45 protein-coding genes and 1 pseudogene are annotated in these 45,731 nt (G+C 69.5%); 20 read left to right on the top strand and 26 right to left on the bottom strand.

Annotated features, from left to right (window positions below; genetic code table 11):
• Positions 1-582: 582 nt before the first annotated feature.
• From VG296_RS15865 to VG296_RS15855, 3 genes and pseudogenes are all read left to right on the top strand, one after another.
• Positions 583-1,275 carry a hypothetical protein gene (locus VG296_RS15865; RefSeq protein WP_325566493.1) on the top strand — a complete coding sequence of 231 codons (693 nt, stop codon included), beginning with the start codon at positions 583-585 and terminating at the stop codon, positions 1,273-1,275.
• Positions 1,276-1,408: 133 nt separating this feature from the next.
• A complete protein-coding gene (locus VG296_RS15860) occupies positions 1,409-2,773 on the top strand; it encodes an ABC transporter substrate-binding protein (RefSeq protein ID WP_325566492.1) in 1,365 nt (454 codons plus the stop codon).
• Positions 2,774-3,087: 314 nt separating this feature from the next.
• Positions 3,088-3,507, top strand: a pseudogene (locus VG296_RS15855) (LuxR C-terminal-related transcriptional regulator); the annotation flags it as partial.
• 22 nt (positions 3,508-3,529) lie between these two features.
• Here VG296_RS15855 and VG296_RS15850 read toward each other — a convergent pair.
• Together VG296_RS15850 and VG296_RS15845 are read right to left on the bottom strand one after the other, a co-directional pair.
• A complete protein-coding gene (locus VG296_RS15850; protein WP_325566490.1) occupies positions 3,530-4,474 on the bottom strand; it encodes a PDR/VanB family oxidoreductase in 945 nt (314 codons plus the stop codon).
• Between the two features lie 186 nt (positions 4,475-4,660).
• Positions 4,661-5,509, bottom strand: a complete 849-nt coding sequence (locus VG296_RS15845) for a hypothetical protein (RefSeq protein WP_325566489.1) — start codon at positions 5,507-5,509, stop codon at positions 4,661-4,663.
• Between the two features lie 334 nt (positions 5,510-5,843).
• On the opposite strand from VG296_RS15845, the gene VG296_RS15840 reads away from it, so the two are divergent.
• From VG296_RS15840 to VG296_RS15820, 5 genes are all read left to right on the top strand, one after another.
• The gene (locus VG296_RS15840) at positions 5,844-6,821 is read left to right on the top strand and encodes a fumarylacetoacetate hydrolase family protein (RefSeq protein WP_325566488.1); all 978 of its coding nucleotides are present in this window, start codon (positions 5,844-5,846) and stop codon (positions 6,819-6,821) included.
• A 61-nt stretch (positions 6,822-6,882) separates the two neighbouring features.
• Positions 6,883-7,470 (top strand): NAD(P)H-dependent oxidoreductase, encoded by a 588-nt coding sequence (locus VG296_RS15835; RefSeq protein ID WP_325566487.1) that lies wholly within the window; start codon positions 6,883-6,885, stop codon positions 7,468-7,470.
• Positions 7,471-7,476: 6 nt separating this feature from the next.
• A complete protein-coding gene (locus VG296_RS15830) occupies positions 7,477-7,908 on the top strand; it encodes a GlcG/HbpS family heme-binding protein (RefSeq protein ID WP_325566486.1) in 432 nt (143 codons plus the stop codon).
• 147 nt (positions 7,909-8,055) lie between these two features.
• Complete coding sequence (locus VG296_RS15825) at positions 8,056-9,705, top strand: MFS transporter (protein WP_325566485.1); 1,650 nt, start codon at positions 8,056-8,058, stop codon at positions 9,703-9,705.
• 167 nt (positions 9,706-9,872) lie between these two features.
• The gene (locus tag VG296_RS15820) at positions 9,873-11,339 is read left to right on the top strand and encodes an aldehyde dehydrogenase family protein (protein ID WP_325566484.1); all 1,467 of its coding nucleotides are present in this window, start codon (positions 9,873-9,875) and stop codon (positions 11,337-11,339) included.
• 53 nt (positions 11,340-11,392) lie between these two features.
• On the opposite strand, the gene VG296_RS15815 is transcribed toward VG296_RS15820, so the two are convergent.
• Positions 11,393-12,154 carry an IclR family transcriptional regulator gene (locus tag VG296_RS15815; RefSeq protein ID WP_325566483.1) on the bottom strand — a complete coding sequence of 254 codons (762 nt, stop codon included), beginning with the start codon at positions 12,152-12,154 and terminating at the stop codon, positions 11,393-11,395.
• Between the two features lie 320 nt (positions 12,155-12,474).
• On the opposite strand from VG296_RS15815, the gene VG296_RS15810 reads away from it, so the two are divergent.
• Positions 12,475-14,115, top strand: coding sequence for an FAD-dependent monooxygenase (locus VG296_RS15810; RefSeq protein ID WP_325566482.1), 1,641 nt, complete (start codon positions 12,475-12,477; stop codon positions 14,113-14,115).
• Positions 14,116-14,134: 19 nt separating this feature from the next.
• On the opposite strand, the gene VG296_RS15805 is transcribed toward VG296_RS15810, so the two are convergent.
• From VG296_RS15805 to VG296_RS15780, 6 genes are all read right to left on the bottom strand, one after another.
• A complete protein-coding gene (locus VG296_RS15805; RefSeq protein WP_325566481.1) occupies positions 14,135-14,788 on the bottom strand; it encodes an RraA family protein in 654 nt (217 codons plus the stop codon).
• Positions 14,789-14,826: 38 nt separating this feature from the next.
• Positions 14,827-15,312 carry a GlcG/HbpS family heme-binding protein gene (locus VG296_RS15800; protein WP_325566480.1) on the bottom strand — a complete coding sequence of 162 codons (486 nt, stop codon included), beginning with the start codon at positions 15,310-15,312 and terminating at the stop codon, positions 14,827-14,829.
• A 4-nt stretch (positions 15,313-15,316) separates the two neighbouring features.
• Positions 15,317-16,075 carry a RidA family protein gene (locus tag VG296_RS15795; RefSeq protein ID WP_325566479.1) on the bottom strand — a complete coding sequence of 253 codons (759 nt, stop codon included), beginning with the start codon at positions 16,073-16,075 and terminating at the stop codon, positions 15,317-15,319.
• Positions 16,072-16,833 (bottom strand): RidA family protein, encoded by a 762-nt coding sequence (locus tag VG296_RS15790; protein ID WP_325566478.1) that lies wholly within the window; start codon positions 16,831-16,833, stop codon positions 16,072-16,074. Before VG296_RS15790 ends, VG296_RS15795 begins: the two co-directional genes overlap by 4 nt.
• 41 nt (positions 16,834-16,874) lie before the next feature.
• Complete coding sequence (locus VG296_RS15785) at positions 16,875-17,570, bottom strand: RidA family protein (RefSeq protein ID WP_325566494.1); 696 nt, start codon at positions 17,568-17,570, stop codon at positions 16,875-16,877.
• Positions 17,571-17,764: 194 nt separating this feature from the next.
• The gene (locus VG296_RS15780; protein ID WP_325566477.1) at positions 17,765-18,625 is read right to left on the bottom strand and encodes a GntR family transcriptional regulator; all 861 of its coding nucleotides are present in this window, start codon (positions 18,623-18,625) and stop codon (positions 17,765-17,767) included.
• Positions 18,626-18,804: 179 nt separating this feature from the next.
• Here VG296_RS15780 and VG296_RS15775 point away from each other — a divergent pair, with 179 nt between their 5' ends.
• Genes VG296_RS15775 through VG296_RS15760 form a run of 4 tightly spaced genes read left to right on the top strand, consistent with a single transcriptional unit; the run spans position 18,805 to position 21,593 of the window.
• Positions 18,805-19,806 carry a fumarylacetoacetate hydrolase family protein gene (locus VG296_RS15775; RefSeq protein WP_325566476.1) on the top strand — a complete coding sequence of 334 codons (1,002 nt, stop codon included), beginning with the start codon at positions 18,805-18,807 and terminating at the stop codon, positions 19,804-19,806.
• A complete protein-coding gene (locus VG296_RS15770; RefSeq protein ID WP_325566475.1) occupies positions 19,803-21,026 on the top strand; it encodes a VOC family protein in 1,224 nt (407 codons plus the stop codon). Before VG296_RS15775 ends, VG296_RS15770 begins: the two co-directional genes overlap by 4 nt.
• Positions 21,027-21,080: 54 nt before the next feature.
• A complete protein-coding gene (locus VG296_RS15765) occupies positions 21,081-21,275 on the top strand; it encodes a ferredoxin (protein WP_325566474.1) in 195 nt (64 codons plus the stop codon).
• A gap of 9 nt (positions 21,276-21,284) precedes the next feature.
• Complete coding sequence (locus VG296_RS15760; RefSeq protein WP_325566473.1) at positions 21,285-21,593, top strand: hypothetical protein; 309 nt, start codon at positions 21,285-21,287, stop codon at positions 21,591-21,593.
• A 56-nt stretch (positions 21,594-21,649) separates the two neighbouring features.
• Here VG296_RS15760 and VG296_RS15755 read toward each other — a convergent pair whose 3' ends face one another.
• The 10 genes from VG296_RS15755 to VG296_RS15710 form a co-directional block, all read right to left on the bottom strand.
• Positions 21,650-22,966 carry a Rieske 2Fe-2S domain-containing protein gene (locus tag VG296_RS15755; protein ID WP_325566472.1) on the bottom strand — a complete coding sequence of 439 codons (1,317 nt, stop codon included), beginning with the start codon at positions 22,964-22,966 and terminating at the stop codon, positions 21,650-21,652.
• 44 nt (positions 22,967-23,010) lie between these two features.
• A complete protein-coding gene (locus VG296_RS15750) occupies positions 23,011-24,033 on the bottom strand; it encodes an amidohydrolase family protein (RefSeq protein ID WP_325566471.1) in 1,023 nt (340 codons plus the stop codon).
• 25 nt (positions 24,034-24,058) lie between these two features.
• Positions 24,059-25,051 carry a hypothetical protein gene (locus VG296_RS15745; protein WP_325566470.1) on the bottom strand — a complete coding sequence of 331 codons (993 nt, stop codon included), beginning with the start codon at positions 25,049-25,051 and terminating at the stop codon, positions 24,059-24,061.
• Positions 25,033-26,307 carry an FAD/NAD(P)-binding oxidoreductase gene (locus VG296_RS15740; protein ID WP_325566469.1) on the bottom strand — a complete coding sequence of 425 codons (1,275 nt, stop codon included), beginning with the start codon at positions 26,305-26,307 and terminating at the stop codon, positions 25,033-25,035. The genes VG296_RS15745 and VG296_RS15740 overlap by 19 nt, the downstream gene beginning before the upstream one ends.
• A 157-nt stretch (positions 26,308-26,464) precedes the next feature.
• Positions 26,465-27,145 (bottom strand): GntR family transcriptional regulator, encoded by a 681-nt coding sequence (locus VG296_RS15735; protein ID WP_325566468.1) that lies wholly within the window; start codon positions 27,143-27,145, stop codon positions 26,465-26,467.
• Positions 27,146-27,255: 110 nt separating this feature from the next.
• Positions 27,256-27,930: an RraA family protein gene (locus VG296_RS15730; protein ID WP_325566467.1), complete on the bottom strand. Its 675-nt coding sequence runs from the start codon at positions 27,928-27,930 to the stop codon at positions 27,256-27,258.
• On the bottom strand, positions 27,927-28,643 hold the full coding sequence (locus VG296_RS15725; RefSeq protein ID WP_325566466.1) for an RraA family protein: 717 nt from the start codon (positions 28,641-28,643) through the stop codon (positions 27,927-27,929). The genes VG296_RS15730 and VG296_RS15725 overlap by 4 nt, the downstream gene beginning before the upstream one ends.
• Before the next feature lie 81 nt (positions 28,644-28,724).
• Positions 28,725-29,483 (bottom strand): SDR family oxidoreductase, encoded by a 759-nt coding sequence (locus tag VG296_RS15720; protein ID WP_325566465.1) that lies wholly within the window; start codon positions 29,481-29,483, stop codon positions 28,725-28,727.
• Positions 29,484-29,553: 70 nt separating this feature from the next.
• Positions 29,554-30,381, bottom strand: a complete 828-nt coding sequence (locus VG296_RS15715; RefSeq protein WP_325566464.1) for an HD domain-containing protein — start codon at positions 30,379-30,381, stop codon at positions 29,554-29,556.
• A gap of 128 nt (positions 30,382-30,509) precedes the next feature.
• Positions 30,510-31,277, bottom strand: coding sequence for a YoaK family protein (locus VG296_RS15710; protein ID WP_325566463.1), 768 nt, complete (start codon positions 31,275-31,277; stop codon positions 30,510-30,512).
• A 260-nt stretch (positions 31,278-31,537) separates the two neighbouring features.
• Here VG296_RS15710 and VG296_RS15705 point away from each other — a divergent pair, with 260 nt between their 5' ends.
• Both VG296_RS15705 and VG296_RS15700 read left to right on the top strand, forming a co-directional pair.
• Entirely contained in the window at positions 31,538-33,163 is a 1,626-nt protein-coding gene (locus VG296_RS15705) for a thiamine pyrophosphate-dependent enzyme (RefSeq protein ID WP_325566462.1), read from the top strand.
• 86 nt (positions 33,164-33,249) lie between these two features.
• Positions 33,250-34,509: an alpha-hydroxy acid oxidase gene (locus VG296_RS15700; RefSeq protein ID WP_325566461.1), complete on the top strand. Its 1,260-nt coding sequence runs from the start codon at positions 33,250-33,252 to the stop codon at positions 34,507-34,509.
• Positions 34,510-34,569: 60 nt separating this feature from the next.
• Here the strand turns inward: VG296_RS15700 and VG296_RS15695 are convergent, their stop codons facing one another.
• A complete protein-coding gene (locus tag VG296_RS15695) occupies positions 34,570-36,015 on the bottom strand; it encodes an aldehyde dehydrogenase family protein (protein ID WP_325566460.1) in 1,446 nt (481 codons plus the stop codon).
• A 145-nt stretch (positions 36,016-36,160) separates the two neighbouring features.
• Here VG296_RS15695 and VG296_RS15690 point away from each other — a divergent pair, with 145 nt between their 5' ends.
• Complete coding sequence (locus tag VG296_RS15690; RefSeq protein ID WP_325566459.1) at positions 36,161-36,673, top strand: Lrp/AsnC family transcriptional regulator; 513 nt, start codon at positions 36,161-36,163, stop codon at positions 36,671-36,673.
• A 129-nt stretch (positions 36,674-36,802) separates the two neighbouring features.
• Positions 36,803-37,786 carry an amidohydrolase family protein gene (locus VG296_RS15685; RefSeq protein ID WP_325566458.1) on the top strand — a complete coding sequence of 328 codons (984 nt, stop codon included), beginning with the start codon at positions 36,803-36,805 and terminating at the stop codon, positions 37,784-37,786.
• A gap of 16 nt (positions 37,787-37,802) precedes the next feature.
• Here the strand turns inward: VG296_RS15685 and VG296_RS15680 are convergent, their stop codons facing one another.
• Positions 37,803-38,474 (bottom strand): TetR/AcrR family transcriptional regulator, encoded by a 672-nt coding sequence (locus tag VG296_RS15680; protein WP_325566457.1) that lies wholly within the window; start codon positions 38,472-38,474, stop codon positions 37,803-37,805.
• A 152-nt stretch (positions 38,475-38,626) separates the two neighbouring features.
• Here VG296_RS15680 and VG296_RS15675 point away from each other — a divergent pair, with 152 nt between their 5' ends.
• The gene (locus VG296_RS15675) at positions 38,627-39,772 is read left to right on the top strand and encodes an ABC transporter permease (RefSeq protein ID WP_325566456.1); all 1,146 of its coding nucleotides are present in this window, start codon (positions 38,627-38,629) and stop codon (positions 39,770-39,772) included.
• Between the two features lie 102 nt (positions 39,773-39,874).
• Here VG296_RS15675 and VG296_RS15670 read toward each other — a convergent pair whose 3' ends face one another.
• The 3 genes from VG296_RS15670 to VG296_RS15660 all read right to left on the bottom strand — a co-directional run bounded on the left by VG296_RS15670 (position 39,875) and on the right by VG296_RS15660 (position 41,588).
• Positions 39,875-40,090 carry a hypothetical protein gene (locus VG296_RS15670; protein ID WP_325566455.1) on the bottom strand — a complete coding sequence of 72 codons (216 nt, stop codon included), beginning with the start codon at positions 40,088-40,090 and terminating at the stop codon, positions 39,875-39,877.
• Positions 40,091-40,201: 111 nt separating this feature from the next.
• On the bottom strand, positions 40,202-40,588 hold the full coding sequence (locus VG296_RS15665) for a hypothetical protein (RefSeq protein ID WP_325566454.1): 387 nt from the start codon (positions 40,586-40,588) through the stop codon (positions 40,202-40,204).
• A gap of 184 nt (positions 40,589-40,772) precedes the next feature.
• Positions 40,773-41,588 carry a trypsin-like serine peptidase gene (locus VG296_RS15660; RefSeq protein ID WP_325566453.1) on the bottom strand — a complete coding sequence of 272 codons (816 nt, stop codon included), beginning with the start codon at positions 41,586-41,588 and terminating at the stop codon, positions 40,773-40,775.
• A gap of 207 nt (positions 41,589-41,795) precedes the next feature.
• On the opposite strand from VG296_RS15660, the gene VG296_RS15655 reads away from it, so the two are divergent.
• Entirely contained in the window at positions 41,796-41,984 is a 189-nt protein-coding gene (locus VG296_RS15655) for a hypothetical protein (RefSeq protein WP_325566452.1), read from the top strand.
• Positions 41,985-42,043: 59 nt separating this feature from the next.
• Here VG296_RS15655 and VG296_RS15650 read toward each other — a convergent pair whose 3' ends face one another.
• Together VG296_RS15650 and VG296_RS15645 are read right to left on the bottom strand one after the other, a co-directional pair.
• The gene (locus tag VG296_RS15650) at positions 42,044-42,793 is read right to left on the bottom strand and encodes a pirin family protein (protein ID WP_325566451.1); all 750 of its coding nucleotides are present in this window, start codon (positions 42,791-42,793) and stop codon (positions 42,044-42,046) included.
• Between the two features lie 20 nt (positions 42,794-42,813).
• The gene (locus VG296_RS15645) at positions 42,814-44,256 is read right to left on the bottom strand and encodes an amino acid permease (RefSeq protein ID WP_349259572.1); all 1,443 of its coding nucleotides are present in this window, start codon (positions 44,254-44,256) and stop codon (positions 42,814-42,816) included.
• A 279-nt stretch (positions 44,257-44,535) separates the two neighbouring features.
• Between VG296_RS15645 and VG296_RS15640 the strand changes: the two genes are divergently transcribed.
• On the top strand, positions 44,536-45,731 hold a 1,196-nt coding region (locus tag VG296_RS15640; RefSeq protein WP_325566449.1), incomplete at its 3' end, for a D-alanyl-D-alanine carboxypeptidase family protein.

Raw genomic sequence — 45,731 nt, 5'->3', positions numbered from 1 at the left:
TCTGGTCGGCCACGCGCCGCCGCTCGATCGGGGCGGGAACCGGCGTTGCGGGCATGGTCACGGCCTTCCTGGCTCGGGCATTCACCTACGCGACATTAACCTCCCTGGTAGGTCCGCGCAAGTGCGGTGCGCAAACCTACTCAATAGGTTAGTCTCCGTGAACACGGGCAGTTGAGACGGCGAGAAAGGAGGCGGCCCCCGATGGGCAGGCCGCGCCGCCGACGGTTCGTTCCACCGGCGGCGACGGGCAGCGGTTCGGATATTCAGCGCAGTGGTGCACTGGCGATTCGGCAGAGCGCGTCCCGTCCGGCGTCAAATGGCTAAAAAAGCCATTCCGCGCAACGGATGAACGTGGATAGCGGTATGGCAGATCTCGTTTTCCTGCCCACGATTTGATCATTCGTGATGAAGGGGCTAAGTCCCTGGTGGCAGGGCACGTTAATGAGCGGTCCACTGTTGCACCCGCGCGTTCGTAGACCGCCGAGAACCGGTCTACTTTTTAAAGAATAATTCATCGATGTATCACGGTCCTCATGCGGAGCGTAGCGAAGATTCTGCTTAGTCTTTGAAAGGAGATCAATGATGATCCTCTCTCCCCAGAACCATGTCCAGCAGCCGAGCCCGAACCGGTTGTCGGCGAGGCGGAAGCGCGGATGGCTCGCGTCCGCCGGGCTGGCGTCCGCGATGGTGCTCGCCGCCTCCGGCACGGCCACCGCGGCGACGGCCCCGCCCACCGGCGGCGCTCCCGTGTCCGGGCCGGCGGCCGGGGGCGCGACGGGCATCATCGACGCCACCTCCGCCGCGGGCTTCACCATGAAGACGGCGACCGGCGTGGAAGTGACCGTCGACGAGACCTCATCCACCAAGACCGTCAACGGGCCGGCGAGCGCCGTGCGCGTGGGCACCAGCGTCCTGGTCCTCGGGGTGGTCTACATCGCGACCATCGATGCCACCACGGTCGAGGTGCAGCGCCACGGCGACGGCGGAGCCGCGGCTGCCGCGGCGGACGGGGTGGTTCCCTTCCAGCCGGGTGTGCCGTCGCCGGTGAAGTCGGTCGGCACCATCCCGGCCGCCTACACCGAGGGTGTGGGCACGCTCGTCAGCGGCACGGCGGCGGACAAGGCGGTCGAGGCCGCGCAGGTCCTGTTCCCCGGCGGTGTCGTCGACCGCGTGGTGCTGCTGAGTGACGGCAGCTACGAGGTCCACAACAGCAGCGTCAACTGGCCTCACCACGTCTTCGTCACCGCGCACTTCAAGGTGCAGGGCGCCGAGTAACCACCGCTGCCGCCTCCCGGCCCCTGGCCGGGAGGCGGCAGCGACCCGGCTCGGGTGAGCTGCCCGCCGATTCCTCTCGGCGTCCTCCGGCTCTGATTTGAGTCTTCGCGTCCTAACCGGTCAAAGGAGCCCGATGTCCTCTCCCCACCCCCGCACGCCCACGTCCGCCGCCGGACGCTCGCGCCGCAGCGTGCTGCGCCAAGCCGCCTCGCTGGCACTCCTCGGACCCGCGCTGACGGCCCTCGGCGGCACGAGTGCGGCCGCCGCCACCGCGAGTGCCGGCGCGTCGCTCGACTTCGAAGGAGTCACGCTCAAGGTTCTCTGCAACACCCCGCACCTGACCATGTACACCAACTTCCTGGCCCCGGCCTGGCAGCAGTTGACTGGTGGCACGCTGCAGACGACGGCTGTCAACTACACCCAGTTGGCGGGGACGATCATCCAGGACGTGCAGAGCGGGACCGGCGAATTCGACTGTTTCGATTACTACTACTACCTGCTGGGGGAGATCGCGCACGCCGGAGCACTGGTTGACCTGACCAGCTGGATCGCCACGCAGAGGGACCTCGACACCAGTGACTTCCTGCAGTCCCGCTACGACCCGTACACGCTCTACCGGCACCAGCGCTACGGCCTGCCGTACGACGGCGACCAGCACCTGGTCTTCTACAACCAGGAACTGCTCGGCACCTACGGGCTCAAGCCCCCGACGACGTGGGACGAGTACGACGCCGCCGCCAAGACGATCACCGAAGGCGGTGGCGGTGCGTACTACGGCGCCGTCGTGACGGGCGAGCCGGACCCCATCGTGCTGGGTCCCCCTTTCATCAACCGGCTGGTCGGCTACGGCGGCGACCTCGTCGACCGCTCGGGCCGACCGACCCTCACCACGGACGCCGCGCTGGCGGCCGCCCAGCACCTGATCGACATCGCACCGTACGCGGTGCCCACGCCCACCTCTACCGGCTTGGGCACCGCCACCACCTCCTTCATGGCGGGTCAGGCCGCCCTGGTGGAGACCTGGGCGGACGAGGCGCACAGGTTCGCCGACCCTACGCAGTCGAAGATCGTCGGAAAGTTCGGCGCGACGGCGCTGCCACTCGGCGGGGGCAACACCCGCCGCCGCACACCGCTCGACGGGGGCTACGGCCTCGGCGTGTCCGCCGCCTCCAAGAACCGGGATGCGGCGCTGGCGTTCATCAAGTGGGCGACCGGCACCGACGAGATGCTGCTGGAGACCACCCAGAAGAACAGCGCCATCGATCCCAATCGCGGGAGCGTGCTGAACTCCTCCGCGTACTCCGCGTACGTCGCGAGCGCTCCAGTCCCCTTCGACCTGATTCGGGCTGGACTCGTCGGCACGCCCATGGTCTGGCCCAACGGTCCCGCCGACCCCGCCAACCTGCAGGGTCTCGTCAACCAGCTGGCCCTGGCGATCGAGGGCAAGCAGAGTGCCGGCACGGCACTGCAGAACGCGCAGCAGGCCTGGACCTCGTAGGGCCGCGGCCCCGGCAAGGGCGCGAGGGTGCGGCAGAGGCCGGGAGATGGAGATCGCGGCCGCTCGATCTCCACAGCGCGAGAGTCCGGACACGGTGCGCCGGTCCGGACTCTCGCGCTGTGGAGCCGAGGAGGCTGTGGCACCGAGGAGGCTACGCCGCGCCTTTCGTAGGGTGTTCCGACGGCCGCTTCGATGCGTTGTCATGTGGCGGGGGTGCTTCGCTGCGGGACTTCCACCAAGCGCGGCCCGGTGGCCGTCATGCCCGATGTGACGATGCCGTTCAACTCGTCGAGATGCTCGATCCGCTCGGCCCGCCCGGCGTCCGCGTCGTCATCCTGACCAGCTTCGGCGAACTCGCCAGGGTGGGCAAAGCCATCGAAGTCGGCGTCGCCGGCTACCTGGTCAAGGACGCCGCGCCGGATGAGATCGTCGCGGCCATCCGCGCCGCCGCCAAAGGGGAGATGCACCTCGACGGCGCCGTCACCCGCCGGCTGACCCGGCAGATGCTGGTGCCGTCGGACGGCCTGATGAGGCTTTCCGCGCGTGAGCGGGACATTCTCGTGCTGGTGGCCGCGGGTAAGTCGAACCGGCAGATCGCCGACGAACTGACCATCAGCGAGCGCACCGCACGCACCCACGTTAGCAACATCCTGACCAAGCTCGATCTCAGGTCGCGGACCCAGGCGGCGCTCCTGGCCATCCAACAGGGCATCGCCCCGCTGCTCATGGCCTGAGCACGGCGGACGCGTCGCAGTCTCATATGTCCAGCACGAGCCGCGGGCCACGGGCGCGGGAGCAGCAGATCATCATAACCTTGCCATACTGCCGTTCCCGTGGCCTGAGTACGAAGTCGCGATGATCCGCGGTGCCTTCCAGCACAGGGGTTTCGCACACTCCGCAGGTACCGACCCGGCATTCGGCTTCGGCATAGATGTCGGCCCGCTCCAGGGCGTCGAGAATCGTGACGCCCGGCGGGACCTGGACGGTCACCCCGGACTGCGCGCATTCGACCTCGAATGCCGTGTCGGCCGCCGGGTCCGCCGGCGGTGGAGCGAACCGCTCCACGTGCACGGAGCCGGGCGGCCATCCGGCACAGCGTTGCTCGACCGCGCGCAGCAGCGATTCCGGGCCGCAGCAGTACACGTGGGTTCCCGGTTCGGGGGCCCGCAGCAGCGCGTCGAGGTCCAGCGGTCCGGCCTCGTCCTGCGGTCGTACCTCGATGTCGCCGCCGAGCGCGGCGAGTTGCGGTAGGTAGGCCATGCCCGTGCGGGTGCGCCCGCCGTACGCCAGCGCCCAGCGATCACCGCGGGCCGCCACGGCGCGGACCATCGGAAGCAGGGGGGTGACGCCGATGCCGCCCGCGATGAACAGGTAACGTTCAGCGGCCCGCAGCGGGAAGTCGTTCCGAGGGCCGCGGGCCTCCAGCCGCTTGCCCGCCACGAGCATGTTGTGCACGTAAAGCGAGGCGCCGCGACCACGCGGTTCCCGCTGCACCGCGACGGTGAGCGTGTCACGGTCGTCGGGGTTCCCGCACAGCGAGTACTGGGCGGTCAGGAACCGTGTGAAGATCAAGTCGATATGCGCTCCGGGCTCCCATCGCGGCGCCTCGCCGTCGACCCTCCGCAACGTCAGCTCGACGACCTGATCCGCGATGTGGCGCCTGCCGACGACTTCGATGGGGAATTCCGCGTCCCTGTTCACCGCACGGCTCCGGCTGCCACGCCGCCTGCCCGGCCCGACGGCCCCGGCATGGTCGACTCCGCGCCGCTCCACACCGACGACGTCGCGGACGCCGCTTCGAATGGGCAAGCGTCGAAGTGCACGAGCATCTCCTTAGCTCGGGATCGAAAGGGACGGCGTGGCGAATCCGCCGCCCCGATGCGGAGGTCAGCCGTTCCGGGCGTCGGCGGGGTTTTCGAATTGGATGCCGCCGTCGGTGGTGATCTCGTCGAACTGGTCTGAGGGCGTGGCGGGGAGCTGGATCGGCGGGATGCCGATGGTGTAGAGGAGGAGTTGCTCGGTTGCGGTGTAGTGGGCGTCCTCACCGGGGTCGGCCTCGACGGCGCCGAGCCGGGCGATCTTGGTGTCCTCGATGGTTCCGGTGCCGGAGAGCACGACCGTCAGGCGGCGGGCGTCCGCGCTGCTGCTGGTCCAGGAGGCGCCCGCGTCGATCTTGACCATGTCGATCCAGAACGCGCGATCGGTGAACGAGCCGAAGAACTTCCGTTCGACGCCCTCGACTCCGGGGATCGGCAGCCAGTTGTACCGGTCGGGGTGCATCTTGATGACGCCCTGGTAGCGGGGTCGGGGGAATTTGGTGGGGCGTTGTTCGCGGCGGTCGCGCTGTGCCTCGGCGTTGCCGGGACCCCGCCCGCGGCCGGCGGACATGCCGAGGCCGGAGGCGCCGGCGAACTGCAGTACGAGCTGCAGCTGCTTCGGCTCGCCGATCTTGTCGTCCTGGGGGCCGTAGGTCTGGCCTTCGGGGAAGTAGCCGATTTCGCCCTCGTGCAGGATGCCCTGCTCGCCGAGGTTCATGTCGCCGACCACGGGCAGCCGGATCTGCTCGAAGGTGTGGCGGTGCCGGGGCATGGAGAAGTCGGCCTCGTTGCGGCCGAGGATGTAGCGGTAGTTCTCCAGCGGCTTGCTGCGGTCGCCCATGAGCAGGTAGTTGAACGAGACCGTCCCACGCGGGTGGTCCATGCTGAACGCGTTCTCGTCATACACAGCGATCTTCATCTGCACTCACTCCGTCGGTGGTGGATGCCGTACCCTCACCTCACAGGAAACCAACTAGGTAGGTTAGTGTCAAATTTGAGCCTCACTCTGGGCCTGCTCCGTCAGGCGCCGCGTCGCTCGTGCCCAGTTCTTTCGACATGGTCGAAAAACCATCGCCATGGCTTCTCAGCAGGAAAGCTCACTAGTAGGTTCCATGTTGGAGGGGCATCGCCGAATGCCACCAAAGATGCCCCTCTCCTAACTTCTGCATTGTCGAACTCCGGCGTGAGGTGTCCTCCATGAACGCGGTTCCGTTCCAGTCCGTCCGCCCGGCGAATGCCGTGCGGGGATCCCGATGAAGATCGCTGTCCGACGGACCTACTACGGCGACCGGCTCTGCTTTCCCGGAGCCGTCCCCGACGCACTGGTGGACGTGCGCGGCGTCTATGCCCGGATGCTCATGCTGCGCGACGGCCTGGAGCGGGACGACGCGATCGTTCGCACCGAGCACACGATCGCCGCCGACCTGCCCGGTCTGCTGCGCGACGATGCCGGCCTCGGCGAGGTACGCCGGGTGCACGACTGGGCGCTCGAGCGTGCGCAGTCGGGTGACCTGCACGAGGGCTGTACCTGGTCGCAAGCGCCTGAACTGCTCGGGGCGCCGGTCGGCAGACCGCACACGGTGTGGGGTATGTCGGGCAACTACCCGCGCGAGGCCGCGGATCCCGCGGCGGCCGGATCTGCGCAGCCGGAGCGCCCCGCGGCCCCGCCCAACCAGCGCGGCTTCCTCAAGGCGGCGGGGGCGCTGGCCGGGCCGTACGACAACATCCGATACCCGTCGATCAGCCACCACGTCGTACCCGAGATCGAACTCGCCGCGGTGATCGGCCGACGCTGCCATCGGCTGCGGCGCGAGGAGGCGATGTCGGCGGTCGCGGGGTACGTCGTCCTGTGCGACATCGGGGCGCGGGACATCGGGGCGATGGACAACCGGGCCCTGGACCGCGCCAAGGGCTTCGACACGTTCGCCGTCATCGGGCCCTGGTTCGTCACGGCCGATGAGATCCCCGATCCGCACAAGCTGCGGATCCGTGCCTGGGTCAACGGCCAGGTGCGCCAGGACGGGAACACCGCCGGGATGCTGCACGACCTTCCCGAGCAGCTCGAGTGGCTCAGCTCGGCGCTGACGCTGCGTCCCGGCGACGTCGTTTCCACCGGCACCCCGCCGGGGCCGGCCCCGATCGAGCCGGGCGATGTGCTGCGCGGCGAGATCGACGGCCTCGGCGTGCTCGAATGCGCGGTCGTCGCGGAATCCGATGCCGGCGCGGCATGACCGAGACCGCGCGCGACGCCGCACGGCTCGATCACCCTTACCCCTGCTAAGGAGCAGCGCGATGTCCAAGCCAGTTCTGCAGATCATCGTGGGCAGCACTCGGCCCGGCAGGGTCGGTACCGCCGTGGCCGAGTGGTTCCAGAGCCTCGCGGTCAAGCACGACGCGTTCGCCCCCCTGCTGATCGAGCTCGCCGACATGGGCCTTCCGCTCTACGACGAGCCCAAGCCGCCCCGCCTCGGGAAATACGTGCATGAGCACACCCGCCGGTGGAGTCAGACCGTCCTGGCCGCCGACGCGTTCGTCTTCGTGGTCCCCGAGTACAACCACGGCTACAACGCCGCGACCAAGAACGCGCTCGACTTCCTGCACAACGAGTGGCGCGGCAAGCCGGTCGGCTTCGTCTCCTACGGCGCCGCCGCGGCGGGCGCCCGCGCGGTGCAAGGCCTGCTGCCGGTGGTCGCGGCCCTCGGCATGCTGTCGTCCGGGCGCGCGGTGACGATCCCGCAGATCGCCCGCGCGGTTCGCCCGGGAGAGCCGTACACCGGCAACGAACGCGCCGACGAGGGCGCCGCGCTGCTCCTCGACGAACTGTCCACGTTCACGGAACTGCTCGCCGGGCGAAAGCCCAAGTCAACGAATACGGAGTGATACGACATGAGCGCACTGACACTGGATCAGGCCTCGGAGATCGTCGATGCCGCGCTCGCCAAGGCGCACGAACTCGGCCTGCGCCCGCTGGCGGTGACCGTGCTGGATCCCGGCGGCAACCCGATCGTCCTCAAGCGCGAGGACCGCGCCGGCATCCTGCGCACCGGCATCGCGAACGCGAAAGCCTGGGGCTGCGTGGGCATGGGCGTCGGCGGCGCCGCCGGAGCACGTCACGCCACCCGCGACCCCGCGTTCTTCGCCGCGCTCGCCGCCATCTCCGAGGGGCGCATCGCGTCCTCCCGCGGCGGCGTGCTCATCCGCGACAAGGAGGGTGAGGTCCTCGGCGCGGTCGGCGTCAGCGGAGACCGGCCGGAGAACGACGAGGCCTGCGCCGTCGCCGGCGTCGAGAGCCAGGGCCTGACCGCCGACATCGGCTGACGGCTTCGCCCCGCAACACCGCGCAGCACCACGCAGCACCACGCAGCACCACGCAGCACCACGTACCTCGCCCGAGGTGCCCGTGCCGCACCTGCATGAACCGCACATCCACCACCAAGTCAATGACGACCGGAGGGTGACCAGATCGTGAAAACAGACCACACCGCCATCGAAGCCACACCGCGGCGCACAGCCGCCTTGGTCGTATGCGTGATCGGCGGATTCCTGACGCTGCTCGACGTGAGCATCGTCACCGTCGCCCTGCCGTCGATGGAGAAGTCTCTGCGGATGACGCCCGCCGAGGTCTCCTGGTCCCTGTCGGGCTACTCGCTCGCCTTCGGCCTCGCTCTGGTGCCGGCCGGCCGGCTCGGCGACCTCTTCGGCCGACGCAGGCTTCTGCTGATCGGCATCCTGCTGTTCGCCGTCACCGGCATCCTGTGCGGCGCGGCCACCAGCGCCACCATGCTCATCGTCGCACGCCTGGCCAGAGGCGCGGCGGCCGGAATCGTCGCTCCCCAGGCCATCGGTCTGATTCAGCAGATGTACTCGCCGAAGGAGCGCGGCAAGGCATTCGGCATCTACGGAGCCGCGGTGGGCATCTCGACCGCGATCGGCCCGCTGCTCGGCGGGCTGATCCTCAACGGCTTCACCGGCACCGACGGCTGGCGCTACGTGTTCTACCTGTTCGTCCCGATCGCCGCGCTGGCCTTCGTACTCGGACTGTTCATTCTCCCGCAGGATCGGCCGCGCTCCGAGAACCACAGCCTGGACGGGCTCGGCGCGTTGCTGCTCGGTGCCGGCATGGTGTTCCTCATGCTGCCGCTGATCGAGGCCTCGAGCAGCGGGTCGAAGCCCGGTTGGTGGAGGCTCCCCATCGGCGTGGTGCTGGTCGCCGCGTTCTTCGCCTGGGAATACCGGCTCGAGTCCCGAGGCGGCGCGCCGCTCCTGTCGCCGAAGCTCCTGGCCATCCGCGGCTACTCGGTGGGAACCGCGATCGGCTTGACCTTCTACGCCGGATTCACCGGGATCTTCCTGAGCTTCGCCCTGTTCTTCCAACAAGGACTGAAGCTCACGCCGCTGCACGGCGCCATGGACACGATCGTGTTCGTGATCACCTCAGCGGTGATGGCCATCATCTGCGGCCGCATCGTCCACCGCTTCGGCCAGCGGATGGTCGTCGTCGGATGCCTGTGCACCGCGGTCGGGCTGTTCCTGACCGCGCTGCTGATACGGCACGTCACCGCGGGCAACGCCGCCGCCGACCTGTTCGCGCCGCTGCTGCTGGCCGGTTTCGGCGCGGGCATGGTGATCACGCCGAACCAGACGCTCACGATGCACAGCGTCCCACGCACCGACGGCGGCACCGCGGCAGGCGGATTCCAAACCGGACAGCGCATCGGCACCGCCATCGGCGCGGCCGTGGGCGGGTCGCTCTTCTTCGGCCGGCTGACCAGCTCGCTCTCGGGCGGCTCCAAGCCGGCCGGCGGTTCGTCCCCGGGAGCGTCCGGTTCGACCGGCGGTTCTTTCCCGGGAGCGTCCGGTTCGGGTTCGACCGGCGGTTCGTTCCCCGGCGCGTCCGGCTCGGCCGGCGGCTCCTTCCCGGGCTCCGCGAACCTCCACCAGGCGGCGAACCTGACCGCCAGCTACCAGCACGCCGCGCAGGTGAGCCTGTTCGGCTCCGCCGGCCTGATCGCGCTGGCGTTCGTGATCGCACTGGTCGACGTCCTCGTGCGGCATCGCACATCGACCGCGGAAGAAACCGCTCTCGTCCCGTCCGCCCAAGCCGGAACCGTCTGACCGTCTGACAACTCAGGATGCTGTGTCAGCGCCGCCGCAGGGCGCGCGCTGACACAGCATGCTGAGTTGCGCGCGTTTTCGCATCAAAAGAGTTTCGCATCAAAAGAATTGTCCATTCAATGAAATGGCGAAGGCGCGGCGCACCGCGCCATTGTTATTCTCCGATCATGACTATGGCGCGGGATTTGCTGATCGGCGGGAAGAACACGCCTGCTGCCAAGGGGCGGACCACTACGGACGTCACCCCCTACACCGGCCAGGCCTTCGCCACCGTAGCGGCGGCCGAGCCCGAGGACGTCACCGCGGCCGTAGACGCGGCGCAGGCCCGGTTCGAGGGGTGGGCCGAGCTGGACCCCTTCGCCCGCCGCAAGATCTTCGTCGCGGCAGCCGACGAGTTGGAACGGCGCGGCGATGAAGCGGTGGCGCTGATCGCGGCCGAAACGGGTGGCCTGAGCGGGAGTGCGCGGTTCAACGTGGCACGGGCCGCGGACATCCTGCGCGAGCTGGCCGGCAGCATCACCGCTCCGCTGGGCGAGGTGCTGACCTCCCACGAAGCCGGGACGCTCAGTATGGCGATGCGGGCTCCCATGGGCGTGGTGGCGGCGCTCGCGCCGTGGAACGCGCCGTTGATTCTCGGCGTACGGGCGGCGGCGGCGCCGCTGGCGGCGGGAAACACCGTGGTGCTCAAGCCGAGCGAGGAGGCGCCGCTGATGTCGGGGCTGTTCATCGCCGACGTGATGCGCGACGCCGGTCTGCCCGACGGCGTGCTGAACGTGGTCACCAATGATCCGGCCGACGCCTCCACGATCGTCGAGACGCTGATCTCGGATGAGCGGGTGCGGGCAGTGAACTTCACCGGCTCGTCCGGAGTGGGCAGGATCATCGCCTCTCTCGCCGGCCGACACCTCAAGCCGGCGGTTCTGGAACTGGGCGGCAAGAATTCGATCATCGTGCTCGAGGACGGCGACGTCGACTACGCCGTGGCGGCGACCGCCTTCGCCGCGTACTCCAACGCCGGTCAGGTCTGCATGTCCTGCGACCGGATCCTGGTGCACGAATCGCGGGCGCGGGAGTTCACCGAGAAGTTCCTCGCGAAGGTGTCGACGCTCTCGACCGGGACACCGCAGGACCCCGCCGCCAAGGTCGGGCCCATGATCAATCCTGCTGCCGCGCAGCGCGTTTCACGACTGGTGACGGACGCCGTGGCGTCGGGGGCCGAGCTGCTCGCCGGCGGCGGTGAACCCGATGGCGCCATCCATCCCGTCACGGTGTTCACCGACATGCCCAAGCAGGCTCAGCTGTTCTACGCCGAGACGTTCGGCCCGGTGTGCTCGATCGACACCTTCGGGTCCGAGGAGGAGGCGATCGCCAAGGCGAACGACACCGAATACGGGCTGACCGCGGGCGTCATCACCGAGAACGCCACGCGAGGCCTGCAGGTCGCGCTGCGCCTGCAGACCGGCATCGTGCACATCAATGATCAGACGCTGGGTGACGAACCGCAGGTGCCCTTCGGCGGGTTCAAGGCATCGGGAGTCGGGCGATTCGGCGGGCGCTGGTCGAGCGAGGCGTTCTCCAACACGCGGTGGATCACGATCGCCACCCGGCATGTCAACGCCAAGTTCCGGATTTGAACGCGCCAGGTGGACCGGGAGCCGGTGATGATCGATTCGGGCCTGACTCGGCATCACGACTGCGAGGAGCGCGCCACCCCGAGCGCCTGGGAGATGCCCAGCGCCGCTGCCGCGACGGCGGGGACCACCCGCCGCGCCGAGGGATCGTTGGGCACGATGACCGACAGCGCAGCCGCCACCCGATCGTGCCGGTCGCGCACCGGGGCCGCCACCGAGACCGCCTCTTCGTTGATGAATCCGGCGCAATAGGCATGGCCGCGGTGCCGGATATCGCTGAGCAGCGCTCGCAGCGCCCGTGGCTCGGTGATCGTGTAGGGCGTGAATGCGCGCATCTGGTCGGCCAGAACGCTTTCCTGCAACGCCGCGGACGCGTGTGCCAGCAGGACCAGTCCCGACGCGGAGGCGTGCAGCGGCAGCCGGCCGCCGACACGACTCAGGTTGCGGACGGCGCCTCGCGCCGAGAGACGCTCGATCGAGAGGACTTCTCGGTGCTCGAGCACGCTCAGCTGAGCATGATGTCCGACGACACCGTGCAGGTCCTCCATGTGCGGCATGGCTGCTTCCCGCAGGTCGAGGGTCGGCGAAGCCCGGACGGCCAGCTCCCACATCCGCACCCCGATCCGGATCCGCCCTCCGTCGCGTCGCAGCCAGCCGTATCCCACCAGCTCGTTGACGATCCGCCAGGTGGTCGCGGTCGGCAGGTCCGCGCGACGGGCGAGCTCGGTGACGGTGATCGCCGGAGTATCCGGATCGATCGCCTCAAAGATCCGCACCATCCGGGACAACACGGACTCGCCGCTGTTCGATCTGGCCATGGTCGCCGCTGATTCCGCTCAGAGTTGCCACCCGGCCGGCTGGCAGGATCCGGCGACCGGGGGTCGTGCATCCCCCCGGGTCTGGCCGGTGTCCTCGAACTGGCCGACGGACGGTTCGGTACATGTAACCTACCAAGTAGGTACGGGGAAGTCCATCTCCGCTTCGTGTCGTTGCCATTACCTACTAGGTAGGTTATCGTTGGCTCCCGTGGACCGTGGAGATCCGAACGGATCGCGGAGTTCGTGTCCCACCCGCCCTTTGGAGGTCGTCATGCCCCTGCTCGATCCCGCCCACTGGTCCGGCGAGGCCGGAGCGCCGCGTGTCTCCTGAGAAGTCGGTCGACGCCCCCGTGGTGATCGTCGGTGCCGGACCCGTCGGGATGTTCCTCGCCCTGGACCTGGCGTCCCGGGGCGTTCGCTCGATTGTGATCGAGCAGAACACCTCGCACCGCGCATACCCCAAGGGCAACACGCACAACTCCCGCACGATGGAGCACTACCGACGTCTGGGCCTGTCCGACGCGGTACGAGCCGTCGGTCTGCCGCCCGAGCACTCCGCCGACGTGGCCTATCTGACCCGCCTCAACGGTCACGAGGTCATGCGCCTTCGCATGCCCACCGAGGCGGAGAAGATAGCGCAGGTGGCAGCGCACTCGGTGACCGACCAGCTCCCCGAGCCGCTGCACCGCGGCAACCAGATGTATGTCGAGCAGGTCGTGTTCCAACGGCTGCTGAGCACCGAGGCGGTGACGCCGCGGCTGGGCACGGAGTTCCTCGGGTTCGAGGAGCACGACGACACGGTCAGCGTGCGCGTGCGGCCGGCCGCGGGCGGCCCCGAGGAGGTCGTCACCTGCCAGTACCTGGTGGGTTGCGACGGAGGGGGCAGCCTGGTCCGTCGGCAGATGGGGATCGTCTACGAGGGCGAGGAGGAGTCGGAGGGGTTCCTCACCGGCCGGCGCCGCTCGAAGTACCTGCGCATCCCGAACCTGATCAAGGACGTCGTCAGGGAACCCGCCTGGCAGTACTGGATGGTCCGGCCGGGCAGGATCGCCACCCTGATCACGCTCGACGCCCGCGAAGAGTTCCGGATGACCGTGGTCGAGGGCGACGCGGACGATGACGACGCCCTGCGCACGCTCATCGACGACGTGGTCGGCGAGCACGTCGACGTCGAGATCCTCGGATCCCAGGACTGGTTGTCCGGCCTGGCGCTCGTCGCCGCGCGTTATCGTGCGGGCCGCGTGCTGATCTGCGGCGACGCGGCCCATCTGTTCACGCCGACCGGCGGGTTCGGTATGAACACCGGAATCGACGACGCGGCGAACCTGGCCTGGAAGCTGGCGGCGTCGGCCCAGGGTTGGGCCGGTCCCGGCCTGGTGAACAGCTACGAGGCCGAACGCCAGCCCGCGGGCCGGCGCAACACCCGCGCGGCGCTCGACCTCGGGAGCTCCTTGAAGGGCCTTCAGCTGGATCCGGCCCTGGACGAGGACACGCCGGAAGGGCACCAGGCCCGGGTGGAACTCGCGGGCCGCCTGGAGACGCAGAAGGACGCCTTCGCCTCGCTCGGGGTGCAGCTGGGCACGCGTTACGAGGGCTCGCCGATCATCTGGCCAGACGGCACACCCGCGCCCGAGGGCGGTTATGACAGCTACGAGCCGTCCGGCCGCCCCGGCGGAAGGGCACCGCATCTCTGGCTGTCCCAGAAGCTGTCGCTCTTCGACGTCCTCGGCCCGGGATTCACGCTGCTGCGCCTCGCCGCCGACGCTCCGTCCGGCGATGCCCTCGTCGAGGCGGCGCGCCGGCTGGGGATCCCGCTGGCGGTCGTCGAGGTCGAGCTTCCGGAGGCGCGTGGTCTCTATGGGAGCAGTCTCGCGCTGATCCGGCCGGACCAGCACGTGGCTTGGCGGGGAGACCGGCTCCCGGACGTCGACGCGTTGCTCGCCCGGGTCACCGGCGCCTGATCGCCCGGCCGGCGGAGCGCTAGCGCTCGCGCCGGGTCTGCAGGGTGTGGTAGCCGAGCCGAGTTCGCGCCTCCCGCAGGGACGCGCCGTGTTCCACCTCTCGACGGATGACCTCTTCGGCGTGCTCGATCTCGGTGACGACGTCGAGCACCTCCTGCTCGCGTTCTGCGGGCACGACGACGACACCGTCCGCGTCGCCGATGAGCACGTCCCCCGGGCGCACCCGCACGGTCCCGAGCACCACCGGCACCTGCCGGCCGACGATCTTCACCCGGTCCTTGCCCGTGCGCATCCAGGAGCCCTTGCTGAACAGCGGATACTCCAGTTCGAGCGCGCGGTCGCTGTCGCGGCAGATCCCGTTGATCACGGTGCCGCCCAGGCCGCGCCGCTGCGCCACGAGCGTGAGAATGTCGCCCCAGACCGTCGCGTCGAGGCGTCCTCCGTTGTCCAGCACGACGACGTCGCCCGGCGCGACCTCCTCGATGTAGTCGCCCACGGTGCCGCCCGCCTCGTCGATCGGCTGGTACTGCACCGTGAACGCCCGCCCGGCCAGGTGGAAGCGCCGGTCGATGGGCCGGATCTCCGCCACCTGCCCCGGGATGCCGAGCCGGTCCAGTGCGTCGGAGACAGCCGGTGTGGAGAATCCCGAGAACGCCTTCACGACCTCATCCATGCTTTTCCACTTCCTCACTCGGATTTCCCGCGCGCTTCTCAGTCGCCTACGTGCTTTCGCTCCCAGGCCGGCGTGTGCCGGAAATCCTCACCGAGGGACCCGATCGCGATATCCGCGAAATAGCCGTCGTGGAACTCGCCGCCCGATCCGCCGGACAGCCCGATGCCGCCCACGATCCTGCTCCCGTGCTTCACCACGTAGCCCCCGGGAAGCGTCGTGAGCATCGAGTCGTTCCAGTCGTGCGGGCCACGATGGCCGGCGGACTCCTGGGCCTGCCAGAACTCCATGACCCCCGCCGTGTCCCGCTCCATCACCGCGGCCGTGTACGCCTTCCGGTGCGCCGCGCGTACGAACCGCGGCGCCATTCCGTCCATGCGCGCCGCGGCGATCAGTTCGCCCTGCTTGTCCACCACGGCAACGGCGACGCCCGGCCAGGTGCGGTCGGCCACGGCCCGCGCCGCCTCGACCACGGCGTTGACGATTTTCAGGCCCTCTTCCAGGCCCAGTGTGCTGGTGCTGTACACGTCCTCATCCTCCGGCCGGGCTGGGTGCGGGATCAGGCAGCACGCCGATGACTTCGATCCGGCAGGTACCGGTGCCTCCCAGGTCCGCGACAAGGACGTGCAGGTCCGGAGGCCTCTCCGAGTCTGCCCAGTGCGCGCGGCACAGCAGTTCCATCGAGGTCGCCGCCTCGCGAGTCGGTGCGAACACGGTGACCTGCGTCAGATCCGACAGATCGCCGCCCGCTTCCGCCATGAGTGCCCGCGCCTGCTCGAGGAGGACCGAGAACTGCTTGCCCGGGCTCTGCTCCGCGGTGAAGAGCCGAGAGGAGCAGACGAGCTGCCCCTTGCGCGCCCCCATCGCCATGGGATCACGGTGCTCGACACCCGCGATCTTCAGGGTCTTCCGCTCGCCGCCCAAGACGGCGAGAGCGTCCACCATCACCGCGTAGCCACCGGGAATGTCCGCGGGGACGTACTTGTGCGGCGGGCGGTGCCCGGAATCGGGGAACCACCGGGTCCATACGTCGTTCAGCGTGCGCCGGTCCTTCACCTCGCGCATGAACAACGTCACCCGCGCGATGTCGTCCAGGCCCCCTCCCGCTTCGCGGACGATCGACCGCATGCGCTCGAGGACGGACTCCAACTGGTCGGCGAGCGGGGATCCCGCGGCCACCGAGGGCAGCAGCCGGGGGACATGGACAAGCGGCCCCGATCGCAGCGCGACGACACGCGATCCCGGCTCGTCCGATTCGAACACCTCGCGGAAGACCGGCAGTGAGCTCACTCGCTTCCCCCGATCGTCGCAGCCATCTCGACCATGACGTCGAACTTGGCCGGAATGAAGTTCGTGAGCGTCTGCAGCGGCGGGCGGTCCGCTTCCTCCGGGAAGACCTCCGCGAGCGCCTCCCGGGTCGGTCCGGCGTGATCCGGTGTCCGGCCGAAGCTGCTGAACCGCACGACGTGGCGCGGTTTCCCGCCCGCCAGGGACAACAGTCCGAGCGCGTTCGTGAACGCCTGGCGAGCCTGCTCCTTCATCCCGCCCTGCGCGATCTCACCCTCGGCGAACGGCAGCGTCGGGTGGATGCGGGATGTGAAGACCATCCCGCCGATCTCGACGGTGGGATCCCGCGCCGGCACGCCCGGCAGGTCGATCCGCCGCCGCGTCGCCCCGAGCACCGCGAATACGTCGAGCTCGACGAGGCGGCCCGTGGGCAGCGGCGAGAGCAGCACCTTGTAGGCGGGCCTGTTCATCGGATCCGGGAAGAGCTCCTCCCACCACAGGCCGTTCACCGGTTCGCGATGCGCCTCGCTCGTCACGTACGCGGTCGCCTTCGCTATGTTCTCCAGCCCGCCGCCGGACTGCTCGGCGAGTTCCTTCATGGCCTGGAGGACGGAGCGCGCCTGCGATTCGAGACCGGCCGGTTTCCCCGCGTCGTCCAAATCCGCCCCGAGCCGAAGTGCCGTCACCTGACGGCCCACGCGCAGACCCAGTGGCGTGCCGGCTTCCCGAGCCCGCGGATAGACCTCTGTCACCCTTTCCATCGACGACCTCTCGCTCTCTTCGTCCGTCTGGACGGAAATGGTCAGTGAACGGCGATGATTTCGAGCAGCACGGTCAGCGCTCCCGCTCGGTAGCGCGTGATCCGCAAGGGCGCCGCGTCGGTATCACCGCATTGCCTGCGCCACTCGGCCCGCACCAGCGCGTCGAGGGCCGGATCCGCCACGAAGGCCCGTGCCTGCGTGACGTCGCGCCACGACATCCCCGCCTGCTCCAGCAGGGTGCTGACGTTGAGCACCGCGAAGGCCGCTTGCTCCGCTCCGTCGCGGCCCGGTTCGCCCGTGGCCGGGTCGTACGGGAGCACGCGCGACGAGAACAGGTACCGCCCGGCCTTGACCGCCAGCGGAATCGGGTTCGCGTGTGCCACCTTCGGCAGGTAGAGGGATTCGCGTGCCGCACCCAGGACCGCGAAGACGTTCAGCCGGACTTCCTCGGAACCGGCGAGCCGGGCGCGCATGAACTTGTAGGCCGGACGGCTGAGTTCGTCCGGGAACCGCTTCGTCCACACGGTGTTGATCCTCCGGATGTCGGCCGGATCGCGGAGAAGGAAGCTGACGTACGCGACGTTGTCCAGGCTTCCGCCGAGGTCCTGAAGCTGGGTGTCGATGGTCGCGAGCGCGGTGCCGACTTGACGCAGCAGGTCTGGGCGGGCGCCCTCGTCGCTTGGATCCGTGCCGGTCACTCCGCACCAGTAGACCAAATCGTCTACCCGGAGCCCCACCGGCCCGGGGTTTCCCTCGTCCGTTTCGAACAGTTCGCTGATGTCACGCACGTTCAACCTGCCTCAGCTCCGGACTGTGCGGCGGTCGTGCTTCCGGGACCTGCGGCCGCATCATCTATCGACTATAGGATGTAGTGTATGCTTTTACAAGGCTACAGGTAGCGTCGCGGGATGGCCATTGCCTGGGGCCGGCGCTACGGCTTCGTGCGTTCGAGCCGGGAGTCGGAAGCCCCCAGCAGGACGAGCGCGTTGCGCACCGTGGGCAGGTCCCGTCCGGGGTCGGCGTCGGAGACCACCCGCAGCGCCGTTGCCTCGAGGTGGCGGGCCATGGCGATGACCGCGGCCGTGGCGTCCCGGCTCTTGAAGGCGTCGAGGATCGCCGTGTGGTGGCGCTCGGCCTCCTGCCAGGACACCGCACTGCTGAACTGGGCGAGCCGCAGATAGGAATGCGTCCGCTCCCTGACCGTCGACAGCAGCTTGAGCGTCTGCGCGCCCGCGCCGGCCGTGGCCAGCCGGTGGAAGTCGTCGTGCGCCCCCCGCCAGGCCGGCGAGGTCTGCCGTTCCTCGCGCAGTTCGCGCATCCGCCGCAGGGCCTCTTCCATCGCCTGCACGACGGCGGGGGTGCGGGCGGAGACCGTCATGCTCACCGCCAGCGTCTCGAGCATGATCCGGGACCCGTACACGGCGTCGAGGTCGGCGAGGTCCACCCCGACGACGACGGCGCGCCGGTCGGGCTCGGCGTGGATGAGCCCCTCTTCCTGGAGCATGCGGAACGCCTCGCGCGTCGGAGTCCGGCTGACGTCGAGGGCGCGGGCGTACTCCGCCTGGTTGAGGACGGTGCCGGCCTCCAGCGTCCCGTCCAGGATGAGTCGGCGCAGGTGCTGATGCACGGCGAGAGCGAGGCCGCGCGGTCCGCGGGCCTCGGCCTCCAGCGGCTTGAGCTGCAAGGCCTTCCCGCCGCGGGAGCGGCGAGGCGACGGCGCGCTGCGCGGGCCCGGATCGCGCGGCGGTTCCGGTGCACGGTCTGCCGCGGCGGCCCCCTCCGAACCCGTCATCGCAACTCCTTCTCCGTGATGTCCACGTGCCCGTCGGCGCCCCGTCCGTGCACGGGTGTCCTCGTCGGTGCGGCCGGGCGCCGCAAGCCTAACCGAACGGCTCCGCCGGAGCGGAGCGCCGCGTCGATCCTTGCGGAGCAAGTTCTATAATGCATACACTTCTACTGGAGGTGATGACGATGAACCGCTCTACGGCGTCCGCCGACCCGTCCGACCGGCCGGACCTCGCGGTGGCGAGCACCGCGACAGTCGCGACAGCCTGTCCCGGACTCGCCACGATCCGCTTGAACGGCATGCCGACGCCGGCCGTCTCGGCGGACGGCTTCGTACTGCCGCTCGCCGAGGCCGCTCGCCGCGGCGGCGCGGCCGGGGCGGTGCCCGCCTCCAGCCGCGAAGCCCTGGCCGAATGGGATCGCTGGACCTCGGTCATCCTGCGGGCCGCGGCCGACGGTGTGGGCGGTCCCGGCTGGCTGCCGGAGGCCGAGGTCGAGTTCCTGCCCGCGTTGGCGGATCCGCCCACGGTCTACTGCGCCGCGGCCAACTACCGCGACCACGTCAAGGAGATGCGCTCGACCGCCGACGCCGTTCCGACCGCCCCCATGTTCTTTCTGGTGCCTCCGGCGTCGCTGGCCGGCCATCGTGAGCCGGTCGTCCGGCCCGACGGCGTGCAGCAGCTGGACTGGGAGGTCGAACTCGCCGTCGTCATCGGTCGGGAGGCCTCCTCGGTGAGCGCGGCCGACGCGGACGCGGTGATCGCCGGGTACACGGTGGCCAACGATCTGTCGGTGCGCGACTTCGCCCGCCGGAGCGATTACCCGTTCTTCCCGGACTGGTTCTCGATGAAGTCGTACACCGGCTGCATGCCCCTCGGCCCGGCGATCGTGCCGGCCGATTCCGTGCCCGATCCGATGGACCTGTACCTCGGCCTCACGGTGAACGGCGAGAAGCGGCAGGCCTCGAACACCCGGAACATGATCTTCTCCATCGCCGAGCAGATCGAGTACCTGTCCCGGATCGTCACCCTCCAGCCGGGCGACGTCATTCTCACCGGGACGCCCGCGGGCACCGGCCGGTCATGGGGCCGCTACCTGTCTCCCGACGACGTCATGGTGGCCGAGGTCGAGGGCCTGGGACGGCTGGAGACCCGGGTGGCCACCGAAGCGGGAGGTGATGGCAGATGACAGCCACCGAGGACCCCAGGCGCTATGACGTCGGAGGGTACTGGCAGCCCCGGCCGTTCCGGGTCACCCGGCTCGGCCACGTCGGCCTCAACTGCACCCTGATCGACGAAAGCCTCCACTTCTACCGGGACCTGCTCGGCTTGCGCGTCTCGGACCGGATGGACTTCAAGGGCCGCATCCCGGACCCCTCCGTCATCGAAGGCCTCGGCGACACCGGCGGCTACTTCATGCGGCACGGCACCGAGCACCACAGCTTCGTCCTGTTCAACAAGAGGGTGCGAGAGGCCGTGGACACCAAGCGGGACTTCCGCCCGCAGGTGACGATCAATCAGATCTCCTGGCACGTCAACTCGCTCCAGGAAGTGGTCGACGGCGAGGGCTGGCTGCGTGAACACGGGCAGCGGATCCAGCGCGCGGGCCGGGACATGCCGGGCTCCAACTGGCATACCTACTTCTACGACGTGGACGGCCACACCAACGAGCTCTTCTACGGCATGGAGCAGGTCGGCTGGCAGTCCAGCAGCAAGCCGCTGGACTTCTACAAGCACATGCTCAGAGAAACCGCGAAGCTTCCGCAGATCTCCGAGAACGAGGAGATCAACAACGCGATCGCGGACGGGATCGATCTGAATTCGGGGCAGCGGAACGTGCCCACCGCACCCGGGCGCCATGACGTGGGCGGTGTGCTCGCCTCCCGGCCCTTCAAGATCACCCGTATCGGCCCGCTGCGCCTCTTCGTCGACGACGTCGACGACGCCCTGGCCTTCTACCGGGACGTCCTCGGTCTGCGCGTCACCGAGGAGGTCGAGTACGACGGGCTGCGCGGCGTGCTGCTGCGGGCGGGCACCGAGCACCACTCCATCGCGGTGTACTCCATCGGGCTGCGGGAGCGGCTGGGGCTCAGCCCGCACAGCACGACGTTCGCGATCGGCATGCAGGTCGGCGGCTACCGGCAACTCCGAAACGCCCGCGCCTACCTCCTGGAGCAGGGGCTGACCGAGGTGAAGCTGCCGGCGGAACTGTTCCCCGGGATCCCCCGGGCGTTCCGGCTGCGGGATCCCGACGGCCACGTGATCGAGCTTTACGACACCATGCGCCAGGTGGTCTCGCCGCCGCCCGAGGGCCCTCATACCGAGGCCTTCGGAGACGAGTGGCCGGAGACCCTGGACGACGACGGGACCCCGTTCTTGGGGGAGCCCTATCTCGGACCGGTCGAGTGACCGAGGCGTTTGCCGGCGCGGCCCGGCGCCGACCAGCACGGAGAAGGAGTCCGGATGAAGGTGAATGTGGATCGAGCCCGGTGCCAGGGCCACGCGCAGTGCGAGGACGCGGCCGGCCTGGTGTTCGAGGTCGGTGACGACGCTCTGGTCCGGCTGCGCATGGAGAACCCGCCCGAGGAACTGCGGCCGGCTGTGGAGGACGCCGTGCGCTGGTGCCCGGTGGAGGCCATCCGTATCGAGAACGACTGAGTGGCTCCCATGCGACTGAGCGATCACCTGGCCGTTCCGTACGTGGCGGTCGTCTACTCGGTGGAGCGCCCGGACGGTTCGTGGTGGCGGCGGGCGGAGTATCCGGAACTGCCCGGCTGCGCCGCGGAGGCCCCGTCGGCCGAGGACGCGATGGAGCTGCTGGAAGACGAGCGCGTTCGTCTCATCGTCGCGGCGCATGCCCGCGGCGAGGAGGTGCCCGTGCCACGTCCCCCGCTGCGCGTCGTCAGCGGCCTCAGCGGAAGGCCGTTGCGGGAGATCGTGCGGGAAGCGGAAAGGACCGCTGCGCCGCCTGAGTGACTTGGGCCCGTGACAGGCGTCCCCGATGGTCTCCATCGGGGACGCCTTCATTCGTGCTAGGACGAATACTGGTAGTGCTGCTCCGAGGCCTTCCTGCTCTCGGCGGTGGCGTCCACCCAGGACACCTCCGCCGGAAGGATCATGCTCGCCGAGCGGACCCGCTGCTGGAGCGGATCGAGGCCGGACACAGTGGCATCCTGCCCGGCCTCGGCCAGCGCCCGGGCCTCGGCGAGCAGCCGCCTGCGCGCGGCGATCACGGCGGCGTCGGAGCTGCCGAGGTGCTCCTTGGCGCGGTCGACGATCCGGCCCATGCTCTCCTGCATGGCCACGTCCTGCATGGCGATGCCGTGAATGCCGGAGAACGACACGGTCCTCTGCAGCGTCCGGTCGATCAGGTAGTCGTTACCGGCGTTGCGGGTCGGCACGTACGTTCCCGGGGTCGCCTCCGCGTGGATGCTCCCGCCGCTCCGGTAGTGGTCGGTCTGCTCCTTGGTCAGCGGCTTGTCGGGGTTGTAGCTGATGCTCCAGGCCCAGCAGTTCTCGTCGTCGATCGGCACCCAGGCGTGTGCGCTGATCGGCCCGTCGCCATCCCGGGGAACGATGTTGTACCACGGCATCAGCCACTGCGTGATGCGCCAGTAGTGCCGGCCGTCGCCGGTGTTGCGGCGGGCGCCGATGAGCATCCCGTACTCGGTCGGCTCGACGAAGAACTTCGGTGCGCCGTCGTCGGCCAGGCGGTCGCGGGTGCTGTTCTTGGCGCCCGTCCAGTCGGGGTTCCACAGTCTGGCGTCGGAGTGCAGGAACGACACGTGGCTGGAGTCGATGCCGCCGTCGATCGCCTGGACGAAGTTGCTGTACTGCAGCCGCTTGGACACGAAACGCCGGCTCTGCGGGACGACCGCCCATTCCAGGTCGGGCAGCGGGGGAATGGACCCGCCCGGCCCGAGGTAGAGCCAGACGACGTCGCCGCGCTCGGCCACCGGGTAGGACTTGATCCGTATGTGCTCCTTGAACCGGCTCTGAGCGGGCTCGTTCGGCATGTCGATGCAGCGGCCCTCGATGTCGTACTTCCAGCCGTGGTAGACGCAGCGCAGACCGCAGTTCCCGTCCCTGGACTCACGGCTCTCGTTGCGGCCGAAGTACAGCGAGGCCTGGCGGTGGGCGCAGTGCTCCTCCAGCGCGCCTAGCCGTCCGTCCGCGTCCCGCCACACAACCAGGCTCTCTCCCATGATGGTCAGGCGCACCGGGGCGCACTGCGGCTCCGCCACCTCCTCGGTCAGCAGGGCCGGCACCCAGAACCGGCGCAGGAGCTCTCCCATGGGAGTTCCCGGCCCCGTCCTCGTCAGCAGTTCGTTGTCCGCCGCGCTGAGCATGGTGTTCCTCCTTCAGGCGTCCGGGAGCCAGTCTCGGATCGCGGTTAGCGGCTGATCTTGGCCAGGGCCGGGATCACCGTGGCGGGGTTGGTGTGGAAGATCTTGATCTTGTCCTCCCTGGAGAGGAACTCGAAGCCGTCGATGACCGGCACCAGGTCGTCGCTGGGCCTTCCGGTCTCGGGGCGGATCGCGTTGCCGGAGCCGGGCGCCTCCGTGCCGAACAGCAGCTGTGCCACCCCCCGTTGCTTGATCGCCGCCTCCAGGAAGTGCACGTCGTAGGCGCAGGTGTCGTAGAACAGGTTGTTGCTGAGGTCCTTCTGCGCGATGTGCCGGGTGTCGGTGGCGATGAAGCGGTCCAGGGCGCCGCCGCAGTGGCAGAGGATCACCTTGAGGCCGGGGAACCGTTCGAAGACGTCGCCGTGCGCGAGGAACTGGCCGGCCAGGTACTGCTCGGTGACGAAGCCCAGCTGGTAGTTGTGCGGCACCACCCGGAACCTCGGGTCCAGCGAGTTGGTGCCGTGCACGATCAGCGGTATGCCCAGCTCCTGGGCCCGCTCGTACAGCGGGTACCAGTACGGCTCGTGCATGCCGGGAGTGGTCCGCCTGCCCGCGGGGTCGGGGCTGACGTAGGCGGCGACGAAGCCGTACTCGTCGACACAGCGGTTCAGCTCGTCCAGGCAGTGCGTGGTGTCCCCGGCCGCGCTGTTCTGCGGGAGCTGGGCGGCGCCGAGGAACCGCTCGGGGAAGAACCCGCACTGCTGGTGGATCATGTCATTGACGTAGGAAGCCCAGGCGGGGAGCAGGTGCTCCTCCATCCAGCCCAGGTTCATGAACGGCCGCGGGCCGATCACCTGCACGTCGATGTTCCGCTCGTCCAGGACCTCGATGTGCTTGCGCGCCGCGGCGCGGAACTCCTCCTCGGTCACCTGGGCGGGGCCCGCCGCCGACTGCCCGATCGGGCTGCCGATCGCGGTGTTGGTCGCCATCATCCGCAGGACGAGGACATTCGCCGAAGGCGGCACGGACACATGGCCGTGGACGTCCAGCACGGGAAAGTTGTCATACATGGGGTTCGATCTCCTTCTGGTGACGTCATGCCCAGTGGACAAACGCCATTCCGGTACCTGTCCCGGCCGGCGAACGGTAGCCCGGCACATAGTCGACGACGGAGGCGCGCAGTCCCTCCAAGGCGCCGGCCGCGGCGACCCAGTTGAGGATCTCCGAGGTTCCGGATCGCATGAGCCTGCGCGGCAGCGTGGTGAGCGGCTCCGGCTCGCCGGAGACCAGGGCGTCCAGCACCCGCCGGTCCAGAACCTCGTCGACGACGAAGTGGCTGAGCCCGCCGGACGCGACGACTCCCACCCTGAGGTCCTCGGGCCACGACCGCACCGCCCGCGCGATGACCTGGCCCAGCCGGTAGCAGCGTTCTGCGGACGGGACGTTCGGCGGGATATACGTGTTGAGGAAGACGGGGATGATGGGGGTGGTGGGCGGCACCGCGAGCCGGTAGCGCGGGAAGGTGAACGCGTGCCCGAGCGTGGTGTCGCGACCCTGTTTCGTGAAGGTGAGGACGTCGAAGTCGGCGTCCGTCAACACTTCGACGATGTGCCGGGTCAGTGCCGCGCTCGTCGCGTGCGCCGTCGGCCGCTCGCCGTGCCGCGCCCAGTACGCCGCCTGGATGCCCTTGGCGATCTTCTTGCGATGCTCGGCGTCCGGCGCCACGTCGATGAGTTCGTCCCCGAGGAAGAAGCCGAAGACGGGGATCCCCTCGTCGCGGAAGATCTCCCGCTGGTCGTCCCCGACGACGAGCAGCACGTCCACCCGTGCCTTCGTCAGCCGCCGGGCCAGTTCCTCCACCGCCGCCTGGACACGGTCGTGTTTGGCCTGCCATACCTCGGGGGTCAGTTCGTCCAGCACTGACGGGTCGGCACCGGCGAGTAACTGCTGGTACGTGTGGAACTCGCCGTCCTTTCCGAGCAGCGCCGGATTCCCCCGATCACGCTCGGCGTGGTCCTCCCACCATTCGACCCCGGAGCTGAGCTGCGGTGAATGCGAGGAGGCCAGACCTATGACGATGTCTGCCATGTCCCATGCCTCGCCTTCTCAATAGGATGAGACGCTGTGCGCGCCGCGCTGCCGGCGGCCTCCCAATCGGCCACGATGCGCCTTCTGTACCTGGGCACTTGAGCGGGCCAGTTCACGCACAACGCGCCGACCAGCCGGCCGTCGCGGTGGTACGTCGTGACGAACCTGCCGTCCTCGACGGCGCCCAGTTCGACCGCGACCCGCGTCCCGTCGGCGCCGCTACCGCCGAAGCCGATGTACTGCAGCTTCCGGTCATGCTGATCGGACCAGAAGTAGGGCACGGTGGCATACGACTCGACGGGCTCGGCACCCGCCAGCCGGGCGGCCAGGTTCCGGGCCGCCACCTGCGCCTGCCCGACCGCGTTCGTCCAGTGCTCCACGCGCAGGCCGGTGCCGGTCATCGGGTGCGTCCACCGCGCGACGTCGCCGGCCGCGACGACCGTGTCGGTGCCGAGGGCGAAGCCCCTCGCGTCGCACATCACGCCGTCGGCGAGTTCGAGCCCGGAGGCCTCCAGCCACCGCGTTTCCGGTGCCGCGCCGGTCGCGACCACGACCACGTCGGCCTCGACCAGTTCGTCCCCGTCCAGCTGGACGCCTTCGACGAAGCCGGGTCCGACGAGCGCGGCGACCGAGCGTCCGAGGGCGAGCCGCACGCCGCGTTCGCGGTGGAACGCGGCGAGGACCTCGCCCATCTCCGGCCCCACCGCGCGCAGCATCGGCCAGTTGAGGGTGTCGATGAGGGTGACGTCCAGGCCCAGGTCACGGCACGTGCCGGCCACCTCGCACCCGATGAATCCGGCGCCGACGATCGCGACCCGGGCGGCGCCGCGCAGCGCGTCCCTGAGGCGCAGGCAGTCGTCGAGGCTGCGCAGCGTGTGCACGCCCCGCTCGGGTGTCCAGCGCGTCCACGGGTTGCGGGCGGTGGCGCCGGTGGCCACGAACAGGCCGTCGAACGGCAACTCGTCCCCGTCCAGCAGAACCGCCTTTCGTGCCAGGTCCAGACCGACGGCGGACCGGCCGAGGACGAGTTCGGCGTCCAGGCCGTCATCGACCCTCAGCAGGCCGGCCTCGGGCTGCCAGCACTCGGCGAGGATCTGCTTGGAAAGGGGCGGGCGGTCGTAAGGAGGGAAGTGGGCCTCGGCCCCGACCAGCGTGATACGGCCGGTGAAGCCGGAACGGCGCAGAGTCTCCGCGCCGCGGACTCCCGCCAGCGAGGCGCCGACGACGACGACGCGCTGGTACTGCTCTCTCGTCATCGAGGCTCCCGTCTCTTGGCTTCCTATAGCCTATAGTGCATCCCGAAAGGGGACAAGAGGGGTTCCGAAGGAGCGGGCGCAGTCGGCCGTGACAGCGGTCAGCCCCCGGAGACCGCACATTCTCCGGGGGCTGCGACGGACTTCCGGGCCGATGCCCTCAGCCGGGGACGGTAGAGCGGATCAGGTCGAGCGACGCGGCGAGATGGTCGCGCATGAGGTCGGCAGCCCGCTCCGGATCGCCGTCCACGACCGCCGCGGCGATGGCGTGGTGCTCGTCCTGCGCCATCTCGACGGCCGCGACGTCCTTGGAGATGACCATCCGGTAGCGGTCGCTCAGATCCCACAGCGAATCCAGGATCTCGATCAGCACGGTGTTCCCGCTCGCCGCGTAGATGGCGCGGTGCAGGCGGCGGTTGAACGACACGTGGCTCAAGGCGTCGGTGCCGGCCGGACGGTCCTGCGACAGAGCGAGGATCCCCGCCCGCTCGCCGTCGTCGGCGTGCGCGGCCGCCATGGACGCGGCGAGCGGATCAAGGGCGAGCCGTACGGCGTACACCTGCTCGACCGAGTCCACGGACAGGGGAGCGACCACCGTGTCCCGATGGGCGCGGCTCACGACCAGCCGCTCGGACTGGAGCCTGCGCAGTGCCTCGCGGACGGGCGTCGTGGACAGCCCCAGCCACTCCGCGAGCGCCTCCTGGTCGAGCGACGTCTCCGGCGCGAGCTCACCCTCCAGGATCTTCTGCCGAATCTGCTGGTAGGCCAGGTCGCTCTTGGTCTCCGGGCGAATGGGCGTCGCGGAGGCTGCGGAGAAACGGCTGCGAGAGATCTCGCTCATCGGCCGGGACCGACGGTGGCGACTGGGTGTTCGGTGCGGACGTTCACTGTGGGCGCTCCACCTAACGGACGAGAAGGCACCGGGACGACGGGGCCGCACCCGGCACGCGGTCAGCGAGCAGAATATGCTCCAGACGGGAGATCATAGAGCGCCAGCGTCGTCGCCCCCGCCTCGAGCGCCGAGATGATCTCGACCTCGTGCCGCTGGCGCGCGACCGAGCGGTCGACGACGTCGTCGAGGCGTTCGAACGGCAGGACCACCACACCGTCGCCGTCCCCCACGACGAGGTCGCCCGGCCGAACGACGACATCACCCAGCGGCAGCGGCTCGTTGATGCTTCCTTCGCCGTCGGCGAGCTTGCTGGTGCCGCGGATGCAGAACCCCCGTCCGAAAACGGGTACTCCGATCCGGGTCAGCTGCTCGCTGTCCCGTACGCACCCGTCGATCACCAGGCCGGACAGCCCGCGGACCCGGGCGGCGTTGGACAGCACCTCGCCCCAGTACCCGGCCTCGTAGTCGTTTCCCGTCGAGGCCACCAGCACGTCACCGGGGCCCGCGGCGTACACCGCGCGGTGCAGCCACAGGTTGTCGGAAGGCGGGCCGGCCACGGTGACGGCCCGCCCGGCCAGTGCCAGCCCCGGTGTCAGGCGGCGAATGCCGGACGGCAGAGCGCCCACTCCTCCGGCGGCCTCGTGAAGCGTCGCCGTTCCCAGGGAGGCGGCCTGACGAATGCGCTCCGCCACCCGCTCGTCGGGTCCGCCCGATCCCGTCGTGCGGTTCGTCATCGCGTGCCCCTCACCACAGAAGACGCCTCATCGGCAGGACTGTTGCCGATCATCGATTCGTAGCCATGGCCGAGAACCGCGCCCACCGGCGCACCGGCCTTCAGGCGCGCGGACATCTCCTGTTCCCGAGCCGCGAGCAGTTCGGCTTCGGCGAGCACGTCGAGGACACGCGACTGCGGTAGAACCACCACGCCGCTGCCGTCCGCCACCACGAGATCGCCCTCACCGACCGGGATCCCCGCGATATGCACCGGTTCGCCGGTCGACTCCTCGTACACCCGGCGGCGGGCCGTGCGGGCGACCGCGCACCGCGCGAACACGGGAAAGCCCAGTGCGCGCGCCTCGTCCACGTCGCGGCAGGCTCCGTCCAGCACGACGCCCGCGACGCCGTTGCGGCTCGCGGCGAGCGACAAAAGGCCGCCCCAACCGCCCATCTCGGTCCGGCCGCCGTTGTCCACCACGATGACACTGCCGGGCCGCGCCCGGTCGATGGCCCGTGCTCCGAGGTGCGTGCGGCGAAGGCCGTCATCCGGGGCGCCCGGCGCGAGCTTGACCGTCACCGCCGGCCCGGCCAGGCGGGCGCCCTCCCACAGGGGCACCGGGCCGACGGCGACCCCCGTCAGCCCGAGAGCGTCGAGTGCGTCGGAGAGTGTGCAGGTGTCCAGCTGTGACAGGCGGGCAGTGACATCGGCACCAATGATCCGCTGTTCCATAGTGTGTACTTTATAGAACCCGATCCGTATAGTCTATAGGATCGGGTTCCGGATCGGCGGTTCCAGGCCGGCCGGCACCGGTCAGCGTTCCAAGCGGGCGGGGCGGATCAGGAGATCGCTCAGCGCGACATGAGCGGGGCGGCTCACGGCGTAGCCGATGGCGTCGGCGACATCCTCGGGTCGCAGGGGCGGGGTGGCGTCCTGGTCCGTCGTCCGGTGGCTGTTCCAGACCTCGGGCGGGAACAGTTCGGTTTCCACCCTCGCCGGTTCCACCACCGACACCCGCACGTTGCTGCTCGCGACCTCCTTGCGCAGGCACTCGCTGTACGCGTTGACCGCGTGCTTGGTCGCGGTGTAGACCGACGATCCCTTGCGGTAGTTGCGCCCCGACAGCGAACTGATGTTGACCAGGTCCGCCACTTTGCGCTCCGCGGTCTCCGCAGCCCGCAGAAGGTGCGGCAGCGCGGCGTGCGCGCAGTACAGCGAGCCGAGCAGGTTGACGCGCACGACGAACTCCAGATCCTCGACCGTGGCGTCCGCGATCGACTTCGGCCGGGCGACGCCGGCGTTGTTGATCAGGATGTCGAGGCGTCCCCAGGTCTGCACGGTCCGCTCGACGGCGGCGTGCACCTGCTCGGGATCCGTGACGTCGGCCTCGATCACCACGGCCGTGCCCCCCGCCTGCTCGATCCGCTCGGCCAAGGCCTTGAGCCGATCGGTGCGCCGTGCCAGGACCGCGACCGCGGCGCCTCGCATGGCGAGTTCGCGCGCCGTCGCCTCTCCGATCCCGCTGGATGCGCCGGTGACCAGCGCGACGGTTCCTTGCAGGCTTGTGCCCACGGGTGTTCACCTCGGTTTCGAATGGAATGGCCGGTCGCCGGGAACGGTGCGCCCGCTGGTCGATCGCCCGTCACAGGAAGTTGTTGGGCCAGATCATGGTCCGCCACATGTGGGCCACCGGGGAGCCGTCGAATCCGAGGCCTTCCGCCGGCTGCCGGAAATTCCGGCCGACGATGTCCTCGAATTCCTCGAACTCGACTTCCGTGTTGGGGTCGAAAGAGTAGAAATCGTTGATCGTGAGCAGCCTGGACGTCATGTACCAGCGGTGCTTGCGGGCGTTCTCGTACTCCTGCTGGATGTATTCGGGCACGCGGTAGTCCGGTCCGAAGACCCTGACGTAATTCTCGGGATAGGTGTAGCCGACCGACTCGTCGGCGAAGAAGCGCAGCGCCTCGTGCTTCTCGATCGCCCAGGCCACTTCCTCGTCGACGTACGGCCGGACCAGCTGTGCGCCCCAGTAGCCGTGGTCGGCACGAATGAGGCCCCCGACCGCGATGTCGTGCACCAGGGCCGCCATGATCACTTTCTCGTCCATGCCGTTCAACCGGGCGAGGCGCGCGCTCTGCAGCATGTGCCGCACGTCCTTCCGGTGGATGCGCAGCCGGAAGAAGTCCGCGAGCGTCGGCCGCTCGGGCATCTTCGGGAGGTCGGGGTTGTCGCCCATCATGGCGACCGTGCCGGGGCGGCGGAGTTCGTCGGACAAGGTGTCGCGGTGCGCGGCGGCCGGTGTGCCCATGAGGCCGATGGTCGGCGGCATCATCAGCCGCCGCCGCTGGTCGACGGCGTCGGTGAGGGGTTCCCTGAGCCAGTTGATCAGGCCGGACTCCCGCAACGACGCTGGCAGCTCGTTCAGGGGGACCCGCTGAGACGGATACTGCGTCGGGTCGGATTCGGTCATGTCGTGCCATCCCGTCGACGTCCGGATTGCCGCGCCACCGGCTAGCGGCGGCTCCTCCTCGCGGGCGCGACGGCCTGAAAGCATCGTCGCGGCCCGTGGCTGGACTGTAACCTACCTGGTAGCTTTCGTCAATCAGGTGTCCGCGCGTGACGGGCCCTGACGGCGACCGCGAGTGCGAGAGCGACCAGGGGCGGTAGGAGCGCTGCGGAACGCGCATACGTGACGATCGCCGCACTGCAGGCCGCGCCCGCCACGAGCGCCACGAGGCCTATCGCGGCGGATGGGTCGGCCTGCCGCCACCTGCCTGTCGCGAGCGCCATGACCAGGTTGGTGAGCGCTCCGGTCATGTACGTCGTCGAAGGAGCGCCCTCAAGACCACGGGCGGCCGCGCTCTGCATGCCGAGCGCTCCGGCCATCGCCGTCAGCAGCGAGTCGCGCACGGCGGTCGGCGGATCGGCGTGGTAGCCGAGCCAAACCGCGTTGACGGCGACGAGGACGCAGCATTCGGCGACGAAGATCGTGGTCGCCCGCCGGGATCCCGCCGCGGTGGGCGGTGCGGAGCGCCCCGGAAAGCGTGTCAGCATGCTTCCGATCGCCACGCCGGCCATGTAGCCGATCACCGCGATGGCGGCGTGCAGGGCGGGGCTGAGCGACCTGGTGCCGACGGCGCGCCCGACGAAGATCAGATTTCCGGTGATGACGCTGGTGAACGCGCCACCCAGCGCCATGAGCGCCACGACGTCGCCACACCCGCTGGCGAACGTGAGCAAACCGACGACGAGGCGCAGGTGGCCAGGCCGCGTTCCGCTCCCCGCCGCCGCGCGCGGAGGGAGCGTCGTATCCCTTGGCTCCGCGGGATTGTCGGGTCCAGGCAGTGCGGCCTTGGTCGTTGTCATCGATTCTCTCCAGGCGTTCCTCGCCGGTGGATGGTTGACTTGGCCGCCAGGCTACTAGGTAGGTTTGCTTGACGTCTTCCGCGTTCCGGAAGATCTGCTCGATTGATCTGATGCCTCGACCAGAGCATCCAGCTGAGGGGCCTAATGGCCCAGATTTGTCCAGACTCTCGCCGAGCAGGCTGGATGATCGGCCTTTACCTCGTACGCTGCAGTTCTGCTGCGCAGCGGCTCGGTGACAGACCAGAAGGTGGCAAGCGACCATGACGATGACCGGTGGCCAGGCCCTGGCCGCGCAGTTGGCGCGCGAGGGTGTGCGGACGGCGTTCGGTGTTCCCGGAATCCAGCTCGATCACGCGATGGACGGACTTGCCCAGCGGCGCGACGAGATTCGTCTCATCGCGCCTCGGCACGAACAGGGCGCGGGATATTTCGCGGACGGTTTCGCGCGGGCCACCGGTGAGCCCGGCGTGTGCATGGTGGTGCCGGGGCCTGGGCTGCTCAATGCCGGGGCGGCGTTGTCCACCGCCTACGCGTGCTCGAGCCGGATGGTGCTGATCGCCGGGCAGATCCCGTCGCACGCGATCGGCCGGGGGTTCGGCATGCTGCACGAGATCCCGGGACAGAGCGAACTGGTGGCCTCACTCACCAAGTGGTCGGCGATGGCCCGCACGCCGCAGGAGATCCCGGCCCTGCTGCGCCGGGCGTTCCACGAGGCGCGATCGGGGCGCCCGCGTCCGGTCGGCCTGGAGATTCCGCCGGATGTGCTGGCCGCTCGCGCGGACGTCACGCTGGTCGAGCCCGAGCCGGCCGCCTTCGCGCTGCCGGACCCGGACGATGTCGAGCAGGTCGCACAGGTGCTGGCGGCCGCCCGGAATCCGGTGATCATCGCCGGTGGCGGTGTGGTGGCCGGTGCGGGGGGCCCGGCGCTGGCCCGGCTGGCCGAGACCCTGGACGCGCCGGTGGTGACCACCCGCAACGGCCGGGGTGCGATCAGCGACCGGCATCCCCTGGCGCTGACGGCGCTGGGCGGGCGCCAGGTGCTGCCGGCGGCCGACGTGGTGCTGGCGGTGGGGACCCGGTTCATGACCTTGACCGGCAAGCCCCTGATGACCGACTCGGGCGCCACGGTCATCCTGGTCAACGCCGACCCGGCCGACCTCGGCGGCCCGCGCAAACCGGACATCGCCGTTCTGGCCGACGCGCGCCTGGCACTCGAGGCGCTGGCCGATGCGCTGCCCGCCCGGACCCGGCCCTCGCGGCGGGCGAGTACGGTCGCGCGGGTGCGGGCGGGGTGCGCCGAACAGCTCGCGGCGATCGTCCCGCAGCGGACGTGGCTGAACGCGATTCGCGAGGCGCTGCCCGATGACGGAGTGTTCGTGGAGGAGCTCACCCAGATCGGGTATGCCGCGCGGCTCGCGTATCCGGTGTACGAGCCGCGGACCTGGATCACGCCCGGCTATCAGGGCACCCTGGGCTACGGGTTCCCCACCGCGCTGGGGGTGAAGGTCGGCAGGCCGGAGGTTCCGGTGGTGTCGATCACCGGCGACGGCGGGTTCGGCTGGAGCCTGCAGGAGCTGTCCACCGCCCGCAAGTACGGGATCGGGTTGATCACGATCGTGTTCAACGACGGGTACTTCGGCAATGTGCGGCGGATTCAGCAGGACGAGTTCGGGCGCACCATCGGCACCCGCCTGGTCAATCCCGACTTTCTCGCTCTGGCGGCGAGTTTCGGGATCCGCGGCATCAGGGTCACCACGCCGGAACAGCTGTCCGGGGTGATCCGGGAGGCCGGCGCCGACGCCGAACCGCTCCTGATCGAGGTTCCGGTGGGCGAATTCCCGTCACCGTGGGATCTGCTTGCCGAACCCAGCTACGGCGCGCAATAGGCCGCCATACCGACACATTCGACCGCGGGGCGCCCCGGGATTCGGCGACCCGCCCCGACGGCTCACCACGAGAGTAGGGAGTTTCGATGACGGCTCTCGAGCGCCGCTTTCCACGGCCCAAGGACTTCGCACCCTTGATGAAACCGGGGCCGTGGGAGCGTGATTCGACGAAACGGCGGCTGGCCAAGGCCCGCGATGTGTGGGATCTGCGGCGGATCGCCAGGCGCCGCACTCCGGCCGGGCCGTTCCACTACGCCGACGGTGGCTCGGACGGCGAGGTGAGTCTGCGCCGGGCGCGGGAGGCGTTCGCGGATCTGGACTTCCGGCCCGGGGTGCTGCGGGACGTGGCACGCAGCGATATGACGACCACGGTGCTCGGGCAGCCTTCGGCGCTGCCGTTCGGGTTCGCACCGACCGGGTTCACCCGCATGATGCATTCGGCGGGCGAGCGGGCGGTGGTCGCGGTGGCCGAGCGGGCCGGGATCCCGTTCTGCCTGTCGACCGTGGGCACGGCCTCGATCGGGCAGATCGCCTCGATCGCGCCGAAGGCGCGCAAGTGGTTTCAGCTGTACCTGTGGAAGGACCGCGAGCTGTCGCTCGAGTTGGTGCGCGACGCCAAGGCCGCCGGGTATGAAGCCCTGCTGGTCACCGTCGATGTGCCGGTGAGCGGCAACCGGCTGCGCGATCAGCGCAACGGCATGACGATCCCGCCCCGGCTGACCGCGAAGACGTTCCTCGACGCGTCGTACCGCTGGCGCTGGTGGTTCGATTTCCTGTCGACCGAGCCGTACAGCTTCGCCTTCGACACCACCGGCCGGGGGTCGCTGGGTGATCTCATGCGCCGATTGGCCGATCCGAGTGTGACGTTCGCGGACCTGGCCTGGCTGCGCGAGGCGTGGGACGGCCCGGTGCTGGTCAAGGGGATCACCAGCGTCGAGGATGCGCTCGCCGCGCTGGAGCACGGCGCGGACGGGGTGGTGGTGTCCTCGCACGGCGGGCGGCAGTTGGACCGGGGACCGGTGGCGTTGCACGTGCTGCCGGATATCGTCGCGGCCGTGGGTGATCGGGGGACCGTGGTGCTGGACACCGGCATCATGAACGGCGGGGACATCGTCGCGGCGATCGCGCTTGGCGCGGATTTCACCCTCGTCGGCCGCGCGTTCTTGTACGGCCTCATGGCCGGGGGCGAGGCCGGGGTGGCGCGCTGCGTGGAGATCCTCTCAGCCGAGATCGAGCGCACGATGAAATTCCTGGGTGTGGCCGCCCTGGACGAACTCCATCCTGGCCATGTGCGGTTGATGAGCAGGCGGGCGCCGATCGGCGTTGCCGGGCAACCGATTCCGTGATTTCGGTGTCGATGCGGGTGCCGGCCACGGCCCGGTGTCGAAGGGCCGTGGCGCGGCGAGTTACCGCAGCCCGATCCAGACGCTCTTGACCTCGGTGTACTCGTCGATGGCCTCCGCGCCCATCTCCCGGCCCCAGCCGCTGGCCTTCATCCCGCCCCACGGGACCGCGGGATCCATGCTGCCGACGATGTTGACTCGCACGCAGCCGGCGTCGATGCGGTCGGCGAGCCGGTGCGCGAGGGCCAGGTCGCGGGTCCACACGGAGGCCGCCAGGCCGTAGTCGGAGTCGTTGACCCGCGCGGCGACCTCGTCCAGGTCGTCGAAGGGCATGACGGTGAGCACCGGGCCGAAGATCTCCTCGCGGGCGATGCGCATGTCGTCGCGGGCGTCGGCGACGATGGTCGGCGGGTAGAAACTGCCGGTGGCCAGTTCGCCGTCGGCGCGCCGGCCGCCGGCGAGAACCGTTGCGCCCTCGGAGATTCCGCCGCGCACGTATCCGTCGACGCGGGCGAGGTGCTCCTCGCCGACCAGCGGGCCCATCTGGGTGCGCTCGTCGAGTCCGGGCCCCAGGCGCACGGCCGCGGCCGCGGCGGCCAGCCGCTGGGTGAATTCGTCGTAGCGCGGGCGCGCGACGTAGAAGCGGGAGGAGGCGGCGCAGACCTGTCCGGCGTTCTGGATGCCGCTGCGCAGGTTGGCGGGCACCGCGATGTCCAGGTCGGCGTCGGCGGCGACGACGCTGGCGGCCTTGCCGCCGAGTTCGAGGGAAAGGCGCGCGAGGTTCCCGCCGGCGGCGCGCACGATGTCGCGCCCTACCTCGGTCGAGCCGGTGAACGACAGCTTGTCCACGCCGTTGTGGCGCACCAGGGCGCGGCCGGTGTCCGGGCCGCCGGTCACCACGTTGACCACGCCCGGGGGGAATCCGGCCTCGGCGAACAGGCGGGCCAGCCGCAGCGCGGTCAGCGGTGTCTGCTCGGCGGGCTTGAGCACGACGGTGTTGCCGCAGGCCAGGGCCGGAGCGAGTTTCCAGACCGCGATGAGCAGCGGGAAGTTCCAGGGGGTGATCAGTCCGCAGACGCCGACCGGGACGCGGCGGGTGTAGTTCAGCGCGTCGGGCACCGAGTGCGCCGGCACCCGTCCGTCGATCTTGGTCGACCAGCCCGCGTAGTAGCGGAAGTGCTCGGCCGCTCCGGCGACCGAGACCGCGCGGGCGATCGGCAGGGGCTGGCCCTGGTCCCGGGTCTCCAGTTCGGCGAAGGCGCTCGCGTCGCGCTCGAGCAGATCGGCGATGCGCCACAGCAGGCGGGCGCGGGCGGCGGGGGTGATGCCCGCCCAGCGCGGGTCGTGCAGCGCGTCGCGGGCCGCGGCGACGGCGGCGTCGACGTCGTCGGGGCCCGCGTCGGCGACGGTCGCGAGCGGCTGGCCGGTGGCCGGATCCACCGTGGTCAGCGTCGCGCCCGAGGCGGCGTCGCGCCATTTGTCGCCGATGAGCAACTGTCCCTTGTCCATGCGTGCCTCCGTGGCTGCGTCTGTGGCCATTCGCCATCCCGCGCCCTCTCGGCATGCGTGTGGCCGGGATCCACCGTCACCCGAGTCCCGCCGGTTTGTCTACGCTGGCAGCTGTACACGACACAAGCGGCAGTGGAGAGCGGTCATGACGAGACAATCCGACAGCGAGACCCCGGATTCGGACCCCAGGCATCCAGCGGCGCTCGACGAGCTCGACCTGCGGATTCTGGCGGTGCTGCGGGACCATGGGCGGATTTCGGTGCCGCAGCTGGCCGACGCGGTGCACGTCTCGCGTGCCACGGCATACGTGCGTTTGCGCCGGTTGCACGAGCTGGATGTGGTGCGGGGATTCGCGGCGGTGGTGAATCCGATGCGGGCGGGCACGCCGGTGGGCGCGCTGGTGCTGGTGAAGTCGGCGCAGCCGGGGCATCGGCGGTGGACGCGGTGGAAGGAACAGCTCGAGGCGATCGACGCGGTCGAGTACGCGGCGATGGTGGCGGGGGACACCGATGTGCTCGTGCTGCTTCGCGTCAAGGATCACGAGGAGTTGCGGCGGGTGCTGCTCGAGCAGATTCAGGACATCGACTTCGTCGGCAGCACGCAGACACTGATGATCCTGGACGAGTTGGTCAACCGCCCGTACGTCGTGCCCTCGTGAGCGCCGCGAGCCGGCCCGCGGCAGCATTCCATTCAATTAATCAAACCTTGTATCATTAGCCGCCGGAGGCTTATCGTACGTTGGCGTGCTCGCGGCGCGCGTTCCCCGATTGCCGCACGAGAGGCAGCGATGACGATCATTGATATCCACACTCATATGCTCAGCCGGGGCTTTCTGGACGCGTTGGTGACCGGCAGCGCCGGGCAGTACCGGGTCGGGCGGGTTCCCGCGGGCGATGAGGCGATCTTCACCGGGGACACCGCGTTCGTGACCCTGACGCCCGGCATGTTCGATTACGGCCTGCGCGTCTCGGCCATGGACGCTGCCGGGGTCGATCTGGCCGTCGTGTCGCTCACCTGTCCGAACGTGTTCTGGGGCGACGCGCAGGCGAGTGCGGCGGCCGCGCGGTTGATCAACGACGACATGGCCGCCGCGCAGTCGGAGTACCCGGACCGGATCCGGTTCCTGGCGACGATTCCCTGGCAGTATCCCGACCTCGCGATGGCCGAGCTGGCGCGGGCGTGCGAGCGGGGCGCGGTGGGCGTGATGGTGCTGGCCAATATCGACGGGGTCTCGCTGACCGATCCGGCGTTCGCGCCGGTATGGGCGGAGATCGATCGCCGGGCGCTGCCGGTGCTGGTGCATCCCACCTCGCCCGCCGGGGTGGAGCAGATGGATATCAGCCGGTACCACCTGGTGTGGAGTGTGGGATTCACTTTCGACACCACCCTCGCGCTGTCCCGGATGATCATGGACGGATTCTTCGACCGCTACCGGAATCTGACGATCGTCGGCGGGCACGCGGGCGGATATCTGCCGTTCGTGCTGAGCCGGCTGGACGCGGGGTATCGGTCGTTCGAGTCGTGCCGGGCCGCGATCGACCGGCTGCCCAGCAGCTACGCCGAGCAGATCTACGTCGATTCGATCGTCTATTCGCCCGAGGCGCTGCGCACGACCCTCGACGTCATGGGTTCGGACCATGTGCTGTACGGATCGGACTACCCGCACAAGAACGGGCGGATGGAGGAGATCATCGAGATCGTCGGCACCGCACCGGAATCGGCGCGCTCCGCGATCCTCGGCGGCACCGCGGAGAAGATCTTCCGCCTCTGATCATCGGGCGGGCTGATCAGTCGGGCGGGGTCTGCGCGGGGCGGAGGCTGGCGAAGAGTTCGTCGGCGGTGGGAGACGCGGCGGGGAGCGGGCGGCCCGGGGCGGGGCGCAGGCCGTCTACGAAGAAGCGCACGTGGCGGGCGGCGATCGCGGCGGCCTGGTCGGCGGGGATGTGGGGCATCGGGCGGCAGGCCATCGCGCCGCCGGCGATGACGTCGACGGCGGTGGCGTCGTCGCGGATCGTGCCCTGGGCACGGCCGATGCTCAGAATCTGCTCGATGCGCGCCGCGTTCCGATACTGCAGTTCGACGGCCTCGGCGTCGTCGGTGGTGGGGCCGCCGATCAGCGGGAGGACGAGCGTGTCGCGCTCGGCGATCACGTCCATCAGAAGCTGCTCGATGGCGGCCAGGCCGTCGGTCGGCGCCGTCTCGAGTGCGCGTCGGGCGGCTTCGAGGACCACGTGGTGGCCGTCCACGATCACCTGTCTGACCAGGGCATCGCGGTCGGGGAAGCGCCGGTAGAGCGTCGCGATGTTCACACCGGCGCGGCGGGCGATCTCGTCCAGCGGCGCGGCGGTGCCCAACTCCCGGAAGGCCGCGCGGGCGGCGGCCAGGATCTGCGCGCGGTTGCGCGCGGCGTCGGCCCGCAGCCGTGGTGCCTCTGCCTGGTGCGGCGTGGCGGTGCTCACAGGCCTTCCTTCCCTGGCTGCGTCGGCCGGCGGACAAGGCTGAGCCTACGGCAGGCCCGGGCCGCCGAGAAGCTAAGTGAAGGATTTTCTGCGCTTAGTGTTAGGGTGGGCGGCGACCGGCTCCACACGCCAGCGTCCGGAGGGCCTTAGCCATGCAGCAGGAGACAGCGCTCGATTCCTCGACGCCGCCAGACCTGGAGAGCGGCCAGCCGGCCGCGGGGCTGAGTTGGGCACCGGGCCATCAGCATCCGGCGCATCCGTCGCACGCCCGAACCCCCGGCCTGGACGACACCGAGCGGCACATCACAGCCCCCGTACTCGCGGCGTCCGCCGGGATCCGGAAGGCGATGCTCATTCCGGTGATCAGCGCGCTGGCGATCGGCACGATATTCGTCGCCGTCTACCTGGCCGCGTTCCACGCGCCCAGCGCGCGCCACGAGCCGCTGGGGATCGCGGCGCCGGATACGGTGGCGGCGAAGACGGAGCTGTCCCTGAACAACATGGCCCCCTCGGCCTTCACCTTCTACCGCTACGCCGACGAAGCCGCTGCCCGTCAGGCCATCGCGCACGACGAGGTCCCGGCCGTCCTGCTGGACGACAGTTCCGGCATGCGCCTGCTGGTCGCCGGCGCGCAGGGGCCGTCCACGGTCTCCGCGCTGACCGGAGCGGTCACCGGCGCGGTGGGCCATCAGGTCCCTGTCGAGGACGTGCTGCCGCTGGCCTCGGGTGACGCGCGCGGCCTGTCGGTGTTCTATGCCGCGTTCGGCGTCGTGCTCGCCGGTTTCCTGTTCGCGATGGCGTCCTATCAGATGGCCCCGCGCCTGCCGCTGACCGCGCGGATGATCTCGATGGCAGTCTTCGCGATCATGTCAGGAGTGCTGATCGCACTGATCGCGCACACGGGATTCGGCGCGATTCCGGCTTCGTTCGGCATGGTCGCCCTCCTGGTCGGACTACTCGCGTGGGCGGCGGCCGCGGGAACCGGCGTGCTGCTCCGGATCTTCGGACCGCTCGGCGTATCCGTCGCCTCGATCGTGATGCTCATCCTCGGCAACGCGACCTCCGGCGGCATCCTCCCCGCGACCTTCCTGCCCGGCTGGCTCTCCCCGCTGGCGCAGATCCTGCCCCCGGCCGCCGCGGTGCGCGGCCTGCGCGGCGCCGCGTACTTCCATGACGCGGACCTGGCCAACGCGTTGCTCACGCTGGCGACCTGGGTGGTCGGCTGCCTTGCGCTGCAGTACGTCCTCGACCGCGTCTCGGGCCGTCGCCAGGCCAGGGTGCCCGCGCCGGTTCTGTAGGCCGTGGTCAGGCCGTGGTCTCTGCGGCCTGCTCAGCGCCGACCCGACCTGACCCCGACCGCGGCGCTCGTGGGCCGCGGCCGGGATCGGGCCGCATGCGGGTCAATCGAGCCATAGGTCGCTGATCGCCTCGAGGTCGAGGGGTTCGCGGCCGGGGAGGGTGACGGTGCGGCACTGCGCATACGCGGCCAGCGCCTCGTCCTTGTCGGCGGTCTCGATGTCGGCGGGATCCGGCGACGACGGCGCCGGCGCGGGTTCGCCGTCGTCGGCCAGGACGACGCCGAGGGGGACGCGTCCGTCCGTGCTGAAGGTCTTCATGGTGTTCTGAGGGCTCCGCTCTCGGCTTATGCGCTGGCTGCGATGGCTGATTCCGGGCGTGCGAGACCGCGGCGGAGGGTTTCGTGATGAGGACCGCGGCCTGACGGCCGGTCAGGTGCGGCTAACGCAGGTACTCAGCCATAAGGGCGGGCCCGTGCTGTCCGCGGCGAGGGCGGAGTGGCGGGAGTAGTACGCGATCGCGGCGGAGAGGGCCGCGTCGTCGTCGATCGTGGCCTCGGCGCTACGGCTCGCGGCGGAAGTGCCGCCTCCGCTGCCAGAAGCCGTCTCGATGTACGGGTTCTGGGTGGGCCCGGCCTGGTCGACGCAGCCGCGGGTCGAAGGAGCCGACGGCGTGGAGAGGAGCTGCACGACGGCGGCGCGGCCGGCCTCGGCGTGCGCGTCTCTGTCGGGCGCGTGGAAGCAGCACTCGAGGACCGCGGGGACGGCCGCGACGAGGAGAATCAGGGCGAGGAGAAGGCCGGTGGTGCGCCGACGCATGTTCCCCCACCCCCAGCCTCGTCCGCTCACGCGATGATGCGAACCCTGTCCCACTATACGCCGAGTACCCGGTTCGCCCGATCCTCACGGCCGACGACGGGCGCGCCGTCGTCGGCCGTGAGGAGCAGTCGCTGCGGGCGATCACCGCCTAGGACGACGCTCGCCTAGAACGACCCTCGCCTAGTCACGACCACGCGACGGACCGGTAGAAATCGATCGTCGCCTGGTTGAAGATCGTGGAGTACGACCAGTTCGGGGAGTCGCCGCCCTGCTCGTAGCCGCCGATGACGCCGACCACGTCGCCGCCGCGGGTGATCCACGGGCCGCCGCTGGTGCCGTCCTGGTAGTTGTCGCAGTTGAAGCGGGACCAGGGCTCGCCGGCGTCGGTCTCCTCGAAGGCGGTGGCGCGGCAGATGATCGGCTCGTTGCCGCTGACGTCGTAGACGAGGTCGTTGTAGCCGACGACGGCGACCTGCTCGGGCAGCCGGGTCGTGGCCAGTCGCAGGCCGCCGGTCACCCGCTCGATGCTCAGGCCGTGCTGCGGGACGATCTCGAGCAACGCGTAGTCGTCCACGGGATCGCCGTCGGCCTTGTAGCCGGCCGGGACGTCGATCTGCGCGACGGTCCAAGCGCCGCCGAGGTGGCTGTTCAGGCCGTTGTCGTAGCCCGGCGCGAAGGTGATCGAACTGTGCGTGTACGTGCCCGTCGACGCGTCCCAGACGCAGTGCGCGGCGGTGAGCACGAGGTCGCCGGCGGGGCTGTCGATCACGGTGGCCGTGCAGAAGTGGCTGGCCGAGGAGCCGGTGTAGTCGGCCGAACCGAACAGGGCGCCGACCTGGGGGAGGCCGGGGAAGTGGACCGTCGGGCCGGAGTTCGCCGAGGACGCGGCGGCCTGGGCGACGGCGACCGGTCCGGCGACGGCGAGGGCGGTGCAGGCGGCGAGGATCTTCAGGGGGTGTCGTGCGCGCAGGAAAGCCTTGATATCCGTGGGTATGCGCATGGGCACGGTATGCGTACCTCCATGGGGGCGGCGGACGGCAGCAGTCCAGACGTAGTCTTACCGCGAAGAGCCCCTCGTTCAAGGGTTCGAGGTTCACTTCCGCGGCGCGCGGAAAATCAGAAATTCTCGCCCAATCCTCAGCTTGATGTCAGAGGCGCGGGGAATCCTGATCCTGGACAAGAAAATTGCGGTCGGCGAGGTGAACGCATGAGCGAGTTCGAGAACGAGCTTCGCGAGCAGGTGGCGGAGGCGTACCGGGCCCTGCAGGAAGCCCAGGCGGAGGATGAGCCGGGCGCGATCAAGGCGTACAGCCAGCGGATGGGCTACCTCGTGGAGATCGCCGAGGAACACGGGGTGGATCTCGCCGAACTCGAACTCAGTGCGCACGCACGGTAGCTCGGCGGCTCATTTCCGCGACAATTCTGAGCCGAATCTGAAGTAATTCTTATTCAGGTTCAGCGCGGTGTGGCGTGCATCTCCCAGACGAGGATCTCGGCCCCGGCCGGGCCGGCGGTCACCCGCTGCCCCTCGGCGTCCGTGATCCGCGCCGCGTCGCCCGCGCGCAGCTCCCCGGATCCCTCAAGGACCACCGAGCCGATCGGCACGTACAGGTGCGCGAACGGCGCGGTGGGCAGGGCCACGCTCGCGCCCGGGGCCAGCCGCGCCGCGTGCAGCGTCGCGTCCTTCTGGTTGATCCGGATCGCCGACTGGTCCAGCTGCCCGGCGCGGCCGGAGGCCACCGTGACGAGGCCGCCGCTCAGCAGTTCGTCGGCGATCTCCAGCTGCTCGTAGCCGGGATCGATCCGGGCCTCGTCCGGCGTCACCCACATCTGCACGAAGCGCACCGGCTCGTCGTGCTCGGGGCCGCCGGTCAGCCGCCACGCGTCGTTCTTCTCCGAGTGCATGATCCCGCGGCCCGCGCTCATCCGCTGCGCGAGCCCGGGGTAGATCACGCCGCTGTGTCCCTCAGAGTCCTGATGTACGAGCCGGCCGCGCAGCACCCAGGTGACGATCTCCATGTCCCGGTGCGGATGCGTCTCGAAGCCGGCGCCCGGGGTGACGATGTCGTCGTTGTTCACCAGCAGCAGGCCGAAGTGCGTGTTGGACACCTCGTAATGGCGCCCGAACGAGAACGAGTGGTGGGAGTCCAGCCAATCCGTCCTCGTCGTGAACCGGTCCTCGGCGCGCTGCACGGTGGTCGTCATGACTCCAGCCTAACCACGGCCTACGAGCCGGCCTCCTGTTCCATCGCCGCCAGCTCCTCCGGCGAGCCGTACGAGACGGGCCCGGTGTACCGGCCGCGCGCGGTGGCGAACCACCAGACCGCCGCGCCGACCAGCACCACCGCGAGGGCGAGCGGGGCGTAGTTGAAGGTGTGCGCGGTGAGCGGGGACACCTGCGGCAGCAGGAACATGATCGACATGAACGCGACCCAGGCCACGGCCAGCCAGCCGACCGGTGCCGACCAGCGGCCGAGGTGCCAGGGGCCGCGCTGGAAGTTATCGCCCTGCCGCAGCCGCAGGTAGACGGGAATGATGTAGGCGAGATACAGGCCGATGGTCGCGATCGAGGTCACCGCGCCGTACGCGGTCGAGTTCCACCATGAGGGCATGGCCAGCACGAAGGCGCCCACGACGGCGAGCCACACCGCGTTCGTCGGCGTCTTGGTGCGCGGATTGACCTTGTACCAGAGGCGGGAGCCGGGCAGCGCGCGGTCGCGGGAGAACGCGAACAGCATCCGGGAGTTCGCGGTGACGCTCGACATGCCGCAGAACAGTTGCGCCACGATCGCGATGAGCAGCAGCAGCTTGCCGCCGGTCAGGCCGATCGCGTCCACGAAGATCTGCGCCGGGGGCACCGATGCGCTCGCCTCCGTCGAGTAGTTCTGGATCGCGAACGTGATCCCGACCAGCAGCACGAAGCCGGCGATCCAGGACACGTAGATCGCGCGCACGATGCCCCGAGGCGCGGCGATCGATGCCGACGCGGTCTCCTCGGTCATGTGCGCGGACGCGTCGTAACCGGTGAACGTGTAACCGGCCATCAGCAGACCGATCGCCGCGACGTAGAGACCGGACCCGGCGAAGCCGAAGCCGCTGTGGTTGACGAACGTGGTGAACACGAAGCGCGCGGACTGGTGGTGTGCGGGCTTGAAGGTGAGCACGCCGACGATGACCAGCACGCCGATCAGGTGCCACCAGACCGATACCCGGTTGAGCAGGGCGACCAGGCGTACGCCGAAGGTGTTGAGCAAGCCGTGCACGACGAGTACGACCGCGTAGATGCCGAGTACGGAGTGCTGCGTCGGCACGAAGTTCCACTGCAGCGCCGCGTACGCGCCGATGAAGGTGGCCGCGCCGTAGTCGATGCCTGCGGTGACCGCCATTTGGCCCAGCGCGTTGAGCCAACCGGTGTACCAAGAGGCCAGCGGACCGTGCCGTTTCGCCAGTTTGGCACTGTAGAAGTAGAGCGCGCCGGAGGTTGGGAAGGCCGAGCAGACCTCGCCCATCGCGAGCCCGACGAGCATTGTCATCCCGCCGACCGCCACCCAGCCCCAGGTGATCACGGCCGGGCCGCCGTTGGCCATGCCGAAGTAATAGAGCGTCAGGCAGCCCGACAGGATGCTGATGATCGTGAAGCTCACGCCGAAGTTGTCGAAGGCGCTCATCCGCCGGGCCAGCTTGCGCGGATAGCCGAGCCGGTGCAGTTCGGCGTCGTCGTCGGAGACGGCGGGATTGGAGAGAGTGGGAGTGGAGGTGGCCGAGTCGGAGGCGGTTGGGCCGAAGGCAGCCGGGTCGGATTGGTGGGACGGGTCCTGGATCTGTGACATGCGGTGCCCTTCTTCGGGTTATGCGATGATCACAGTGCGTCCCAGTATTTTGACGGTGATACTCATTCGGGTCAATCAGTTGGTTCGATTCTCATAAGTCGGGGCAAACCCGGGATCGTGGTGGACACCAAGATCGAAGCCTCGCTCCGACCGGCCCGGAACAGGCGGCGCTCCCGCGTCGCCCGCCTGCTCACGACGCTGAGCACCCTTGTGCTGCTGATCGCGCTCTCCGCCGCCGGCGTGCTCTGGGCGCGCGGCGCGTACTGGGCGCCGGTCCGGCTCGACCAGCGGATCGCCGGGACGTTCACCGTGGCCGGCACCGCTCCGGTGCTGCCGTGGCCCGCGCAGGGGCAGGCGTACGTCGACGTCGAGGGCGTCGGCGAGCTTGGATCCTCCGGGCCGGCGAACAGTCCGACGCCGATCGCGAGCGTCACCAAGACCATGACGGCCTTTCAGGTGCTGCGCGACCACCCGCTGCTGGGCGCGAGGGACGACGGCCCGACGATCCAGGTCACCAAGCCGCTGTTCGACGCCTCACGCAGCATCGACGGCGACGAGTCCGGCATCCTGATCCAGGTCGGCGAGCAGTTGACGCTGCGTCAGGCGCTCGAGGGGATGCTGCTGCCGTCCGCCGGGAACATGGCCAGGCTGCTCGCCGCCTGGGACGCGGGCTCGGTCCATTCGTTCGTCGCCCGGATGAACGCGCGGGCCCGCGCGCTGGGCATGGACCACACCACGTACGCGGACCCCGCCGGGATCGACGCCAACAGTAAGAGCACCGCCGTCGACCAGGTGAAACTCGGCGAGCGGGTGCTGCAGAACGCGACGCTCGCCGGGATCGTGAGCCTGCGGTCGGCGCGCGTGCCCGCGGCAGGCGTCGTCACCAACACGAACCACCTGCTCGGCCTCGACGGCGACGTCGGCATCAAGACCGGCTCGACCACAGCGGCCGGCGGCTGCCTGCTGTTCGCCGTGCACACGACGGTCGACGCGCTCCCGGTGACGCTGGTCGGCGCCGTGCTCGGTCAGCCCGGCCTGCCCTGGACCATCCTGAAGAACGCCGAGACCGCCTCGAAGTCCCTCATCGAGGCGGCCGAAGGCGCCCTCGTCGTCACGACGGTCGCCCACTCCGGCTCGACAGTCGCCGTCCTCCGCCAGCGCGGCCACGCCGACGTCGCACTCACCTCCGCGACCGACATCGACGTAGTCGGCTGGCCGTCGCTCAAGTACAAGGTCTCCGTCTCGCCGGAGCACGTCCTGAGCGTGAACAGCACACTGACGCCGGGGACGGTGGCCGGGGCGCGGGGGGTGTG

The sequence above is a fragment of the Actinospica sp. genome (assembly GCF_035552695.1).
Taxonomy (GTDB): domain Bacteria; phylum Actinomycetota; class Actinomycetes; order Streptomycetales; family Catenulisporaceae; genus Actinospica.
Note: the sequence above shows the minus strand (reverse complement) of the source record. Positions and strands in the feature narration are given on the sequence as shown.

Bases quoted from the DNA above. Each gene is read 5' to 3' on its own strand.
- VG296_RS15865 (WP_325566493.1), top strand. From the start codon at position 583: ATGATCCTCTCTCCCCAGAACCATGTCCAGCAGCCGAGCCCGAACCGG.
- VG296_RS15860 (WP_325566492.1), top strand. From the start codon at position 1,409: ATGTCCTCTCCCCACCCCCGCACGCCCACGTCCGCCGCCGGACGCTCG.
- VG296_RS15845 (WP_325566489.1), bottom strand. From the start codon at position 5,509: ATGAAGATCGCTGTGTATGACGAGAACGCGTTCAGCATGGACCACCCG.
- VG296_RS15840 (WP_325566488.1), top strand. From the start codon at position 5,844: ATGAAGATCGCTGTCCGACGGACCTACTACGGCGACCGGCTCTGCTTT.
- VG296_RS15835 (WP_325566487.1), top strand. From the start codon at position 6,883: ATGTCCAAGCCAGTTCTGCAGATCATCGTGGGCAGCACTCGGCCCGGC.
- VG296_RS15830 (WP_325566486.1), top strand. From the start codon at position 7,477: ATGAGCGCACTGACACTGGATCAGGCCTCGGAGATCGTCGATGCCGCG.
- VG296_RS15820 (WP_325566484.1), top strand. From the start codon at position 9,873: ATGACTATGGCGCGGGATTTGCTGATCGGCGGGAAGAACACGCCTGCT.
- VG296_RS15815 (WP_325566483.1), bottom strand. From the start codon at position 12,154: ATGGCCAGATCGAACAGCGGCGAGTCCGTGTTGTCCCGGATGGTGCGG.
- VG296_RS15805 (WP_325566481.1), bottom strand. From the start codon at position 14,788: ATGGATGAGGTCGTGAAGGCGTTCTCGGGATTCTCCACACCGGCTGTC.
- VG296_RS15790 (WP_325566478.1), bottom strand. From the start codon at position 16,833: ATGGAAAGGGTGACAGAGGTCTATCCGCGGGCTCGGGAAGCCGGCACG.
- VG296_RS15780 (WP_325566477.1), bottom strand. From the start codon at position 18,625: ATGACGGGTTCGGAGGGGGCCGCCGCGGCAGACCGTGCACCGGAACCG.
- VG296_RS15775 (WP_325566476.1), top strand. From the start codon at position 18,805: ATGAACCGCTCTACGGCGTCCGCCGACCCGTCCGACCGGCCGGACCTC.
- VG296_RS15770 (WP_325566475.1), top strand. From the start codon at position 19,803: ATGACAGCCACCGAGGACCCCAGGCGCTATGACGTCGGAGGGTACTGG.
- VG296_RS15765 (WP_325566474.1), top strand. From the start codon at position 21,081: ATGAAGGTGAATGTGGATCGAGCCCGGTGCCAGGGCCACGCGCAGTGC.
- VG296_RS15760 (WP_325566473.1), top strand. From the start codon at position 21,285: ATGCGACTGAGCGATCACCTGGCCGTTCCGTACGTGGCGGTCGTCTAC.
- VG296_RS15755 (WP_325566472.1), bottom strand. From the start codon at position 22,966: ATGCTCAGCGCGGCGGACAACGAACTGCTGACGAGGACGGGGCCGGGA.
- VG296_RS15750 (WP_325566471.1), bottom strand. From the start codon at position 24,033: ATGTATGACAACTTTCCCGTGCTGGACGTCCACGGCCATGTGTCCGTG.
- VG296_RS15745 (WP_325566470.1), bottom strand. From the start codon at position 25,051: ATGGCAGACATCGTCATAGGTCTGGCCTCCTCGCATTCACCGCAGCTC.
- VG296_RS15740 (WP_325566469.1), bottom strand. From the start codon at position 26,307: ATGACGAGAGAGCAGTACCAGCGCGTCGTCGTCGTCGGCGCCTCGCTG.
- VG296_RS15735 (WP_325566468.1), bottom strand. From the start codon at position 27,145: ATGAGCGAGATCTCTCGCAGCCGTTTCTCCGCAGCCTCCGCGACGCCC.
- VG296_RS15730 (WP_325566467.1), bottom strand. From the start codon at position 27,930: ATGACGAACCGCACGACGGGATCGGGCGGACCCGACGAGCGGGTGGCG.
- VG296_RS15725 (WP_325566466.1), bottom strand. From the start codon at position 28,643: ATGGAACAGCGGATCATTGGTGCCGATGTCACTGCCCGCCTGTCACAG.
- VG296_RS15715 (WP_325566464.1), bottom strand. From the start codon at position 30,381: ATGACCGAATCCGACCCGACGCAGTATCCGTCTCAGCGGGTCCCCCTG.
- VG296_RS15710 (WP_325566463.1), bottom strand. From the start codon at position 31,277: ATGACAACGACCAAGGCCGCACTGCCTGGACCCGACAATCCCGCGGAG.
- VG296_RS15705 (WP_325566462.1), top strand. From the start codon at position 31,538: ATGACGATGACCGGTGGCCAGGCCCTGGCCGCGCAGTTGGCGCGCGAG.
- VG296_RS15700 (WP_325566461.1), top strand. From the start codon at position 33,250: ATGACGGCTCTCGAGCGCCGCTTTCCACGGCCCAAGGACTTCGCACCC.
- VG296_RS15695 (WP_325566460.1), bottom strand. From the start codon at position 36,015: ATGGACAAGGGACAGTTGCTCATCGGCGACAAATGGCGCGACGCCGCC.
- VG296_RS15690 (WP_325566459.1), top strand. From the start codon at position 36,161: ATGACGAGACAATCCGACAGCGAGACCCCGGATTCGGACCCCAGGCAT.
- VG296_RS15685 (WP_325566458.1), top strand. From the start codon at position 36,803: ATGACGATCATTGATATCCACACTCATATGCTCAGCCGGGGCTTTCTG.
- VG296_RS15675 (WP_325566456.1), top strand. From the start codon at position 38,627: ATGCAGCAGGAGACAGCGCTCGATTCCTCGACGCCGCCAGACCTGGAG.
- VG296_RS15670 (WP_325566455.1), bottom strand. From the start codon at position 40,090: ATGAAGACCTTCAGCACGGACGGACGCGTCCCCCTCGGCGTCGTCCTG.
- VG296_RS15665 (WP_325566454.1), bottom strand. From the start codon at position 40,588: ATGCGTCGGCGCACCACCGGCCTTCTCCTCGCCCTGATTCTCCTCGTC.
- VG296_RS15660 (WP_325566453.1), bottom strand. From the start codon at position 41,588: ATGCGCATACCCACGGATATCAAGGCTTTCCTGCGCGCACGACACCCC.
- VG296_RS15655 (WP_325566452.1), top strand. From the start codon at position 41,796: ATGAGCGAGTTCGAGAACGAGCTTCGCGAGCAGGTGGCGGAGGCGTAC.
- VG296_RS15650 (WP_325566451.1), bottom strand. From the start codon at position 42,793: ATGACGACCACCGTGCAGCGCGCCGAGGACCGGTTCACGACGAGGACG.
- VG296_RS15645 (WP_349259572.1), bottom strand. From the start codon at position 44,256: ATGAGCGCCTTCGACAACTTCGGCGTGAGCTTCACGATCATCAGCATC.